This is a genomic window from Blautia sp. TF10-30 (genome assembly GCF_003481245.1).
Lineage (GTDB): Bacteria > Bacillota > Clostridia > Lachnospirales > Lachnospiraceae > Fusicatenibacter > Fusicatenibacter saccharivorans.
Window position 1 is genome coordinate 1 of the sequence record NZ_QUKM01000016.1, and the last position, 57671, is coordinate 57671.

At 45.7% G+C, this 57671-nt stretch carries 45 protein-coding genes and 1 riboswitch (1 of these 46 running past the window's edge); of the genes, 10 read left to right on the forward strand and 35 right to left on the reverse strand.

Annotated elements, in window-relative coordinates; genetic code table 11:
• Positions 1-45: 45 nt before the first annotated feature.
• The 3 genes from DXD02_RS12825 to DXD02_RS12835 all read right to left on the reverse strand — a co-directional run bounded on the left by DXD02_RS12825 (position 46) and on the right by DXD02_RS12835 (position 4815).
• Positions 46-762: a hypothetical protein gene (locus DXD02_RS12825; protein ID WP_118666939.1), complete on the reverse strand. Its 717-nt coding sequence runs from the start codon at positions 760-762 to the stop codon at positions 46-48.
• Between the two features lie 14 nt (positions 763-776).
• Positions 777-2930, reverse strand: coding sequence for a glycoside hydrolase family 3 N-terminal domain-containing protein (locus tag DXD02_RS12830; RefSeq protein WP_118666940.1), 2154 nt, complete (start codon positions 2928-2930; stop codon positions 777-779).
• 91 nt (positions 2931-3021) lie between these two features.
• On the reverse strand, positions 3022-4815 hold the full coding sequence (locus DXD02_RS12835) for a family 43 glycosylhydrolase (protein WP_118666941.1): 1794 nt from the start codon (positions 4813-4815) through the stop codon (positions 3022-3024).
• Between the two features lie 475 nt (positions 4816-5290).
• Between DXD02_RS12835 and DXD02_RS15490 the strand changes: the two genes are divergently transcribed.
• Both DXD02_RS15490 and DXD02_RS12845 read left to right on the forward strand, forming a co-directional pair.
• On the forward strand, positions 5291-5698 hold the full coding sequence (locus DXD02_RS15490) for a nucleotide exchange factor GrpE (protein ID WP_158580137.1): 408 nt from the start codon (positions 5291-5293) through the stop codon (positions 5696-5698).
• Between the two features lie 161 nt (positions 5699-5859).
• The gene (locus DXD02_RS12845) at positions 5860-7101 is read left to right on the forward strand and encodes an IS256 family transposase (RefSeq protein WP_118049781.1); all 1242 of its coding nucleotides are present in this window, start codon (positions 5860-5862) and stop codon (positions 7099-7101) included.
• Positions 7102-7567: 466 nt separating this feature from the next.
• On the opposite strand, the gene DXD02_RS12850 is transcribed toward DXD02_RS12845, so the two are convergent.
• The 6 genes from DXD02_RS12850 to DXD02_RS12880 form a co-directional block, all read right to left on the reverse strand.
• Entirely contained in the window at positions 7568-8836 is a 1269-nt protein-coding gene (locus tag DXD02_RS12850; protein ID WP_118666943.1) for an extracellular solute-binding protein, read from the reverse strand.
• 90 nt (positions 8837-8926) lie between these two features.
• Positions 8927-9283, reverse strand: a complete 357-nt coding sequence (locus tag DXD02_RS12855; protein WP_055220368.1) for a hypothetical protein — start codon at positions 9281-9283, stop codon at positions 8927-8929.
• A gap of 108 nt (positions 9284-9391) precedes the next feature.
• A complete protein-coding gene (locus tag DXD02_RS12860) occupies positions 9392-10606 on the reverse strand; it encodes a M56 family metallopeptidase (RefSeq protein WP_118666944.1) in 1215 nt (404 codons plus the stop codon).
• 29 nt (positions 10607-10635) lie between these two features.
• A complete protein-coding gene (locus DXD02_RS12865; RefSeq protein ID WP_022461242.1) occupies positions 10636-11001 on the reverse strand; it encodes a BlaI/MecI/CopY family transcriptional regulator in 366 nt (121 codons plus the stop codon).
• Positions 11002-11123: 122 nt separating this feature from the next.
• Entirely contained in the window at positions 11124-12053 is a 930-nt protein-coding gene (locus DXD02_RS12870) for a calcium/sodium antiporter (RefSeq protein WP_022461243.1), read from the reverse strand.
• A 481-nt stretch (positions 12054-12534) separates the two neighbouring features.
• Positions 12535-14373, reverse strand: coding sequence for a six-hairpin glycosidase (locus DXD02_RS12880; RefSeq protein ID WP_118666945.1), 1839 nt, complete (start codon positions 14371-14373; stop codon positions 12535-12537).
• A 357-nt stretch (positions 14374-14730) separates the two neighbouring features.
• Between DXD02_RS12880 and DXD02_RS12885 the strand changes: the two genes are divergently transcribed.
• Positions 14731-15927: a cation:proton antiporter gene (locus tag DXD02_RS12885; RefSeq protein ID WP_022461245.1), complete on the forward strand. Its 1197-nt coding sequence runs from the start codon at positions 14731-14733 to the stop codon at positions 15925-15927.
• An 86-nt stretch (positions 15928-16013) separates the two neighbouring features.
• Here DXD02_RS12885 and DXD02_RS12890 read toward each other — a convergent pair whose 3' ends face one another.
• Both DXD02_RS12890 and DXD02_RS12895 read right to left on the reverse strand, forming a co-directional pair.
• Entirely contained in the window at positions 16014-18002 is a 1989-nt protein-coding gene (locus DXD02_RS12890; protein ID WP_117762073.1) for a right-handed parallel beta-helix repeat-containing protein, read from the reverse strand.
• 125 nt (positions 18003-18127) lie between these two features.
• Positions 18128-20152, reverse strand: coding sequence for a right-handed parallel beta-helix repeat-containing protein (locus DXD02_RS12895; RefSeq protein WP_118666946.1), 2025 nt, complete (start codon positions 20150-20152; stop codon positions 18128-18130).
• Between the two features lie 245 nt (positions 20153-20397).
• Between DXD02_RS12895 and DXD02_RS12900 the strand changes: the two genes are divergently transcribed.
• Positions 20398-21270, forward strand: coding sequence for an AraC family transcriptional regulator (locus tag DXD02_RS12900; RefSeq protein ID WP_118595224.1), 873 nt, complete (start codon positions 20398-20400; stop codon positions 21268-21270).
• 1 nt (position 21271) lies between these two features.
• Here DXD02_RS12900 and DXD02_RS12905 read toward each other — a convergent pair whose 3' ends face one another.
• The 4 genes from DXD02_RS12905 to DXD02_RS12920 form a co-directional block, all read right to left on the reverse strand.
• The gene (locus DXD02_RS12905) at positions 21272-22384 is read right to left on the reverse strand and encodes a Gfo/Idh/MocA family protein (protein WP_118666947.1); all 1113 of its coding nucleotides are present in this window, start codon (positions 22382-22384) and stop codon (positions 21272-21274) included.
• 183 nt (positions 22385-22567) lie between these two features.
• Positions 22568-26833 carry an FtsX-like permease family protein gene (locus tag DXD02_RS12910; RefSeq protein WP_118666948.1) on the reverse strand — a complete coding sequence of 1422 codons (4266 nt, stop codon included), beginning with the start codon at positions 26831-26833 and terminating at the stop codon, positions 22568-22570.
• Between the two features lie 7 nt (positions 26834-26840).
• Positions 26841-27545, reverse strand: a complete 705-nt coding sequence (locus DXD02_RS12915; protein ID WP_118666949.1) for an ABC transporter ATP-binding protein — start codon at positions 27543-27545, stop codon at positions 26841-26843.
• Between the two features lie 133 nt (positions 27546-27678).
• Complete coding sequence (locus DXD02_RS12920) at positions 27679-28287, reverse strand: nucleoside recognition domain-containing protein (protein WP_055267272.1); 609 nt, start codon at positions 28285-28287, stop codon at positions 27679-27681.
• Positions 28288-28746: 459 nt separating this feature from the next.
• On the opposite strand from DXD02_RS12920, the gene DXD02_RS12925 reads away from it, so the two are divergent.
• Positions 28747-29217 carry a hypothetical protein gene (locus DXD02_RS12925; RefSeq protein WP_055267244.1) on the forward strand — a complete coding sequence of 157 codons (471 nt, stop codon included), beginning with the start codon at positions 28747-28749 and terminating at the stop codon, positions 29215-29217.
• 302 nt (positions 29218-29519) lie between these two features.
• Positions 29520-31148 (forward strand): hypothetical protein, encoded by a 1629-nt coding sequence (locus tag DXD02_RS12930; protein ID WP_147399051.1) that lies wholly within the window; start codon positions 29520-29522, stop codon positions 31146-31148.
• Between the two features lie 50 nt (positions 31149-31198).
• On the opposite strand, the gene DXD02_RS12935 is transcribed toward DXD02_RS12930, so the two are convergent.
• On the reverse strand, positions 31199-32542 hold the full coding sequence (locus DXD02_RS12935; protein WP_147399050.1) for a hypothetical protein: 1344 nt from the start codon (positions 32540-32542) through the stop codon (positions 31199-31201).
• 121 nt (positions 32543-32663) lie between these two features.
• Here DXD02_RS12935 and DXD02_RS12940 point away from each other — a divergent pair, with 121 nt between their 5' ends.
• The 4 genes from DXD02_RS12940 (at position 32664) to DXD02_RS12955 (ending at position 35948) form a co-directional block, all read left to right on the forward strand.
• Positions 32664-33266, forward strand: coding sequence for a hypothetical protein (locus DXD02_RS12940; protein WP_147399049.1), 603 nt, complete (start codon positions 32664-32666; stop codon positions 33264-33266).
• Positions 33267-33613: 347 nt separating this feature from the next.
• Entirely contained in the window at positions 33614-33808 is a 195-nt protein-coding gene (locus tag DXD02_RS12945) for a hypothetical protein (RefSeq protein WP_055220341.1), read from the forward strand.
• Positions 33809-33961: 153 nt separating this feature from the next.
• The gene (locus DXD02_RS12950) at positions 33962-34678 is read left to right on the forward strand and encodes a histidine phosphatase family protein (RefSeq protein WP_118666953.1); all 717 of its coding nucleotides are present in this window, start codon (positions 33962-33964) and stop codon (positions 34676-34678) included.
• A gap of 25 nt (positions 34679-34703) precedes the next feature.
• Positions 34704-35948 (forward strand): aminopeptidase, encoded by a 1245-nt coding sequence (locus DXD02_RS12955; RefSeq protein ID WP_055220411.1) that lies wholly within the window; start codon positions 34704-34706, stop codon positions 35946-35948.
• A gap of 114 nt (positions 35949-36062) precedes the next feature.
• Here DXD02_RS12955 and DXD02_RS12960 read toward each other — a convergent pair whose 3' ends face one another.
• The 19 genes from DXD02_RS12960 to DXD02_RS13050 form a co-directional block, all read right to left on the reverse strand.
• Entirely contained in the window at positions 36063-37430 is a 1368-nt protein-coding gene (locus DXD02_RS12960) for an MATE family efflux transporter (protein WP_055220337.1), read from the reverse strand.
• 338 nt (positions 37431-37768) lie between these two features.
• Positions 37769-39184 (reverse strand): family 43 glycosylhydrolase, encoded by a 1416-nt coding sequence (locus DXD02_RS12965; RefSeq protein ID WP_055220335.1) that lies wholly within the window; start codon positions 39182-39184, stop codon positions 37769-37771.
• Positions 39185-39219: 35 nt separating this feature from the next.
• Positions 39220-40065 (reverse strand): 16S rRNA (cytidine(1402)-2'-O)-methyltransferase, encoded by an 846-nt coding sequence (gene rsmI / locus DXD02_RS12970; RefSeq protein ID WP_055220333.1) that lies wholly within the window; start codon positions 40063-40065, stop codon positions 39220-39222.
• A gap of 120 nt (positions 40066-40185) precedes the next feature.
• Positions 40186-40869 carry a tRNA1(Val) (adenine(37)-N6)-methyltransferase gene (locus tag DXD02_RS12975; RefSeq protein WP_118666962.1) on the reverse strand — a complete coding sequence of 228 codons (684 nt, stop codon included), beginning with the start codon at positions 40867-40869 and terminating at the stop codon, positions 40186-40188.
• Between the two features lie 168 nt (positions 40870-41037).
• A complete protein-coding gene (locus DXD02_RS12980) occupies positions 41038-41940 on the reverse strand; it encodes a PSP1 domain-containing protein (RefSeq protein WP_055226011.1) in 903 nt (300 codons plus the stop codon).
• 4 nt (positions 41941-41944) lie between these two features.
• Entirely contained in the window at positions 41945-42934 is a 990-nt protein-coding gene (gene holB, locus DXD02_RS12985) for a DNA polymerase III subunit delta' (RefSeq protein ID WP_117762179.1), read from the reverse strand.
• A gap of 146 nt (positions 42935-43080) precedes the next feature.
• Entirely contained in the window at positions 43081-43677 is a 597-nt protein-coding gene (locus DXD02_RS12990) for a guanylate kinase (RefSeq protein WP_117801793.1), read from the reverse strand.
• 27 nt (positions 43678-43704) lie between these two features.
• Positions 43705-44394, reverse strand: a complete 690-nt coding sequence (locus DXD02_RS12995; protein ID WP_117801792.1) for a response regulator transcription factor — start codon at positions 44392-44394, stop codon at positions 43705-43707.
• A complete protein-coding gene (locus DXD02_RS13000) occupies positions 44391-45884 on the reverse strand; it encodes a sensor histidine kinase (protein WP_117510729.1) in 1494 nt (497 codons plus the stop codon). The genes DXD02_RS12995 and DXD02_RS13000 overlap by 4 nt, the downstream gene beginning before the upstream one ends.
• A gap of 175 nt (positions 45885-46059) precedes the next feature.
• Positions 46060-47247 (reverse strand): methionine adenosyltransferase, encoded by a 1188-nt coding sequence (gene metK, locus DXD02_RS13005; RefSeq protein ID WP_055267252.1) that lies wholly within the window; start codon positions 47245-47247, stop codon positions 46060-46062.
• Between the two features lie 126 nt (positions 47248-47373).
• Positions 47374-47486: riboswitch (SAM riboswitch) on the reverse strand.
• A 223-nt stretch (positions 47487-47709) separates the two neighbouring features.
• Entirely contained in the window at positions 47710-49338 is a 1629-nt protein-coding gene (ptsP, locus tag DXD02_RS13010; RefSeq protein WP_118666954.1) for a phosphoenolpyruvate--protein phosphotransferase, read from the reverse strand.
• Between the two features lie 23 nt (positions 49339-49361).
• The gene (locus tag DXD02_RS13015) at positions 49362-49619 is read right to left on the reverse strand and encodes an HPr family phosphocarrier protein (protein ID WP_055267256.1); all 258 of its coding nucleotides are present in this window, start codon (positions 49617-49619) and stop codon (positions 49362-49364) included.
• 4 nt (positions 49620-49623) lie between these two features.
• Positions 49624-50460 (reverse strand): PRD domain-containing protein, encoded by an 837-nt coding sequence (locus DXD02_RS13020; protein WP_022461277.1) that lies wholly within the window; start codon positions 50458-50460, stop codon positions 49624-49626.
• 27 nt (positions 50461-50487) lie between these two features.
• Positions 50488-52650 (reverse strand): PTS transporter subunit IIABC, encoded by a 2163-nt coding sequence (locus tag DXD02_RS13025; RefSeq protein WP_118666955.1) that lies wholly within the window; start codon positions 52648-52650, stop codon positions 50488-50490.
• Positions 52651-53076: 426 nt separating this feature from the next.
• Positions 53077-54366 carry a UDP-N-acetylglucosamine 1-carboxyvinyltransferase gene (locus tag DXD02_RS13030; protein WP_117510690.1) on the reverse strand — a complete coding sequence of 430 codons (1290 nt, stop codon included), beginning with the start codon at positions 54364-54366 and terminating at the stop codon, positions 53077-53079.
• 337 nt (positions 54367-54703) lie between these two features.
• Positions 54704-55207 carry a shikimate kinase gene (locus tag DXD02_RS13035; RefSeq protein WP_117801787.1) on the reverse strand — a complete coding sequence of 168 codons (504 nt, stop codon included), beginning with the start codon at positions 55205-55207 and terminating at the stop codon, positions 54704-54706.
• A gap of 52 nt (positions 55208-55259) precedes the next feature.
• Positions 55260-56279, reverse strand: coding sequence for a sugar kinase (locus DXD02_RS13040; RefSeq protein WP_117510686.1), 1020 nt, complete (start codon positions 56277-56279; stop codon positions 55260-55262).
• A gap of 142 nt (positions 56280-56421) precedes the next feature.
• Positions 56422-57309 carry a carbohydrate ABC transporter permease gene (locus DXD02_RS13045; protein ID WP_117510684.1) on the reverse strand — a complete coding sequence of 296 codons (888 nt, stop codon included), beginning with the start codon at positions 57307-57309 and terminating at the stop codon, positions 56422-56424.
• Positions 57310-57323: 14 nt separating this feature from the next.
• Positions 57324-57671, reverse strand: the end of a protein-coding gene (locus DXD02_RS13050; protein ID WP_243038266.1) for an ABC transporter permease. Its footprint extends 564 nt past the window's final position; the window shows 348 of its 912 coding nt (coding positions 565-912); the start codon falls outside the window, past its right edge; the stop codon is at positions 57324-57326.

The following is a 57671-nucleotide window of genomic DNA, read 5'->3' on the forward strand; positions in this document are numbered from 1 at the left end:
GGAACGGCAAAATTTTTTACACTTCTATTACTTCTTTATCGCACATCAGTAAATATTCATATTATCAATCACAACATGGTCACACGCCGCAGGAACTACATGCCAGGAAGGTCCGTCTACAGCCGTAAAGCCTTTTAAGAGTACATTATTACACCACTTGGTATAGATAAAGAAACGGTGTGCATTACTGTCCGGCAGATGCCAGCAGGCTCCGTTGATAATTCCGTTTCCTACAATGGAAATATTGTCACAATGGTCTGCATATACACACCCTGATACAACAGCACCTTCCTCAATATAAACCGTATCATTGGACTTTAAGGTAAGAACTCCTACATTATATACCTTGTCCTTTTCAAAGCAGATGGTGGTATCTGCCGGTTTCTCAATCCTGTGCGAGCAAAGTACAAACAATGCATCATGAAGACCACCATCTGTCTCTACAGTAAACTTTCTCGGCTCATCAAGATGGATATGGACTGTTTCTCCTTTTACAGAAGGAACTATGCCAAAGCTGGACGGACGGATTTCAAGTTTTTCATATGATGCATGGATTGAAATCTCCAGATCATACGCTTCGTTATCTACTACTACAACATAGTCAAACGAATCTGTATGGTATACCACTCGCTCTGTTCCATTGCAGGTAACACTGTATTTTGCTGATTTTTCCAATTCATCTACAGAATTTAAAATAAATCTCGGTTCCTTGACCGGGTCCGGATTAGGATAATAAATCAAATCATTTTCAAAATCCTTCATGTCTCTTTTCCCTCCTATGCTCGTATAATGTTCTCAGAAACAAGGTGGTCACTACTGTTTCCAATACTGATACGCAGTTTCATTCCGCTGCTGACGGTTTCCATGTTTTTCCCATAATATGAAAATTCTTCCTGGTCAATCAAGAAATCTACATCCTTCTTTTCCCCCGGCTCCAGGAAAACCTTTCGGAAACGGACAAGTTCTTTCTTTGGACGTACTACAGATGCATATAATGTTTCATAATAACACTGGACTACTTCTGCTCCCGCAACATTCCCTGTATTGCACACATTACAATGTATATGTACTTTTTTATCCTGTCCTGTCTGCACATCAATGTCCGAAATATCAAACTCTGTATAGGACAATCCATAGCCAAATGGATATAACGGCGTATTTGGGATATCCATATATCTGCTGGTGAAACGATTTTCTGAATTATCTTCTGTAAGTATATGTCCGGTTTTTACATCCCAGTAGCTTATGGGCACCTGTCCCACACACCATGGGATACTCACAGCTAATTTGCCGGAAGGGTTTATTCTGCCATACACAAGATCTATGATTGCTTCAGCTCCCATAGTGCCGGGTCTCCATGCCATAATGACAGCCTTGGATCTTTCTGATATCCTCCGCAGGTCCAATGGTCTTCCTGTAATTACCACAGTCACAATATTACTTGTACGTTCTGCTATTTTTTCAAATAACACCTGCTGTTCTTCCGGCAAAGTCAGGAATGCCCTGCTGGCAGCCTCTCCTGACTGGGACTCATGTTCCCCAAGTACACATACAACCGTATCTTCATGGGTTATCGTTTCCAGCCACTGCTCATCCCTTGGCTTGTCAGACACTTCCTGTTCCACCTGCCATACCTTACACTCTTCATCAGAAAGAATATTGCATCCTGTAATACATTCTGCTTCTATCTGCTTTTTTTGTAAAATATCTTCTATTGTTTCAACTGCCTCATGTTCTCCAAAAATTGACCAGCGGCTTAAGAATTCTCTTGACGCTGTATAAGGACCTGCCCAGATAACTTTCTTCTTCATGCTTAATGGCAGCAGCTTTTCATTTTTCAAAAGGACACAGCTTTCGCCAGCCAGCTGATATGCTTTTTCCCGGTTATGCAGAGTAAGTTTTCCACTCTTTCCAAGACCGGCAAACGGATTTTCAAAAAGCCCAAGCTGATTTTTCATCATCAGGACCCGGAATGCACTTTCGTCGATAAATGATTCCGGAATCTGTCCGTTCTTCACCAGTTCCTCCAGTCGGAACATATAAGCAGGACTCATCATATCTATATCCACTCCGGCTTCTATGGCCTGAATCGCCGCTTCATCCATATCGGCTGCCACACCCTGTTCTTCCAGCTGTCCGATGGAACCCCAGTCTGAGATCACTGTACCATCAAATCCTTCTTTATCCCGCAGAAGGTCTCTGAGAAGTTCCTTATTCCCACTGATCGGTTTTCGGTCTATGGCATTAAAAGCGGTCATAACCATAGCAGGTTTTGCCTTCAACGCCATGCGGAAAGGTTTTACATACTGTTCCAGAAATGTTCGCTGGGATATTTCAACATCATTATATTCCCGGCCTGCATTCACTGCTCCATAACCCGCAAAATGCTTCAGGCATGCCGCTATTCCGGCATCATCTTTCTGCTGATAGCCATCTACCATTGCTTTTCCCATGATCCCATTTACATATGGATCTTCTCCAAAGGATTCCATCATCCTTCCCCATCTGGGATCTCTTGAAACATCAATCATAGGAGAAAATGTTGCTCTGAGCCCTTCTGAAGATGCCTCCGAGGCAGCTATAGAAGCCGCCTCAGACACCAGTTCCGGATGAAATGAACACGCCTGCCCCAACGGAATCGGAAAAATCGTCCGACATCCATGGATAACATCTGCCATAAAGAGAAGCGGGATATGATGGGGATGCTGTTCCATATATCTGCTCTGGATATCATAAATTTTATCTTTACCGATCACTCCTAGCACTGAACCGGCATATTGAATGATCCATTCCGGTGGTAACTGTTCGCCAACAACACCGGTAAGCACTGCCTCTTTGTCAAAATATACACCGGTAAGCTGTACCATCTGTCCTATTTTTTCCTGCAAAGACATTTCTGAAAGCAATTGCTGCAATTTATCTATTTCCATGATTACTCCTTATGTTTGATCTGTTTATTTCTAATGTTCATTTCTCCAAAGAGCACCTGAGCTGTTTTTCTGCTTTTTCAATATAATTGTATCATACAAGCGGCCTTACGGTTCCTTCCGTAATTCCATTTTCATTAAACGCATCGACTCTCACATATACCGTTTCGCCTTCGACCAGCGCGCCAATATTCTGCTCCGGCATAAAGGTCATGCAGCTGTGATACAGCTTGTCCGGAGCAAAACCCCAGAGGACGTTGTATCCGACGGCGTCTGTCTGCGGCTCAATGGTGATGCGCATATCCATGGTTCCGGTTCGTTCTGCCTGATACTGCGGTGCGAATGGTTTTTCGCCGTTGCCGAGTCCGAAGACACGAAAGCCGGAGATGCATGGATTCTGATTGTACGGTACTTCAAAAACAGTAAGTTTCAGATAGCGGATCTGTACACCCTCTTCTTTTACAACGAAATCGTGTGGCAGATTAGTTTCTGCGTCTGATTTGTCTGCCAGGGCAAAATAGTTTGTTCCATCGGCGGATGCCTCAAGCAGCCATCTTGTTTTATGCTGACTCGGGTCGATATATCGTTCGCCCTGACGCTCGCCCGGCAGGGGTACATCGATTTTATCATCCGCAAAATTGATCTGTACGGCGCGGACATCTTTTACCTCACCAAGATCCATCGAAATCCACTCGCCCGGCTGATTTCCGGTGGCGCGCCACCAGGTCTGGATATTTTCATCTGCCGCAAACGACGGTTCTCTGCCTTCTTCAGAGGACGATGCACTCATTGCTTTCTGATAGCTTAAGAGATACCACTCCGGTTTTGCCCATGGATCTTCTTTTGCCTGCTCCACTGCCATCGGCCAGTCGCCGAACTGCTGATTGCAGAACAGGACACCATCTTCGTCAAAGCCTGCCCGCCAGATGCCAACACGACGCTCCATATCGTGGTTTTTGCTGATCTGCATTGTCGCGGTATGCCACCAGTTTCCATAGCGGTCTTCCATCGTCGAACCGTGGCCTGCACCGCGCAGGAATCCGCCCGGTTTATAGGAATATGGATTGTTCTTTGCCAGATGGAACGGGCCAAGCGGGGAATCGCTCTCGTAAACACCGTCACCGTAAACGTTGTATTCCGTTCCCGGGCCGGCATACTGGAGATAATAGATTCCATTGTGCTTTGTCATCCATGCGCCCTCGATGAACGGTCTCTGGCTGAACATGATTTTGGCAAACCCGATCTGCTCCTCCGTCAGATGATCCGCATCTTTTCCCTGTGCTTTCAGAAATTCTTTGAATTTTTCAACGGCTTCTTCTTCACTCAGCGGCATTTTGGAATGATTTTCTCCGACGCGCTCGTATCCGATTTTTTCCGGCTGACCGTAGATCAGTTCTTTTCTCTCTGCCTTTGGAATCATTGTCTCCGGGTCAAGCTCCACACCCCAGATCGGAGTCACGTTATTGCATCCCCAGTAAAAATAGAGCTTTCCGTCATCATCAAGAAACAGGTTCGGATCCCAGAAATCGAAAGTTCCCGGAATGCGCTCAAACGGACCGTTTAAGATATCTTTCGTACGGTAAAAATCGCAGATCGTGCCACGACGGGATGCGCTGAAATACACGTAATCGCCGACCACGCGCACATCCGGCGCATAGTCATACAGCGGCAGGCTCTCCGGCAGCCGGTGGCTCTCCCAGTGCACCATATCCTCCGAAACCCAGACGCTCAACGTCATGGACGCAAAAATATAATACTTTCCCTGAAATAAAATCATCGACGGATCGGCGGCCTCGCGGGAAATCTTGTCCTCACCGCTTCTCATATCCTGAATAAACTGGTAACGGTAATCCATATTTAACGGATTGCAGAAATACTGTTTTTTCATCAAAATTCCTCTTTCCGGACAGTACGTAAAAACCCCTGTTCGTACATCCTTTTTTCTTATGATAGAAAAAGTTTAGCATATCCCGCAAAGAAAGGAAATGTTCTGATTTGACTTTTTTGTTGCACTTTTTGGACTGTTTTTTTGTCTCAGGTATTGGACAAATTCCTGTGTTGGATTTATAATTCGTGTAATTTCAAATTGCAGAAAACAAGATCTGCAAGCCGAGTTTTCAGCATGGATCGAGGTTGGAATGGAATGCGGCGATTTTACCCTGATACTGCAATCAGGAGAGAAACGTGCAAAGATAGATTTGAGTCAATTCACAGAAGAAAAACCGGAACCTTTCCCGATAAACACCGTTTTCGTGCCGAAACAGCTTCTCGCAAATGTACTTCAGGCCGGAAAAGAGTTTTGCCTGGGTGCAAAAAATCTGAACCCCACAACGAAGGATTCTGCAATTGGAAAGGGAATCCAGATGATCGCCAGACAGACACAAGAAGTATTTGCAGACTGTCATGACGGAGATACAAACATCCGGGTCAGCACATGGATTGAAAAGCTGCTGGCTGTAAAAGACAATCTTGAATATGGAATTGTCAGTTCGGAACGAACGACAAATCGCTGGGCCTATCTGGATGAAAAGCTTCTTATGATGGATTTCCGTACAGCTTTGGCACAGAATTTATACCAGCTGAATGTCTTGCCGATTGAAGCAAATGGTGCAATATTTGATCCTCATATCCATGATGCAGTACACATCGAAGAGACAGACCGGGTGGAAGAAGACAGAGTTGTCGAGGAAATACAGAAAGGCTACTTCTTCGGTGAAAAACTGTATCGACCGACAAAAGTTATTGTTTCTAAAAATCCCTGTCAAAAGTAATGCTCTGAATGCACTTCAAAAGCACCGGCCAAATGGTCGGTGCTTAAATAATGGTTTCATCATCCTGTCAAAAATAATGAGAGTATGAAACTTTTTCTGTAAAATAATGTTTATAAGGTTCTTCTATGATACAATAAATATCATTAGGAGGGCCTTTTATTATGGCAAGACAAAAGAAACCTGTACATCGTGTACAAATGACAGAAGGAAAACGAAACATCATCCATCAGCTCCTGGAAGAGTACGATATCCAGTCTGCAGAAGACATTCAGGATGCGCTCAAGGATCTTTTAGGCGGCACCATTAAGGAAATGATGGAAGCTGAAATGGATGATCATCTTGGTTACGAAAAATCCGAACGCTCAGATAATGATGATTATCGCAATGGTTATAAGCGGAAACAGGTTAACAGCCGGTATGGCTCGATGGAAATCGAAGTGCCACAGGATCGCAAATCAACGTTTGAACCACAAGTTGTGAAAAAACGTCAGAAAGATATTTCCGATATTGATCAGAAGATCATTTCCATGTATGCCAAAGGAATGACTACCCGGCAGATTTCCGAAACCATCGAAGATATTTATGGCTTTGAAACTTCTGAAAGCTTTATTTCTGATGTGACTGATAAGATCCTGCCACAGATCGAAGACTGGCAGAACCGGCCACTGGACGAGGTCTATCCCATTCTCTACATTGATGCAATCCATTATTCTGTAAGGGATAATGGCGTGATCCGAAAGCTTGCTGCTTACGTGATTCTTGGAATCAACACGGAAGGAAAAAAAGAAGTTTTAACCATCAGTGTTGGCGATAACGAAAGCGCAAAATACTGGCTTTCCATTATGAATGAACTGAAAAATCGTGGTGTCAAAGATGTATTAATCATCTGTGCCGATGGTTTAACCGGAATCAAAGAAGCGATTGCAGCAGCTTTTCCAAAGACAGAATACCAGCGCTGTATTGTACACCAGGTAAGAAACACGTTGAAATATGTCCCGGATAAAGACAGAAAAGCTTTCGCTACGGATCTGAAAACCATTTATCAGGCCACAGATGAAAAGAAAGCTCTGGCAGCCTTAGAGCGTGTAACAGAAAAATGGACACCGAAATATCCGAATTCCATGAAGCGCTGGAAGGATAACTGGGACGCAATCTCGCCGATCTTTAAATTTTCAACGACGGTCAGAACGGTGATTTATACTACAAATGCTATTGAATCCTTGAATTCTACCTACCGGAAACTGAATCGCCAGAGAAGCGTATTTCCAAGCGATACAGCTCTATTAAAGGCACTGTATCTTGCCACATTTGAAGCTACGAAGAAATGGACCAGTACGATCCGCAACTGGGCACAGGTGTATGGTGAACTGAGTATTATGTACGAAGGACGCCTCCCAGAGTAACGAATAAACAGGCGAATAAGACGGGCGGAAAACCGCCTGCTCTTGACATGCCATTCAACAACTGTTATATATAAAACAAGGGTGAGAAGCCTGATTTTCAGGCTTGCCACCCTTGCATATCATAGAAGAATCTTATTTACAGACTTTTTCTCACAGTCTCAAAATAATGCTCTGCCATGTGTGTCTTGATATATACGAATCAATTTCTCAAACGCACAGATCATTAACCGATATATAAATTAAGGGTGAAGAGGAGCCTGTTTTTAAAGCTACTCATCACCCTTGACAAACCCTAAAAGAATTTAACCGAATCAACCAAGTCCTGATAAGCTGTGAAGCAGCTATTCAGTTATGAGCAAGTAACGAAGCGGATTGCGAATATCCGCTTTGGCTTTACAGACTGTTCCACAGTACTCCGGAAAATCTGTTTCTTGCAACTCTCACTCCACAGGACTGATTTTTTATGTCATTTCTGTATTTTTTCCTTCCATTTCTGTATTGTTTTTATGAAGACATGCTCTTTTTGCTTTTCATCTTCCTGCGCCTCATACTTAGATAGTAAGGAATTAAGTTCCCTGTCCCATATCGAATAAAATCGAACGGTTTTTACTTCTTCCTGTATCGTTTTGATTTGTTTTTGATCTTGTCTCGAAAGACTCCGCATTCGTTTTTCCAGTTCCTTTTTGTAAATAGAAACCCCTTGCGGAAATCTTATATTGCTTGCCTCTCTTCTATCTTCTAACTCTATTCCTTTTCCTGATAAAACTTCTTCACTGTATAGCATTTGTAAAAAGGAGACTGCTTTTAAAGGTTGCTTTGTGTTCTTATTAATTCCTGCATAAAGTGTAACATTTGCAGTGAATCCGCCTTCCTGATTCGGCATTGCAAATACCGTATGAACTGTTTTTTCACCTCCAAGTTCTTCCAAATCATTTAGACTTACTACTCCTGTATCTTTTATTTTCCAGTTTAAAGCTAATGATCTTGTTTTTAATGCTGCTGTTTCATCCAAAACTTTTTTTATTTGCTCTTCCGAATATAGAAGTGTTTTTTTCTTATAATCAACTACCTCACTAAATGTATCAAAAAATTGAACCCCACTTCTTTGCCCTACAATCTGTTGAATTGCTTTTTCTTTTTGTCTGGCTAATTCCAGCCAATTTCTTGATATTTCTGTATTTTCCGGTAAATCCTGTGTTGTAAATGCATATAGAAAATAATCGTATGTCATAGGAAGCAGTATTTGTTCCTCATTAGCCATACCTGCAGACAAAATCCTCTCTTCTAAAATATCTATATCAAAATATTTCATGTATGGTTTCAACGAAAGAAAGGTTCCCTGATACATTTCTTTTTGGGGATCCTCAAAAACAACTGCTCTTTGCTCACTCCAGGTCGGATTCGGCCCCTCTGCCAAAAATACATCCGGTCCTTCTCCCATCGTAATTTCATTCTGGATCTCCTGTACTTTTTCTTCCGAAGCCTTTTGCCCTGATGGGATTACCATTAATTCCACTCCATTATTTTTATATATTTTCTTCCAGGCTGCCACTATTTGAAGTACCGTTTTTTTATTTTCTTCATCAACACAAATTTTTAATGGCATTTCCGTTTTCTCAATTTCAATCTTGGCTTGCGTATCTGCATATACCGTTTCTGCATTTAAGCTCCCACTGACTAATGTGATGTTAATCAGAATCAAACCAAAAATTTCTTTCAACCTTTTTCCCATCATTATGCTACCCCCTATGTTTCTATATAGCACAAGGCTATTGCATGACTTCTGTTTTTTTACATATCATACAACAGCCTTGTGTTTTAACCATTAATTATCATATCCGTGACAAATTGTTCTTGTTTCTTTCACATTAGCAGTATTTCCTGCGTTACAATTTAAACATTTTGTAGTTTTTATTCCTGTTCTATACTGCTTCAAATCAGTTCCCCATGCGTGACCATGAGTACATGTAACTGTACCACTGCTTATCCAGCTTCCCCATACGGTTGACGATGTTATTCTTCCTCCACATCTCGGGCAAACTGCAGCATACGGCATAATTTCTTCATACGCAAAAGTATTCTTACTTTCGATAACATCCGCTTTTGTTACATTGGCAGAAAATGTACTGGCCAACATTAAGGTCATTAGAAAAATGGAAATTTTTTTCTTTACCGCTTTCATACTTTTCTCCTTAAAAATTTATTATACCTGTCAACGTACGTTCTACATTTGTATAACAAAAATACCATACTTCCTACTTTTTGTCAATCTTTTTCTACATTTGTCTAATTAATCATTATACCCATGGCAGACTATTTTTTCTTGCCTGATCTTTATCTCAAAAAAATTTCCACATTCATTACACCTGATTTTTTCTACTCCATATCTGGCTTTCTGTAAGTCATCTCCCCATGCATATTGATGTGTACATACTACATTTTTTTCATTTTCCCATCCATCCCAAACCACTTCTCCTTGTACCGCAGCTTTGCATTTGGGACAATTTTCTATACACGATGATGACCATATTTGCCGCGCTATTTGCATTTCCGAAAAGCTCAAGATAATTATTCCAAAAAGAAAAACAGTGATATATATTCGAAGTTTTTTTCTTGCTAAAAACACATTGTAAAATCGTTCTTTCAGTATCTTTGTTTCTGATACCATCGAAACAACTCCAGACAATTCTTTTCTCGTTTGTTTTGAAGCCACTTTCAAAATAACATTGCAATAATCTTTCCGTTGTGTCAGATTCATATATTTTGTAACAGTTGCATCACAGACACATTCCATGTCTATATTTGCCATTTTTTGCACCCATAGCATCGGGATACAAAACCAATAAACATCCCTTATAATTTGAAGAAACATTTTATACCATAAATCGTGTTTTTTCTGATGTGTCAATTCATGTAAAAAAATCAAATACCATTCTTCATAGGAGTAATTTTCCGTTTCCAGCATTCCTTGTGGAATCAATATCTTTGTATTTCGTACACCAAACAACATAGGAGAATAAAAATCTTGATTTTCACAGACCCAGATTTCTGTTTTTTTTATTTTACAAACTTCGCTTGCTTTTTTTAGAGCTTCTAATACGGAATTTTTTTGCATCTTTTTACATTCTGCAAATATTCTTTTTTTCCATATTCTATATTGTATTGCGTGAAACAAAAGACATAAAATCATCCCTGCAATCCATATATACAGCAAAAATTTTTCGCCTGACATCCACCCTCGAATTGAAACGTTTCCCATTTTCGTCATGATCGCGGTCTTTTGATTTTGTTCCCCGATATAATATGCCGGCATAGAAATCATAAAAGGATGTTGCCGAAATTTCTCTGTCACACTCCAAAACGGAAAGCACATTTTAAGTGTCAGAAGTATCCAGACTATCTTTCTCCAGTAATGACCGAGCCTTTTCCCCATTATTTTTTGTACAACATATGCCATAAATGCGACTATGCCTATTGAAAGATTCCACTTTATGATAAATGCCATCTGTAACTATATCCTCTACACCACTTTTTCTATTTTTGTCTGTCAATAAATTCCTGCAATTGCTTAACCTCTTTTGAGCTAAGTTTTTCTCCATCATACAGTGCCGATGCGAATTTTGCTAATGACCCTTGAAACATTTTATCTAACATGTTTTTTCCAACCGTGCCTATATAATTTTCTTTTTCTACTAATGGTACATAAAGATTTGATTTCCCGTTCCTCACTTTTTGAATAAATCCTTTTTTTTCCAAACGAGTAAGCAATGTTAAAATGGTACTCGGTGCAACATTTTTCTCTACATTCAATTTTTCTTCAACTTGAAATCGACTGACAGGTTCCTCATATTCCCATATAATCATCATAATTTCCTGTTCTGATTCTGGTAATTTTTTCATTTCTACTCTCCGCTTTTCTCTACTTTGATCAGATTATAGCATATGTTCCAGAAGAATGCACTTCAAAAGCACCGGCCAAATGGTCGGTGCCTAAATACTGGTTTCATCAAAAATGGTTCATCTTATACCACACATAAATATGCAAAATATCCTGCATAGCATAAAAGCATAACGACACCACACGTTTTCCGTAATTCCCTGTTCTTGTACGTCCCAATCCATAAAACCAGACCTGCCAGAATTGCGATTCCTGTGTCTACAATAAATTTAGTTTCAAATGGCACAGGACAGATCAGTGCGGCTGTTCCAATTACAAATAAAATGTTAAAAATATTGCTTCCGACAATATTTCCGATTGCAATTCCTGCATTCCCTCTTTTTGCTGCTGTCACAGATGTTACCAGCTCCGGAAGGGATGTTCCAAGAGCAACAATCGTCAGTCCGATAAAACGCTCACTCATTCCAAAGTATCGTGCAATCTCGGTTGCCCCGCTGACGGCAAAATCACTTCCTTTTACAACCAGGACGCCGCCTGCCACCATCAAAAGAAGACATTTCCAGACAGGATAATTTTTCGCTTCCTCCTCTTCCGGATTTTCCCCTTTTTTTGACATTACAAACAAATATCCAAGATATACAAGAAACAGTACCCATAAGACTATGCCCTCGGCAAACGTTACTTTTCCTCCTGTCATTCCGCATATCATTAAAACTACCGTAACAAACATCATAAACGGTATTTCATAAAACAAGGTAGACCTTTGTATTGCCACATTTGTTATTAATGCCGTAAGTCCGAGAATAATAAAAATATTCAAAATATTGCTTCCAACCACATTTCCTATCGTAATTCCTGCGTTCTGCTGCATCGCTGCGGTAATACTTACAGCAGCCTCCGGCATACTCGTTCCCATTGCAACAATGGTAAGTCCGATAATCAGCTGGGGAATTCCAAACTTTCTTGCTATGCTTGCAGACCCTTCCACAAACCAGTCTGCTCCTTTTACCAGAAAAAGGAAACCCACTATCAAAATCCCTGCCTGTAACATCATACGTATCTTCCTCTCTTTCTTTTGCATTCTTTGCAGCAGGTGTTATAGGCATAAAAAAAGAGACTCCTACTGCATCTACAGTAAAAGTCTCGCTATTTAATCACTTTCCGAGTTATTGAATATCAATAGCTGTACTGACGAAGAAGTGAACACGGTTGGCTAGCTACTCCCTTTTATTTTTTCAGTTTATCAAATTTCTTTTTTTTCGTCAACGTTTTTTATTTCTCTTTTTAACCGAATCAAGCAAGTAGCGAAGCGGATTGCGAATATCCGCTTTGACAAGAAAAAATAGAGTATGGATTGTTTCCATACCCTTTTGATTTTCACAAATCCTTTGTCTGGTTCTGGTTTTATTACATCATCATTGAGGAAAATCATATCATTATTCTTACACCATGCCGGAATCCATCTTCTGCAAATCCAAATAACCTCCAAACTGAATCACTCTGTATGATTTCAGTTTGAAGGTTCTGGTCATTCTTTATTCCAGGTTCATGCACAATCCCCAATCCTGGTCATTGGCATACGGATCGGCAAAATCGGTTTTCTTTCCGTTGACGGAATACGGATACAGGTACGCACAGGTCGCTGTTCCATCCTCAAAGAACATGGACAGCACGCCGCGCAGGGAATGCTCACCGCGAATATTATATTCTTCGTTTCCGGTCAGGCGAGCGTAGCGCTTGAAGGTTCGACCGTTTTCTGCACTCCAGTAGTGCGGGAAAGTGTCTCCGAAGACTCTGCGTTTTCCGAACCAGTAGCCGTCCCAATGACGGATTGCAATTTCATGCAGATGGTAGTCCGGCTGCTGGCCGTCGAAGAGTTCGAGGACGGCGATCTGCTGCTCGGCTCCGCGCAGGTATTTTTCTTCCCCGGTCACTTCATAAACCTGAAGAATGACTTCAGCCGCCGGCTGTACGATCGATTGCTCGTAATTTACCTCCGAAGCCGGATAAGCCGTTCCGATCTCAATCAGTTGGTCGGCATGACGTCGGAACAGATCTTTTACTGTTTTCAGATCCTCCTGTTCTCCTACTTTTTCCAGCTCTTGACAGAGCATCACAATCGGCATTTCAATCGGATAAAAACGGAATCCATCCTGTTCATAAAATTTCTCTGTGATATGAACTGCTGTCTTCAGATCTTCTTTTTCTCCCCACAGCTTCCAGCATTCAAGAAAGAATGTCACTGCCCATGGGTAGTTGTAAAGCCGAAAATAGCTGTTGTCTTTTCCTGAGCAGTTGCATACAAGTCCAGTTGATGCATTTACCAGCTCGCGAAGATAGAATGCATGGTACTCACGAAGACTCTGTTCCGCTTTTTCCCGGTCTTTTAAAAGATTCTGCTGCAGTGCCCGTGCAATCAGCACACCCATACCGGTACGCTCCCGTCCGGCATTGAAATCGTTTTCCGGCGTGCAGACGAGAATTTTTTCTTCATTATCATACGGCAGATATGCGCCCTGCAGTTCTTTGATCTTTCCATGATACTGCTGGTGATCAACAATAAACGCACACCGTTTTGCAGCCAGTGTTTCCGGCCGCTCCTGCACGAGAAGACGGCAGATGGTTTTCACCTCGTCGGCACAGATCGAAAGTACATACTCCCCTGTTTTTTCATTTTCAAACAGATATTCATAAACACCATTTTCCGTCTTTTCCAGCGATGTTCCGTTTACCGTTACATTTTCTGCCTGAAATACCGGTTCAATGGTTACCTTACTCGTCTCTCCCGGATAAATCACATACTGCTCCGCATCCACCAGAATCACCTGGGAAAATGCTCTTAATTTCTCCCGGAAATCTTCGCGTCCCTGATGCGGAAATACTTTCCACTCCAGCGTCATCGTGTCTCCCGGCGCAAATTCCTGTGCGGACGGGTGCAGCCAGAAGCAGCCTCTGTCATTGCTCTGCAGTTTCAGATCGCGCTCAATACTGTAAGCAGAAAGACTGCCTTTTGTGAGCACCATTCCCAGATGCGGAGCCGCACCACCCATGCGGAGCGCCATAATATAACTGGTATTCTCCCCACAGAAAACATGTGCATGGCATCGATAGTCACGGCAGGTCACACTGTCCGTGTAGCGGTCCTGCAACGGAAATGAAACCCCAATACTTCCGGCATTTGTAAAATACGGATGCGCACCGTTGTAAGAAACCACAATCTTGGTTGTCAGCACATCTCCGTCTTTCTCATTCTGCACCTCAGCCGAAAACTCCGGCGGGCATTTCACCTCGGCGTATGGGAAATCCTCCCGCAGCCAGTTCATCTGTTTTGGATCTTTGGAAAATACAATTTCTTTCACGTTCCCAACTCTCATTTTTTATTTCCCCTTTCGTTTTTTCTTTGATCCCGCTTTTTGAACTCCATGTAAAATTTATTTGCTGCTTTGATCATACTATATCTACATGCTCTTTTCTATATCTCTTTTTCCATTACCGTTCACTCCTCTTAATCTGACAATAACCCTCACAATCCTCTTTTCCAGTTTTGTTTTACAAAAGAACGGTTCCATACACCTGCATCATTTTTCCGTTTTACTTTATTTTTTCTTTCTTGCCGATAGTATTTTTTCTCAATTTTTGTTATACTGAAAATGTATGCGTATCAAACTCCGGCATTGCTCTTTCAAGCTGCCGACACATACATAAACTTCATAAAAGGGGGTATCTTTTTCATGGATACGTATGTCATTTTAAAAGACCTGGCAATCATTATCGTATTCGCAAAATTGTTTGGTATTCTTGCCAGAAAATGCAAGGCTCCGCAGGTTGTGGGCGAGCTGATTGCCGGTATTGTCCTTGGACCCAGTGTGCTGGGACTCGTTCAGCAATCTGACTTTCTCGCACAGATGGCGGAGATCGGTGTCATTTTGCTGATGTTCTCCGCAGGTCTTGGCACCAGCCTGAAGGATCTGCTCCGCACCGGAGTGAAATCCCTGCTGATCGCCTGTGCCGGTGTTTTTGTTCCTCTCGTTCTTGGAGCCATCTTATACATGAGCTTTTATGGCTTCTCTGCTGTCGGAACGGAAGAATTTTACCACGCTGTTTTTATCGGTGTTATTCTGACTGCAACATCGGTCAGCATCACCGTACAGGCCTTGAAAGAACTCGGCAAGCTGAAAACAGAGGTTGGAACAACCATCTTAAATGCGGCCATCATCGACGATGTCATTGGTATCATTGTGCTGACTGTTGTCATCGGTTTTAAAGATCCGACATCCAATCCGCTGAAAGTAGCAGCCTCCACCATTCTGTTTTTTGCCCTTGCGATTGTGCTCGGTTTTCTCTGCTTTAAGCTGTTCAACCGCATGAACTCCGTATTTCCGCACACCCGCCGTCTCCCGATTCTGGGTCTTGCGCTCTGCTTCGGACTGTCCTACATTTCCGAAAAATATTTCGGCATCGCCGATATTACCGGTGCATACGTTGCGGGCGTTATCCTGTGTTCCCTCGATTCTTCCGATTACATCGAAGAAAAAATGGATATCAGCTCCTATATGATTTTCGGACCGATTTTCTTTGCAAGTATCGGACTCAAAACAACGCTCAGCGGCATGAACGAGAAATTCGTACTCTTTGCCATCTGTTTCGTCATCGTCGGCCTTGCCGCAAAAATTATCGGCTGTGGCCTGATGTCAAAGGGATGCGGCTTTACCTGGGGCGACAGCCTGAAAATCGGTGTCGGTATGATGACCCGTGGTGAAGTCTGTCTGATCGTTGCGCAAAAGGGTCTGAATGCAGGCTTTTTATCCGGCGATTTCTTCAGTGCCGTGATTCTGCTGATTCTCTTCTCGAGTATTGCAACACCGATTATGCTGAAAATCTTATACGAGAAAATGCCGACGGCAAAAGATTCTGCAAAGGCATCCTGACTTTCCTTTTACCAAAACAGGGCGCTGTGCCATTTCCTGCACAGCGCCCTGTTTTTTTCATATCAACCGGTAAGTTCTGATTTTTTCTACCACAGAATCTTCTCTGCCTCAGCTCCATCCGCAAACGGTCCCGGCATTGCTGCCACGCCGCGGTGCTCGCCGAGATAGTCCTGATCGAAGATAATCGTGCTTCCGTCCGGATCTTCGAATCTCTGCTCCGGCTCGAAGGCGTATCCTAAAATATCACTGTTGATAATTCCCGTCCGGAAATCCTTCAGGAACTCATACACGTTCGTCTTGATGGAATAGTGGCCGTCTTTTTCCACAAGTTCCACCTTAACCTGGTTCTCGTTATCCATAAGATTCTCTTTTTCATTCACACACGCCTTTGCTCCGTTAAAGTAAGCGTTTCCGTTTACCCAAACCGGCAGATGGCACTTGTTGTGATACGGCTCCAGCTTGCTCATGTCGGCCGGTTTATCCAGCTCAAAGTGGCTGATCCACTCGTCATAGGTCGGATACTCGTCGAACACATGCGTTCCGACCTCCTGGTTATCCTCCATCTTGAAGCCCATGTCCTCAACCGTTTCTGTTTCCTCAACCGGGTAATTCTGGATAAAGATGTTGTTGTAGAACCGGTCATCGCCATGCAGGAATGTCATGAATCCGGCAACCTCGGTACGGTGACGGATGTGATACGGCGTGTAACGGTCTCCTGTTCCGCCGCCAACTGCAGTTAATGAGCCAAGCATCAGATTGTGTACGCAGGCAATACCATCGGTCGCCATACGAACGCTGACCGGTGAGAGCATAATATTGTTATCGATCAGGGTCGGACCATGGCCAACCTCGATGAAAATATCCTGACTCATCATTGCACCCTCTGCCTTTGGTGTTCCCTCCGGCGGGCAGTTGTCGTGCAGCAGGTTCTGGGTCAGGCGTGTTCCCTGTGCCTCCCAGTCGCACCAGATGCCCATCGTACAATGATGAATGTGATTTCTTCTCATCACAACATCGATCGCTGCATGCATCTTGATACCGGAAATCTCGGCTCCGCCAAGCTGCTGCATATTGTTGATGTTGTGAATGTGGTTGTCCTCAATGATACTGAACACACCGCCCATCCGTCCGACAATACCGGTCTGCTCACAGTGATGGATGTGGCAGCGGCGGATGATATGGCTTCCGATGTTCTCCTTCGTCCAGCCGTGATACTGGCCGCGGCACACAGCATCACGCTCCATCTGGGTCGGGCTTTTTACGTGTTTTCTGGTAAAGTAATGGTCGTTCTCCGGATCGTAATATTTTCCGAGCGAAATACCGCAGCACTTGCTGTTGCTGACCTCACAGTCCTCAATAATCCATCCCTTCGACCAGTGCGGACCGATCATACCGTCCTGATAAGCAGCCGGCGGCGCCCATGTCGTTGCTGCCTTGCTGACATCAAATCCACTGAACGTAATGTAATTTACGCCTGTTTTCGACGGCATAAAGCAGTTCCGGCGCACGTTGATTTCTACTTTTTCCTCCGTCGGGTTTTTACCCTGGAAGTTTGCGTAGATGACCGTCTGATTTTTCTCTTTGTCCTGCTCGGTATACCATTTGTAAACCGACCACTCCGGCTCCCAGGACGGCGCATAAACCTCGCCCTTGATACACTCCTCGAGCGTCTCTGCCTCGTATAACTGGCGGTCATTCAGATAAACCGCGCCGGTATGGCGTACCACCGGTGCAAAATACCAGTCACCGCCGACCATTGTCGTGTATGGGTTATAATTGCCAAACACTCCGTTGTCTACACGGCATACCCACACATTATCTTTGTAATGCTCCCAGTCATTCATCGTTTCCGCACCGGTGATCTTTGCGCCGAGCGGCTTCTCACTCTTATAGACGATTCTTGCATCCTCGGTTCCTCCGTTGACCGGATCAACATATTCATGGTAGATACCAGGTGCAACCAGAACTTCATCTCCTGCCTTTGCAATTTTTGCCGCATCGTTGATGAACTTGAACGGCATCTCTTTTGTTCCGTTTCCATTCTTCGGAGCGGAATTATTGACATAGTAAATCATTTCTCTATACTCCTTTTTGTTATAGTAAAACCCGAAAACACTGCCAAAAAGGCTGTGACGCAATCATTCACTCTCTGCGGCGCTGAATTTTTTACGCTATTTTTTTGCGGGTCTATAGAATTTCTTTATGATAATGCTTCTTCCGCAGCCTCTTTTGATGCAAACGGGCCCGGCAGCGGATGAATGCCCTGACGGTTTCCAAAGTAGTCATATCGGAACACGATCGGCGTTCCATCCGGATTCTCATATTTCTGTTCCGGCTCAAATGCCATGCCAAGCGTCTCCGTTGAGATCACTGCACAGGCATTCTGCGGCAGATAATCGTAAACATTGGTCTCCAGTTTCCATTTTCCGTTCTCTTCTTTTACACCGATGGTGATTTCATGCTCGGTATCCACTACAGCGTCCTGTTCCTGCTCCGCCGGCTTCGCCCCATTGAAGTAAACGTTGCCGCCAAGCCATACCGGCAGCTTCTCGTAATACAGATCCGGTGACTTTCCGGAACCCATTCCGCAGTAGCCCTCAAATCTTGCCACGTACTCCTCCAATGTCGGATATCCGCTGTACGGTGCGGTTCCTGCTGTCAGATTTCCGTCATCCCACTCATTATCTCCGGTCAGTTTACGGATTTCTTCCATTCCCGCACGAACCGGCTTCTGGATGAAGATATTATTGTAGAACCGGCAGTCACCGTGAAGAACTGTCATAAATCCGTTGATCTCCGTGCGATGCGGCACATGGTACGGTGTGTAGCGCGGCGACGGCAGCTTTTCGGAGCCATTGTTGACACCTCGGCCGACAGCAGTAAACGATCCCGCGATCAGGTTATGTACTACCGCAACACCCTGCGTTGCCAGCTTCATCGCGCGGTCCGAAAGCAGTACGTTATTGTCCACCAGCGTCGGTCCGTGGGAAATTTCAATAAAGATATCCTCGCCGATGCCGTCCATCCCCTCCGGATTTGCATTCTCCTCGTTCGGCAGCGTATTGTCATGAAACAGGTTCTGCGTAACACGTGTGCCCTGTGCCTGCCAGTCAAGCCAGAGGCCTCTCGTACAGTGATGGAAATGGTTTCTTCGAATGATCACATCGATTGCTGCATGCATCTTGATGCCGCCGATCTCCGCACCCGCAAGGTTCTGTTTATTATTGATATGGTGAATGTGGTTATCCTCAATGATCGAGAACACACCACCTAAGTGGCCTACAATACCCGTCTGTCCACAGTCATGGATGTTGCACCGGCGGATGATGTGGCTTCCGATGTTTTCCTTTGTCCATCCCTCCCGCTGCGCCTGGCAGATACAGTCACGCTCCGTCTGTGTGCCATCTTTGAATTTCCATTTGAGCCATTTATTGTCATTGTTCGGCTGTCTGTATTTTCCAAGTGAAATGCCCGAGCACTTCGAATCTGAAATCTCACAATCCTCGATGATCCATCCCTTTGACCAGTGCGGGCCGACCATTCCTTCCTGATATGCCGTCGGCGGAGCCCACTGGGTTGCCGCCTGTTTTACAACAAAGCCGGACAGCGTGATATAACCAATGCCCTCCTTCGATGGATAAAAGCAATTCTCGCGCACATTAATTTCCACCGTTTCCTCATTCGGGTTTTTCCCCTGGAAATTCACATAGAAAACGGTCTCATTCTTCTCTTCGTCCTGCTCCACATACCAGGTGTAAACCGTGAATGCCTGATCCCAGGATTTTTTATAGATCTCCGGCTTTTTCACCTGATCCAGACTTGTCACCTCATACATAGATTTTCCATTCAGATACACTTCTCCGGTGTGTGCCGTGTAGGATGCGATAAACCAGTCACCGCTGACCAGTGTCGTATATGGATTGTAATCCCCAAACAATCCGTTCGGAACGCGCGCTGTCCACACATCACCTTCCAAATGCTCCCAGTTATCCACAATTTCCGCACCGGTAATCACAGCTTTTCCCGGTTCCACAGAACGGTACACAATTCTTGCATCCTCACATCCCGCATTCGCCGGATCTACATATTCCCGATATACGCCAGGCGCTACAAGCACCTCGTCGCCGGGCATTGCAATTTTTGCCGCCTCGGAAATCGTCTGAAATGGATATTCCTTCTGCCCATTTCCGCTTCGCACAGCATTTCCATCTACATAAATCTGCATTTTTCGCTTACCTCTCACTTCTTCACTTTTCATAAACTTTTATTGTGAATTTTCGCCAAAATCACATCACTCTTTTTCCGATTTCTGCCGTTCTTCACAATTTTCATATCTTAACCATAATACAGATCCTCGTAAAACACTACTTATATATTGCCGATCATTGCCCAGATGTTTCGATTTTTTCTATATTTTTTCTCTCTTCTGTTGTATAATACCGTTTATCAGATACGGAGGATTCTTTTGCCATGAAAAACGATTCGACTTCTTTTTTCGAAAACAATCATTTTGCTAACAGCTATGTTTACGATATCTCTATTTCGCATGTCCCCGCCTATTTCGGTCTGCACTGGCATCACTATATCGAAATTGTGCTTGCACAGGATAACGGCATTATCTATGAAGTAAATGGAGAAACCTTTCCGCTAAAGCCCGGTGATCTTCTTTTTATCTGGCCCGGCGAGCTGCACGCTGTTTCCACAACCAACAGAGAACATCGCCTGATCATGCTTCAGCTCGATGCAGATTTTCTGGAAAAACGCGTGGATTTCCAGTCTGTTGCTTATCTTTTTTATCAGATCCGTCTTCTGAATCAGAACAACTTCCCGGAAATCGAAAAGCTTCGCGGATTTCTGACAGAGCTGCGCAGGCTCTCCCTCTCCGGTATCAGTTTTTCCGAACTGCGCGGATGCGTTCTGCTATATCAGTTTTTTATTCTGCTCGGCGAAAATCTCTCCGTGCCGACCGAAACTGCCGCACCGCAAAAAACAGGCCATTCCGCACAGGTACACCGCCAGATGGTTGCTGCATGTACCTGGATCTCAAGTCACTGCACCGAACCGGTTTCCCTGGAAGAAGCATCAAAAGTCGCCGGATTCTCCCGCTGCCATTTTTCCAAGCTGTTCCGCGCATACACCGGCCTCTCCTTCACGGATTTCGTCACCAGGGAACGGCTCCATATCGCCGAAAACCTGTTAAAAAAACCGGATCTCACGATCACCGAAGTGTCGCTCGAATCCGGTTTTAACAGTATTTCTACGTTTAACAGAGTCTTTTTGAAATCAAAAAATGTAAGCCCTACCGACTTCCGTCAGATGTACCTGCAATCCTATCAGAAATAGACTATGAATTCGGCATGGCCTCCGGTCTTTCGCAGGTGGATGGAACCTTCTCAAATGCACCCGTTTCCGCACTCTTCATAATCTGATCGATCGTATCGAGTACGTGGTATGCCATTTTGGCACTCGCACGGTTTGGTCTGCCCTCGGCAATTGCTTCTGCCATCTCAGACGGGCCAAGACCACGGCTGTTTTCGCTGTAATCAAAGCCATAATGTAAAACTTCCGGAACAGCCTGCTGTGTCCAGTCTTTTACACCCGGAATATAGACAACATTGCCGCCGAAATTGTTCGGATCAACAAGCTTTAAGATACCCTTTTTGCCGTAAATGGTGAATACCGCCTGATCATTGATGACGCTGTCACCATTGACGCAGAATGTACCGGTCACACCGTTTTTCATTTCCAGAATCGTGAAAACCTGGCTCTCGTTGCTGTAGTCAAATTCCTGGCCGTATTCCGGGCTGTCCGGGACGACATTGACGCGCTTCGGCGCAAGGTTGCGCACGGAGGAAACGACACGGTCCACCGGGCCGAAAAGGCTGACGATGGCGGTCAGATAATAAACACCGAAATCGTAGCAGATACCGCCGCCCGGCATCCGCAGAAAACGGAAGATGCTCGCCAGTAAATCAAGATCGCGGTTTGCGCATGCTTCGAAAGATGTCACCTCGCCGATCAGCCCGTCGTCGATCGCTTTTCTTGCGGTCTGCAGTGCCGATCCAAGGAAGGTGTCCGGTGCGGAACCGAGATAGAGATGTTTCTCCTCTGCCAGCTCGATCAGTTTCGCTGCCGTTTCCGGTGCGAGGGTCATTGTTTTTTCAGTGTAAACGTGTTTTCCGGCTTCCAGTGCCTGACGGATCAGCCCCTCGTGGGTCGGTGCCGGTGTCAGAATGACTACCATTTCAATCGACGGGTCTGCCAGAATTTCCTCGTAGGTACAGCCCTTGATGCCATACTGCTCTGCTTTCTTTTTCGCATGTTCAAGATGGCCTGCACAGCATGCTGCTACCTCAAGATTCTCAAAGTTATGAATCATGTTCGTCAGATAAATATCACTGATCGCTCCGCAGCCGACAACGCCGACTCTCATTTTTTTCGTTTCTGTTGTTCCCATTTGTAAAAATCCCCTTTACTCTTTGTTTTTTGATCCTGTTCTGATAAAAACCCTTATCTTTTTTATACAACGAAATGTCTGAAAAAACAAGCATTCCGGCTCATATTTCACTTTCAAAATGAAAAAACCGCCCACGGTTTCTGCAGATTCTCTGCATCACCGCGGACGGCCTTTTTCTGTTGTTTACTCCACGCTTTTCAGCGATTCAATCATATCAATTTTTCTTAACCGGTAGAACATCATAAAGTTGACGAACAGGGCAAACGCCATGGTAATCAGGGCGCTCCAGCCGTAGCTCCGCGGGAACACGTTTCGTCCGAACATCATCATATCGACCTCGACGGTCTGAATTACGCAATGATGTAAAAACGTTCCAATTCCCATGCCCGCGATAACGCCGAACAGTGTCAGCACCATGTTTTCCCGGTACACGTACGATGCCACCTCGCCGTCGAAGAAGCCGAGCACTTTCAGCGTTGCCAGCTCTCTCTGTCGTTCGGTGATGTTGATGTTGTTCAGGTTGTACAGCACCACAAACGCCAACAGGCCCGCCGATACGATCAGCACCACGATGACGATGTCGAGGGAACGAAGCATGTTGTCAATCTGATCAATCAGGTCGGATGTGAACGAGATTGCCGCTACACCGTCGTACGTCATGATTTTTTCTCCGAGTGCTGTCTCATAATTGCCCGACGTGTCCTGATATTTCATCAGAAGCTGGTTGTAGTCCGGCGCTCCGCCGAACAGCTCCTCGTAGAGATCCGGGGCCAGATACAGGTAATGGCGCACGTAGTTTTCGACGATGATCGAAATCTTTACGTCCACAATATCATCGCCTTTTTTCAGCTGAACCGTGTCGCCTGCTTTTACGCCGAGCATCGTTGCTGTCTTTTCGCTGATGGCTGCGCCGCCGTCGGTCGGGAATTCGTAAACTTCTCCGCTTTTCCGGTCTCGGAAGGCATAGAAGTCATTGAAATTCGTCAGTTCTTTCGGCACTTCAAGCACTGCATCCACGGTCTTTTTGTCGGTCTGCAGTTCGATGTTCTGGCAGTACATTTCCAGCAGCTCATCGATGCCGCTGTAGTTTTCCAGATCGGTCTGCAATGCTTCTTTTTCGGATTCATCCACATCTGAATTCAGCACAGCATTCGCCTGATAGGTGAAGAGGCTGACGAACTGGTTTTTCGCAATCGCGGTGATGGAATCCTGAAGGCCGAAACCGACGAGGATCAGACCCATGCATCCGCCGATTCCGATAACGGTCATGAAGAATCGTTTTTTATACCGCACCAGATTCCGCACGGTTGATTTCTGCGTAAAGTTCAGATGTTTCCAGAGTACGCCGATGCGTTCCAGGAAAATCCGTTTGCCGTTTTTCGGTGCTTCCGGCCGCATCAGCTCTGCCGGACCTGCGGCGAGTTCTTTGTAGCATGCCGCGATCGTCGCCACGCCGGTGCAGGCTGCACTCGCCAGAATCGCAAGGCCTCCCTGCTCCCAGTTCAGCAGGGTCATGTAATACGGAAGTCCGGTATACAGCATGCCGTAGGCATTCATAATAACCCAGGGCAGGATTTTTTCTCCAACCACCACGCCCGCGAGAGCGCCGGATACGGTGGAGAGCATCGCGTATGCGAAATATTTAAAGGCGATCACGCCGTCGGAATAGCCGAGGGCTTTTAACGTTCCGATCTGCTGACGCTGTTCCTCGATCATTCGTGTCATCGTCGTCAGGCTGACGAGAGCAGCCACGAGGAAGAAGATAACCGGGAAGAATTTTCCGATATTCGAGATACGGCCGGCATCCTGACCGAAGCTCTCAGTTGACGTTACCTTATTCCGTCCCCAGACGTACCACGTTGGTTTTTTCAGGTCTGCGAGTGTTTTCTCACCGTCCGCAATTTCCTGCTTCGCATCCGCGATTTCTGGTTCGGCGTCGGCTTTTGCTTTTTCATATTCGGCTTTGCCGTCCTCAAGTTCCTTTTCTTTATCGGCAATTTCCTGTTTCGCATCCGCAAGGGAGATTTTTCCGTCGGCGATTTCCTGTTTCGCGTCGGCAAGCTGGGTTTCTCCGTCGGCAATCGTCTGCTTGGCTTCGGCGAGCTGACTTTCTCCATCGGCGATCGTCTGCTTTGCTTCTGCTAACTGGGTTTCGCCATCGGCGATCGTCTGTTTCGCGTCGGCGAGCTGACTTTCTCCACTGGAAATTGTCTGCTTTGCAGCGGCAAGCTGGGCCTCACCCGACTGAATCGTCTGTCGGTACGATGCAATCTGCTGTTCCCCATCAGCAAGCTGGGCTCTGGCAGCCGCAAGCTGAGTTTCTCCGTCTTTTAATTTACTGCGATTCGTCTCAATCTGAGCTTCTCCGTCGGCAATCGCTGCTTTGGCGGATGCAAGCTGGGCTTCGCCATCCTCAATCTGTTTCTGATAAGCTTCTGCTTGTGCTTCTCCATCCTGAAGCTGGGCAAGAGCCTCTGTAATCTGAGCTTCGCCGCTTTCCAGTTCTTCTTTTGCAGAAGCAATCTGTGCCTCGCCTGCGGCGCATTCCTGCTCTTTTTCTGTTAATTGTGCATCTGCAGCGGCAAGCTGACTTTCTGCGTCGGTAATCTGAGCTTCTGCAGCCGCAAGCCGGGCTTCCGCATCAGCGCTTGCTGCTTCAAACGCTGCGATGTTTTGTTCCAGAAATGTTTTCTGCTCCTGCATCGTGAAAAGCTGCTGTGCTAACTCTGTCTGCTTTGCTTCCAGCGCAGTTTTCTGTTCCAACAGGGATACATATGCTTCATCTTCCTCCGTCAGTCCGTCAAGCTGAGCCTCAATCACCTCGATCTGACCAGTCACTTCTGTCTGCGCAGCCTCCACCATCGGAAGCTGACTGGAAATCTGGGCTAACTGATCCTTGGCTGTCTCATACTGACTCTTCTGTTCTTCATACGCTGCCTTCTGCGCTTCATACTGTGTGCGTCCTGCAGCGGTTTCTGCTTTCTTGTTGTCCAGTTCCTCGCGTGCAGCGGAAAGCTGCTCCTTTGCAATATTCAATTCCGTTTCTTTTTCGGAAAGCTGCTCTTTTGCAGTATTCAGCTCCGTCTGCTTCCGAGTCAGTTCGGTTTTTGCCGCCGAAAGCTGCGTCATTTTTTCCTCTAACTCTTTTTTGCCGGATGCCAGTTCTGTTTCTTTCTCTGCAAGCTGTGCTTTTCCGTCGGAAAGTTCTTTCGCTTTTGCCTCAAGTGTGGTTTTTCCACTTGCAAGTTCATCGGCTTTCTGATTCAGCTCCGCTTTTCCGCTTTCCAGCTCTGCCGCCTTTGCTTCCAGCGTCGCTTTTCCGCTCGCAAGTTCCGCCTCTTTATCTTTCAGCGTTGCCTTGCCGGATGCCAGTTCCTGCTCTTTATCGGCGATGGTTGCTTTCGCACTGAGAAGTTCCTGCTCTTTGTCTGCAATGGTCTGTTTTCCGTCAAGGAGTTCCTGTTCTTTCTCAGCAATCGTCTGCTTTCCGTCAAGAAGCTCCTGTTCTTTGTCCTTTAACGTCTGTTCGCCGTCGAGAAGTTCCTGCTCTTTGTCCGCAATCGTCACTTTCGCGTCGGCAAGCTGCTGTGCACCGTCATCCAGCTCTGTTTTTGCGTCCGCTAATTTCTGCTCTGCATCAGCGACCTGCTGTTTTGCATCATCAATCTTTTCCTGTCCTTCGGTTTTGACTGCCGTATACCGCCGGTCGCACGCCGCATCCTCGAGCGCTTCAATCTTCGTCTGTACAGCCTTCACCGTCTCATCATACGCATCGCTGTAGCTCGCCTCTTCCTGTGCGCCGTCCGCCTGGACGTAAATCTCTGTATAGAGATCCGATGTAAATGTCTCCGGAAGCAGCAGTGCAAAACTGTTGATGCTTCCGTTTCCAATCGAGCCCGTTCCCCGGTTCAGATCCATATAATAAGGGAGTGTCGCCGAACCAACAATCGTAAACGTGTCCCCGGTCAGCGAATCTGAGAGCGGATCCTCCGTTCCGGAAGTGAACGTTACCTGATCTCCGATCTCACAGCCGGAACTTTTCAGAAACTGCGTATCAACAAGAATTTCATCCTCTTTCTCCGGCATCCGTCCCTCGACCACGCGCGGCTCATTCACACCGTCCGTCAGCGCAATCAGCTTCACAACCTGCTCGCTCTCGCCGATGTCATGCAGCACTTCCACCGTTTTTCCGCCGTAGACCGCTTTCACGCCATCCGTCTTCGCGATATCCGCCAGATCATCGTCTGTCAGCCCCAGCGTTCCAAGGACTTTCAAATCCATATAATTTACTTCATCATAATACCGGTCCGCCGAAACCTTCATATCCCCTTCCGCCGACCGGATGCCCGAGAAAAACGCCGCGCCAAGAAGCACGATGAAAAAGACTGACAGAAACCGCCCCTTGTTCTTTGTGATTTCCCGGATAAAGTCTTTTCGAAATGCTCTCATCGTCCACCTACCATTCTATCTCTTCCACCGGCGTCGGGTTCTCATTTGTTTTCATGCCCGCCACTTTTCCGTTTCGGATTTTAATCACGCGGTCCGCCATCGGTGTCAGCGCCGAGTTGTGAGTGATGACAATGACCGTCATGCCCTTTTCCCGGCAGGTATCCTGCAGCAGTTTTAAGATCGCTTTTCCCGTCACGTAATCGAGCGCTCCCGTCGGTTCATCGCAGAGCAGCAGCTTCGGATTCTTTGCCAGCGCACGCGCAATCGCCACACGCTGCTGTTCTCCGCCGGAAAGCTGCGCCGGGAAGTTATTCTTTCGCTCTTCCAGCCCAACCTCCGCAAGCACCTCCGACGCATCCAGCGGATGCCGGCAGATCTGCATCGCCAGCTCCACGTTTTCAAGTGCCGTCAGATTCTGCATCAGATTATAAAACTGAAAGACAAATCCAATATCCTCCCGCCGGTACTGGATCAGTTTCTTACCGCGGTATTTGCTGATTTCCGCGCCGTCCACCAGCACCTTTCCGGAAGTCGCCGTGTCCATGCCTCCTAAGATATTCAGAACGGTCGTCTTGCCCGCACCGCTCGGACCGACAACGATCACAAACTCGCCTTTTTCCACATCAAAGCTGATTCCATCCGCGGCCTTGATGGTAACTTCACCCATTTTGTATGTCTTGGTTACATCCTGAAGACTCACATATCCTGCCATGCTCTTGTGTTCCTCCTATGTAAAATTCAATATCCCTCATTTCTTTTATTGTACCAAGCCGTTGCCGCGGCGGCTAGTCCTAAGAAGGCGAATTTACTGTTTTTTTATAAATATTCCTGGGCAGACCGCATTCTCAGCTTTTGCATTTTTCCATACATTTGCAGAATAAAACAGCCGCTACCGTGCTTGCTGCCGTCGCTGCCAGTGCCGGTCCGACAATGGCCGTTGGATGCACGCTGCCATACTGGCTGCGGTATGCAATCACGTTGACCGGTATCAGCTGCAGGGAAGAAATATTTAAAATCAGAAAGGTGCACATTTCCCGGTTTGCAGTTCCTTTCGGAACAGCGGCCGGATTTTTGTTTTTCCGCCGTTCCTCTTCCAGCTCTTCGAACTGTTCCATGGCAAGAAGGCCCGGCGGCGTTGCCGCTGCGCCAAGACCGAATACATTACAGATCATATTTGTGGCAGCCGATTGGATGGCCGGGTGATCCGATGGTACCTTTGGAAACAAAAAGCGCATGACCGGTCCCATCTTTTTTACCAGGCTGTCGATCATTCCCGCTTTCCTTGCAATCTCCATCAGCCCGCTCCAAAGGCCCGTCACACCCAGAAGAGAAATTGCCAGCACAACTGCCTCTTTTGAAGCGCGCAGCGCACCGTCTGTCACCTCCGGCAGTTTTCCGCAAAAAGCACCGTAGGCAATGCCAAGAAGAAGCATACCGCTCCAGAGTCTGTTCATGGATTCACCTGCGTTCATCCGTTATCTTTATACGATATGCTTCTTTTCTGTTTTTCATGATATTTTGTTTCAACCCACAGATAAGACGCCGTTGTCACGCCCGCCAGCTTTGTGAACAGCTTTGCCACCGCGGTATCTGTTTTCTGTCATTTCTTTCTTTTGTTCTGTCGTTCACAGCCTCCTGCGCTTCTCTCCATTCCAAAATAAGTTTTGTTTTCCCATAAAATCAATTTTCTTTTTAAAAAATCGTATCATAGGAATCATTAAAAGTTTAATTTATGTTTTCATCTGATTTTTTGTCTAATTTTTATGCCTATTTCATATAGTTTTTCAAATAATAGTATAATAAACACAAATTTTAGCCGGAATCGGATCATTCTATTACATACCAAAACAACAATCCGATGCCCAAAATACAAGAGCGCATTACTTGAAACGCTTGACTTCAGGAGGGAAAATATGAGTGCAAAATTAGTATTAACAGTAAAAGATTCCAATCGAATGGCAAAAGATCTTTCCATGAGCGTCATGGACAAAATGTTTCATCCACTCAAGTACAATAAAATGATGAATTCCAAAGCAAAAATAGGCATCTTTATTGATGACGAAAAAGAAGGAACTTTATATGAGGCATCTAAGACTCCATATGAAATCAGCTTAACTCCTGGCGTTCATCGTATTTCTATGATAGATCCGGCAAAAGACAGCAAAAAAGGGAATGTCAATCTGATGGGGTCCATCATTGGATTTTCTGCAGGCAGCGGCCTCGCAGAACAAATATCCGTCGGCGAAATAGGAAAATCCTTAGCCGGTGCCATGTTTAAAACGGGTGATGGTTACCTGGATCTGGATTTAAAAGACGGAGATATCTTAAAAGTTCAGTGTCAGGCCGGAATTGGCGGAAAAGTATCTATCAAAGTATTAAAATAAGAATTGCCAAAGCATATCATGCAAAGCAATCGGATGACAAGGGAGGCAAAAAATATTTTGCCTCCAACATCATTTTATCAGCAGACACCTGGAGGAAATAAAATATGGACTTTCCTGTTTCGATTCCATGGGAAACTCTTGATCCCGAAATATTACAAAAAGCGATAAATTCAGGTAGTAATTACAGAACCTATTGTGATGAAAAATCATGGGATATTTCTTTTGAAATAGAATTTCTGGAAAAAGAAGAAATCATCTTTCTTCTCCTGGTTGAGCACGGACGCCGCAAAGGCGGAACTTCTGTGCAAAAGACAAATGAACGAACGGAAACTTCCAAATATACAAAAGAAGAACAGGCAAAAATGGTAAATGCTTTTAATCAAAAACTTGATACTTACGAAGCGTGGAACTCTCTGTTTGTCGGACCAACGACAAGTATGTTTGGAAACCATGTGTATGAATCCTATATGGACTATATGTATTCCTGGGATCACTTGGACGACAGAATTTTTCTGTCCAATTATTATGAACGTCAATTATATTCTGTGCAATCCGATACCCATGTTACAGTAAAAAGCAATCAGGAAGGATATGATTCTATCTATGAGCTGGCGCAGGCAAAGGTAACAGACCATACCTTAGAAGGTATCTGCTGGAATTTTTTCCCGAAGCTCCTGTTTTCCAAGGGAGATCGCGCGGGTGCGCCGTACCATGATGTCTATCATCGTCTGGAAATTCTGACAGATACAGAATATCTGCTTGTTCCGGCGCTGCTTTCACTCAAAGAAAAATATGAAATTACAGCAGTCGCCGGAAATTTGGATTGCCCGCAGATGCATTCTCATACAATGACACTGAAAGCAGCAGTACAACAAGCTATTTTTAAAAATATCTTTGAAAATCTCTTTCCGGAAAATGGATTTTTGCTACAGAAAGCCCCAAAGAAAATGCTGCTTTCTGCTCAAAAACAGGCAGAGGAATTTTCTGTTGCGTCTATGAATGCCCGAAAATATCCCGAGCTCCTGATGCAGGCAGCTGCAAAAGAAAATTTTCATTGTACAGCCTTTCAGATTCTGCAATTTTCCAACAATCCATATCTGTCGGCCTTTGATAAAATAGATCTTTTCAGAAGATGCATGGCCATCAGTAATCAATCAGAAGAACCAGGAATCTGGAAAGAAACCTATCAGAATCTGCTCCGGGTAATGATCTGCAAAATAACTTTGGAGGAATCTCAGTTCAGCGATTCGGAGAGCATCAAAGAATTACAGGATTTTACAGAACACCAGCAAGAAAAGCTGGAACAGGAAATGCAGTTAAAAATCCCAAAAGAAAAAACTGCTGAAATTTTATTGATGAATGAACTGAAATGTATGCTGGCATGCATTTCCGTCGTAACAGCAGAAAAAATACAGGGACACAAATGCACCGAATTGGCCGAGAAGAGCTGGCGTCTGGCAGAAAGTATCGAATATATATGGAATGCAGAAATTCTAAATCCACAAATCAGAGAAACTGTGTCCAAAGCATTCATCCGCATTTGTATCGGATGTGGATCTATGTATCTTCAGAATGTACAGGAAGAACATATAAATCCCGAGCAGATCCAGGAAGCAGCGGAAGAAATCTCATTACTTCTGTATCATTACAGCGATCTTTTGCTTCCGGAAGAAATGCCGGTCTATCAAATCCCTATCTATCAAACGCTCCAAATTGCAAATATGAGACTGGAGCGAAAGGAAAATGCATTGTACTATGCCCAAAAAGGAGTTGTATTGTGTGATCTGTTTTCTGCTGGTCAGAATGCGCAATTAAATGGTCTCATTCAGGATTCAAAAAACATCTTTCAGCAATATATCAATCAAAATGCACCTGCTACATCCCGCCCGGCAAAAAAGAAGGGGCTTTTCTCCCGGCTCTTCCAGAGATAGCAGGAAAAAAGCTGTCCCGAAAGAATCCTTTATTTTCCTGGAAGCGCGGTTTATAAGGTGCCTCCATATTCCACAATCATGTTTCGAATAATATCCAGCGTCTCCTCCTGTGACCATGCCATGTTTCCATTCTCCAGAAACTGGCAAAATTCATATAGTTTTTGTGAGAAGCCGGATTCTTTTAAAATATAATATTGCAATCCATGACTTGTATTGTTCCAAAATGCAATTCCATTATGAACATTGGAGCTACATACAATGGAGATATGTTTCGGCAGCTGGACGAAATTTTCTTTTACACAAATGCAGGAATGAGGTGTGTGCAGCATATATTGATAATAACTTTTCAACAGCCACAGGCGCATCGCAGGATCAAGAGGCTTATAAAGCATATCCGGATAGCCTGCAATGCGTCCCTGCTCCATTAATTGTCGTAAGCCAGATATGCAGAAAATATGTACCATACTTTCCGTTTCCATGTGCCGGATCCGCTGAAAGAGAGAAGATAAGAGCTGTTCTTTTTCCACTCCATCCAGGATGATCTGCTGTTTCAGTACATTTAACGGAATCAGATGCAGAAGACATGGTGAATATTCAATATAATAGTTATGCGTTACATAGCCTTCATTCATCATAACATTGACATCTTTTACATAAGCATTTAAATCAGAGCAAAACAACATTTCCTTTGCTATTTTTCTTTCCTGAATAAAGGAATTCTTCAGTAATTGTATTTGTTGCGCATCTCTGAGAATAATTCCTTTCGCCGTATGAAAATTGATTCCAATTGCAATATGGTCTGTGATCAGCCAGTTGGGAAGTAAGCCTGCTTTTTTCGCCTCGGACTCAGCAGAAGAAACGTAATAATAAAATGGTTTGTAGTTTTCATAGTTCATTGCCGGTTTCAGACTGCATATTTTCCGAAGGTTATCCAGTGTATTTTCCGTTGTCTGATTCTGCAGCAAAGGAAAAAGATGCTCTAATCTGTGATAGGGCACTTCATGAATAATCTGGACAAGATATCGTAAATGTTCCAGTGAAATTTCCGGAGTCCATAAGCAAATCGTGGAATCGGAAGCATTTATCATTGCTTTTCGAATACACGCATAAATTGCAAAGATATTGTCCAGCGTCATATCCGTATCCGGAATTCCTGAAACACTTGGAGAAACAGAGACTTGAGGAAATTCAACCACATCCTGCTGGATAATACGGATCAGTTCTTCCATACATTGCCACTGGCTCTTTCCCATTTTTTCCTGGCGATAAAAGAACAGGAGATCTGCTCTTGTATTTCCGGTGCATTCCATCGCATCAAGAAGACGGGTCAGGCGCTCTTCTTCTTTTGGAATACGTTTTCCTTTACTCATTTTAGAAATGTAATCCAGCTGCATACCACTGGCCTCAGACAGATAATATAAAGTTTTTCCTGTATTTTTTATTTCCTTTTCAAGCCTTTGTGAAAAATCGCTCATGTAGTATCAAAGTTCCTTTCCGGACAACAGCAAATATCCGATGGCTTGGGCAGAATGCTGTTTTCCTGTCGACATTGATCTAAGTATACAGGAAAAAGCCAAAATATGCAAAATTTTTCACACAAATTCATCTGCTTTTTCTGCAAAAAAGCTTTATATCATTTATAACATTACGAAGGAGAAAACTAATATGCTTTTCATCGCTATCCTAATCTTAATCTTTTTGATGTATCGATTTTTTACCTTTCGTGCCGAAATGGTTTTTACCATGTCCTTAATTGCCCCGATCATGATCGTAATCGGCGCCTGCTATTTACCTGGAAAATATCATGAAGCCGGAATTTTTCTTCTGGTTATCGGTGTATTTATGCTGGCCGTTGTTCTGCTTATCTGCCGCCTCACTGCACGGGGTGTTGAAAAAGGACTGCGGCTGGAGTATTACAAAAACCTGATTATTTATGGCGCCCTCAAATTTTTACAGAACCTTTCTAAAGCAACGATTGTTTTTAGCTTTCTGGCCGCTTCACTAGGTGCCTTCTCTATGGACTACAAAGAAAGACTGGATACCAAAGGAAGAAAAATTTATGTAAATGATAACCTGCGTGACCCGGAAGGCAACCAGTATGAAGAAGTAGAAAAGTAAAAAAAGCAGGCACGAATCACCTTTTTCGGGAATCGTGCCTGTTTTTTTTACGTATGCATCAATTTCAAAAATTCATTCTCCGGCATTTCAACACCAAGTAGTGTCTTCATCATCTGAAGAAATACATCATCGGTTTCTTTTTGAGCGTTCAGACAGACCATGATGACCGACAGTTTATCATACTCTTTCCTCTTGCTGCATTACTTTTTGTTTCCCCTTACGCTGTTTTTACTATAGCATATTTTTCTCCTGTTTGCACCTACCTACAGGACTGCTACTAGCTACTCTCTCAAGATGCAGCGTATCAAAAAGGGAGCTTCCGCTTCACGAATTTTTATTCGTTAAAAGTGTATCATTGTGAAACGCTCGTTGCGTCCGCCAGAGGAAGCCTGTGGATCTGCCCGGAAGAAGTCTCCTGTGACTATTTTGACTGGTGCGAGGGAAAACTTTCCGCGATCAACCAGTACCATGGCGAATACATGGCGCAGTACAACTGGGCTGAGTTTACCAACGGGGAGCTGAACTGGGGGAGAGGCCGATAAGAAATTCACACAAATCTGACTATTTATGATATACTGAATGAAATGCTCTTAGTTCTGAATTCTTTTATGCTCCGGCACAGATCTTTCGGGACGAAATTTTACTTTTCTATGTCGAAATCCACCATTTTTTCGACATACGAAGAAAGGAACGTTATGAAAATTATTTTTATCCGCCACGGCGAACCAAATTATGAAATTGATTCTCTGACCGAAAAAGGCTGGCGCGAGGCCGAGCTGCTTTCGAAACGCACAGCAAAATGGAATGTCACCGATTTTTACTGTTCTCCGCTTGGCCGTGCGAAAGATACGGCTTCTTTTACGCTGAAAAATGCGGGCCGTGAAGCTGAAATTCTCCCATGGCTGCGGGAATTTGATGCACCCGTCCTGGACCCGGAGACTGGAAAACGCCGGATTCCATGGGATTTTCTGCCGGATGTGCTCGATGCAAACCGGGATCTCTATGACCAGGATCTCTGGACGAAAAATCCGATTATGCAGACCGGAAACATGGACGAGAATTACCATTTTGTGACCGACGGACTCGATGCACTGCTTGCGCGCTACGGCTATGTACGCGACGGTTACCGCTATCACGCTTCGGATGAAACAAACCGCGAAGCCGTCATCGTCTGCTTCTGCCATCTCGGCGTCACCTGTGTGGCACTGTCGCATCTGCTGAATATGACGCCGGTACAGCTCTGGCAGGGCATGTTCCTGGCACCGACTTCCGTCACAATCGTCGGAAGCGAGGAACGCAAGCCGGGCGAAGTATACTTCCGCTGCCAGACCGTCGGCGATGTCCATCATCTGCTTTCCGCGGGCGAACCGGTTTCGTACTATGGAGCCTTTAATGATCCATTTCAGTTTTAAAAATCACAAAAAGGAGTCTTTTATCATGAATGAAGCAAAATTTCAGGCAAAATTAAGAGAATATGCAAAGCTGATCGTAAAAATCGGCGCAAATGTACAGAAAGGACAGCGTGTCCGCCTCCAGGCCGGCGTCGATCAGGTTCTGCTTACCCAGATGGTGACAGAGGAGTGCTATCAGGCGGGCGCAAGCTATGTGGAAGTGATCTGGGAATGCGGTGAGATCAACAAAATGCATTATCAGTATGCCACCGCAGAAACGCTTGGCGCGGTTCCGCACTGGGAAGAAGAGCGTTTCAAACAGATGACGGTTGATCTGCCGGTTCGCATTTTCATCGACTCCTCCGATCCGGACGAGCTCGCCGGCATTCCTGCGGACCTGCTCTCCACCGTTCGTCAGATGCGTGGAAAGGTCATTAAAAAATACCGTGACCAGCTCGATGGAAAGCATCAGTGGCTGATCGTTGCCGCCGCTTCTCCAAAATGGGCAGAAAAAGTATTCCCGGGCGAGCCGGAGGATATTGCTGTTGAAAAACTGTGGGATGCTATTTTCGACTGTGTTTACTTAAAAGACGGCGAAGATGCAGAAAGGATCTGGCAGGCACACTGCGACCTCATGACCCAGAAAGCCAGCTGGCTGAATGAGCAGGCATTCCACAAGCTGCATTACACCAGCAAAAACGGTACGGATTTCACCGTTGAGCTGATTCCGGGCGCAAAATGGAGCGGCGCCGGTGATATCAACCATATGAACAACACCTTCTACGTTCCAAACATGCCGACCGAAGAAGTCTTCACCAGCCCGATGAGAGGAAAATGTGAAGGCCGTCTCGTTTCCACAAAACCTTTAAGCTGGTCGGGACAGATCATCAACAACTTTACCGTCGATTTCAAGGATGGAAAAGTCGTTGACTGCCACGCAGAGCAGGGCGAAGAGGTTTTGAAAAAAATGTTCGCCATGGACGACGGTGCTGCAATGCTCGGCGAGGTTGCACTCGTTCCGAAAGAATCTCCGATTAACCAGTCCGGGCTGATGTTCTTTAATACCCTTTTCGATGAAAACGCATGCTGCCACGTTGCCGCTGGCGCCGGTTTCCCTGAGGTGCTCGATGGATTTCTGGAGATGAGCAACGAGGAAATTCTGGAAAAAGGTGTGAATGATTCTCTGATCCACGTTGACTTTATGGTTGGATCGGATGACCTGCACATCGTAGGTATCCGCGAAGATGGAAGCGAAACCGATATTTTTGTAAATGGTACCTGGGCAGAGTAAATCTGCTTTTTTTCGCAATAGAAGCAGGGGACTTCCTTTATTTAGTCAAAAAAACAGACCCGGGGCAATCTACCGTTTTTTGTAGACTGCCCCGGGTTCTGTTTTTGAAAAAAATCAGTTTCCAGACTTCCCTTTTCTCATATAAGGATTTCGATACAGCGAAATCACAAGTTCTGCTGCCATGAAGCACCAGATGATCGGTTCGCACCAGATCACGGCACTGTAGTGGTAGCGCGGGATAAACACCATCGCAAAAATAATTTTTCCGAAAAGCTCAATAAAACTCGACAGCAGCGGAAGAATCTTTTCTCCGAGTGCCTGCAGTGCAAGGCGGCTGCAGTTGACGAGGCCGAGCGCAAAGAAGAACGGAATGGCTACACGGAGGTAGCGGGCTCCGTTTCCGAGGACAGTCGGGTCGGAAGAACCGGAGATCAGATGAACCATCGTCGGTGCAAGCGGCGTGACAAGAAGAATCAGGCATGCGGTCACGCTGAAGCAGAAAATATAAGCATAGCGAATGCCTTTCCGTACGCGCTCCCAGTTGTCCGCGCCGCGGTTCTGTGCCACATACGTGTTGACTGCCTGTGCCATCGAGGAAAGCGGCATCATCGAGAAGGAAAACAGCTTTCTCGCAGCCGTGTGTCCCGCAATTGTTTCATAGCCAAGGCTGTTGATGCCCGGCTGCAGGACAATCGAACCGACATAGATAATACTGCTCATAAATCCCATCGAAAATCCCTGTGCCAGAAGCTCCATGTACAGTCCGCGATCCGGTTCAAAATGACGTTTTTCCGGAAGCAGAATTTTTGCTTTGGTAACAATATAAATCAGGCAGAGCACGACGGAAATTCCCTGCGCAATCACGGTTGCAATTGCAGCACCGCGAACACCCATGCCGAAAGAACGGATAAACAGCAAATCCAGTACAATGTTTACCAACGATGAAATAATCAGGAAAACAAGCGGCATAAAGCTGTTTCCGATTGCTCCCAACAGACCGGAGCACAGGTTGTAGGCAAACATGACAAACAGAAAAACGGATAGAATTGAAATGTAGCTGTAGGATTCTTCGAGGATTTCTGCCGGTGTTTTCAGCAGCCGCAACAGCGGATGCATGAAAATCGTTGCAAGAACGGTGACCACCAGTGTAACGGTAATACCAATAACGATACAGGATGCAACGGATTTTTTCATCCGTTCCGTCTCCTGTCTTCCAAAGCATCGCGCCGTGACGATCGCGAGCCCGTTTCCGACGCCGAACGTAAATCCGGTCATCATTTCATAGATCGACGAGCAGGCACCCATAGCTGCAATCGACGAATCGCCGAGTGTATGGCCGACAATCAGTGTGTCCATCGTGTTGTAAATCTGCTGAAATACACGGGATGCCATGATCGGAAGTGCAAAAAGAAGCAGAGATTTCAGAATCGATCCGTGAAGCAGATCAACCCGGGAACTCCGCTGAGTTTGTGACTGTGACATAAAAAATTTCCTCCCTCAAAAAAACTTCATTACGCCCATTATAACAGACGGGAGGAGCTACCGGGCAAGGAAAATCTCCAACTCTGTAAAAAAATATAATAATACAAAACTTTTACCGCTTTTCGTCCATGATCTGTCTCTTTCCCAGAAGCAATCCGTTACAGTTCACTGATATCTAGCAAACTGTAACATTCGCAGCCCTCCTTTTGCTTCGCAAATGGAGAGCTGCTCACGCCTGAATCACTTTCTTACGCAGTGAAATAACAAGTGCTTCATTGCAAAGTGAACTGTAATCGTATTCCTGCATCTGCCTCCGTTTTTGTTATTCTTTTCCCACTTTAGCGATATGCAATACTCTGGTTCTCAAATACCACACTTCCATCTATGGCTCCCAGACAGATTCCTTCTCCCGGACTGGTATACATGCGGGTGTTCAGGGCAACTCCATCCACATATAATGTGGCAATTGTATCATCCACAATAATCTGTACATGATATTTTTTCCCCGGTGTCAGACGGATCAGACGTTCCAGACCCATATTGTTCATCTGCGGCCATGGCCAGTTCGGAGATTTTTCGAAAATCACACGATCCTTCGGGCATTCAAAGGTAAAGGAATAAAATTCATCATCTGCTTCCTGTGCTCTTACCCCGATCGAGAATCCACGCGTACCTTCTGTAAACGTAACATCTGCTTCATATCGATAACAGTCACCGGTGTGTGTCAGCACATGTTTCAGTGCTCTTCCCGATTCTTTTTCCAGTTTTACATCATCAATTTTTTTCTCATCTTTAAATGCATTCCATACGGTATCCGGGATCCGGCATCCAAGTGTGCCGTCTTTCCTCTGGTACAGCTCATGTGCAACAAACGTTCCCGCCCAGATAAAATCTTCCTTGTCCGAATCCGGCGTATAGCGAAGATTTGCGCTGTCTGTCTCATTCGCACGTGTAGGAACCCAGCCAAACAAAATTCTCTGATTATTTAACATAAAGGTTCTTCCGGCATAATAAGCTCTTCCGTCAAACGCATCGTCATCCGGTGCAATCCACGGTCCTTTGAGACTCTTTGCCATTCGATACACTTGTGTGGAAGCATGAGAATATTCTGTTGTAATCAGATACCACCAGTCACCCATCTTAAACAGATCCGGCATCTCATGCATCGTAAACAGATCCGGTGCCCAGAAGTCTCCCTGAAACTCCCAGTCCACAAGATTGTCTGATGTAAAGTAAACCGTTCTTCCTGTTGTTTTATGCTTGTCGCCTTCCAGCCGTGCACCCAGAATCAGGATATATTTTTCCGATTCATCATCCCACAGTACAAACGGATCTCTCCAGTCATCCGGATCATATCCCGGCTGCGGAGCAAATTTTACCGTATCCTGAGTTTTCGTCCAGTGTTTCAGATCCTCGCTGACCGCATGCATCAGTACCTGTGACGGTTTTCCCTGTTTGGGATAATCCCGGTTGTAGCCGGTATAAAATGCGTGATATTTTCCTTCCCGATCCTCGCAGATACTTCCGGCAAAAATAAACTGATCCTGCTCTTCATCGGTTCCTCTTGGAATTGCTGCTCCACAATCCTCATATGTCACAAAGTCCTTTGTTGTTGCCAGATCCCAGCCAAACGGCTCTCCGAAAGGACACGGCACTCTGGTATCTCTCTGATGAAACAGATAAAAGGTGTCATCCTTTCCAAATGGCATGCAATCTCCAAACCAGGTATTCGGATGCTGATAATAGATTTTCATACTTCTTCCTCTCTTTCCTGCCCGCCGGCATATCGTTATTCTTTTCCCAGTAAATACTGATAAATATCTCTCTTCGTCACGCCACGGTCTTTTGCCACGAGCTTCATCGCCTCTTTCCGCGTAATCCCCTGGTCTTCATACCGTTTCATATGTTCCTCAATCGAAATCTCCTCAAACGCAGCCTTCGCTTCGTCCTCGATTTCTTTCTGGCTTCTGCCTTCGATCACAAGAACACATTCGCCCTTCGGATCTTCCTGCTCATAGCGTGTGATGGCATCTTCCATCGTAGTCTGCCATGCCGTCTCGTGCTTTTTGGTCAGCTCACGACAAATCGTCAGTCTGCGATTTCCGAGCGTTTCCAGCAGTTCTCGCAATGTCTTCAGCAGATGATGCGGCGCCTCGTACACGATCATGGTTCGTGTCTCATTTTTCAGCCGCTCCAGCGCCAGCTTATGCTCTTTTTTATCCGGTGGAAGAAATGCTTCAAACACAAATCTTCTCGTCGAAAGTCCCGACAGCGTCAGTGCCGTCACGCACGCGCACGCGCCCGGCAGGCTTGTTACTTCAATTCCCGCCTCATACGCCATTTTTACGAGTTCCTCTCCCGGATCGGAAATTCCCGGCGTTCCTGCATCCGTAATCAACGCAATGTTCGTTCCCGCCAGCAGCTTCTGCACCAGTTCGCGTCCCTTGTCGTATTTGTTGTATTCGTGATAGCTTGTCATCGGCGTGTGAATTTCAAAGTGATTCAGCAGCTTAATGCTGTTTCTCGTATCCTCCGCCGCGATCAGATCGACTTCCTGCAGAATACGGATTGCACGGAAGGTCATGTCCTCCAGATTTCCAATCGGTGTTGCACACAAATATAATTTCCCTGCCATATTGATTCCTCTTTGCCAGATCTTTTCCGGCAATTTTCTTTCTATTTCAAAACTCCTGCAAATTCTGTCCCCAAGTGTCCTATTTAATAACGATGTATTAGAGCGTGTCTGTACGGGTTTCTACCTTCCATCACCGTACAATTCCCGGATATCCTTTGTATACACGCCCGGTGTCTCATACACAATCAGCGGCTTCTCCACGGTAATTCTCGGATTCCCGCCCTTCATCGCCTCAATCAGCACCATATTCGGCTCCTTGTCCACGAACGGATATACCAGCTGCATCCTTTTTGGTTCCAGATGATACTTTTTCAGCGTTGAAAAAATCTCTGCCAGCCGGAACGGCCGGTGTACCAGATAAAACCGTCCTTTTGTCTTTAAAACCGCCGATGCCTCTTTCGCAATATCATCAAACGAGCACAGCACCTCATGCCGTGCAATCGTCTTCGCCTCAAGCGCATTCGTCAGCCCGTGCTGCCCCGTCATGTACGGCGGATTGCACGTTACCACATCAAACACTTCTTTTCCAAGCTGCTGCGATGCCGTCTTCACATCTCCCTGGAAAATCTCAACATCATTTTCCAGATGATTGTACCGCACACTCCGCTGTGCCATCTCGGCACTGTACTCCTGAATTTCCAGCCCGGAAAAATGCTCTCCGTTTGTCTTCGCCTTCAAAAGAATCGGCACAATTCCCGATCCCGTGCAGAAATCCATCGCCCGCTCCCCGCGCTTCACCTTCGCGTAGGATGCCAGCAGCACCGCGTCAATGCCATAGCAGAAAAGGGATGGATTCTGTATCATCCAGTAACCGTTCTGCAGATCATCGAGCCGCTCACCCGGCTTCAAAAATTCTTCTTTTCTATCCAATGAAAATCCCTCCTCCTGCTGACTGCCCAGCGCCGCATCACACAAAAAGAAGCGTCAGTTTTACCCGGCGCTTACTTTTTCAAAATGCATTCCAAATCAATCTTATTCCGGCTGTTTTGCCTCTTCCGAAGAAGCCTGCTCCCCGGAGCTGTTTCTGTCTTTTTTCTTCTCTTTGCCTTTTTCCTTCTTATGCTTCGGCTTGAACTTGAGCTCTTCCACCGGGCACTCCCGCATTTCCTTCTCATCGTTCACATCCACCAGCACTTTTACGAGCTGACGAAGCACATTCACACCGGAAACCTCACCTTTCATGCCGTCCGGCAGCGTTACGATATCGCCGACACCCGGCAGCTTGCGGTTCAGGTATTCATAGGTTTCCTGCTCGTTTTTCAGGCAACACATCAGTCGTCCGCAGACACCCGAAATCTTCGTCGGGTTCAGGGACAGGTTCTGCTCTTTTGCCATCTTGATCGAAACCGGTGCAAACTCGGACAGATACGTATGGCAGCAAAGCGGTCTGCCGCAGATGCCGATTCCGCCGAGGATCTTTGTCTCATCGCGGACACCGATCTGGCGAAGCTCGATTCTCGTCTTAAAGACAGCCGCCAGATCCTTTACCAGCTCACGGAAATCAATTCTTCCGTCGGCGGTAAAGTAAAACAGCATCTTGTTATTGTCAAACGTATACTCTGCATCGATCAGCTTCATCTCCAGGTTGTGCGCCCGGATCTTCTTCTGGCAGATTTCAAACGCTTCTTTTTCTTTCTTGCGGTTGCTCTCCTCCCGCGCATCATCCTTCGGCGTTGCAATGCGGATGACTTCTTTCAACGGCTGGATCACCTTGGAATCGTCAACTTCTTTTGGCCCCAGCACAACGAAACCATACTCTACGCCGCGCGCCGTCTCAACGATAACGTGGTCGCCCACGCAGATGTCCAGCTCTCTCGGCGAGAAATAATATACTTTTCCTACGTTTCGAAAACGTACTCCTATAATTGTTATCATGCTATCAGTTTTCCTTCATTGTCAGGAACATAAGCTCCATGGTTAAATCAAAATTAACATTCGCGTTCAGGCGGGCTCTCGCCTTCTGAATCGCCTCTATAATCTTCTCCAGGCCTTCGTATGAGCTCTTATTTGCTCTCTCACGGATTCCATTCAGCTCCTGCTTGAACACAAGGGAATCGACCTCTTTTGTCGCCTTAAAGAGCAGAACATCGCGGAACCATAAAGAAAAGATATCGAAATAATCATCAATATTGTCTTTTTCGGCCGTCAGTTTTTTGATCGTCTCCACGATTTCATACAGCGGCATACTGTCGGCGTACTTTGCCATGCGGAGTGCATTTTCCAGCGTCTCCTCGTATTCCGGAGAACGGGCAATCCGCTCTGCTTTTCCGATATTTCCCTGCGCCAGGGACGCATCAACCTCTGCCTGGTAATCCGGCACATGCATTTCGTTCATCAGATAATCTTTCACAAGCTGGTCTCCCACTGGTTTTAAATTTAACTGCACGCAGCGTGACGAAATCGTCGGAAGCAGCGCATCCGGGTTGTCTGCCAGAAGCATGACAACTGCGTAGGCCGGCGGCTCCTCGATCGTCTTCAGCAGCGCGTTCTGCGCCTGAAGTGTCAGCTTCTGCGCCTCGTCGATGATATAAATCTTGTACGGACTGCTGTACGGCTTGATCATCACATCGTTAATGAGCTGCCCGCGGATTTCATCGATGCTGATGGTGTTCGGCTTTTCATGCTTCACATAAATGATATCCGGATGATTCTGGCTCTGTGCCTTTTTACAGGACGGGCATTCCATACAGGGCTCGACCCCGTGCTTCTCGCACTGAAGCGTCATCGCAAACAGTGAAGCCATCATTTTCTTTCCCGATCCACTCTCTCCGCCAAAAAGATAAGCATGAGATACTTTATTCATCGAAATGGCATTCTGTAAATGCGTTATGATTTCCTGATGTCCTACAACCTTCTGAAAACCCTGCATAAAATCACCCCCTGAAATTTTTTCACTGCTCTTAGTATATCATGATTCGCACCTTCGGTGCTTGACGCTGCTTTCGCAGCTATCATGATCGCCATTCGCCGTTCGCTGAATGTGCAAGCACATTCCTCTCACTAACGCTCATTATATCATATCTTTTTCTGTTGTTCCACAAAATTCTGAATTTCGGAAAAACAGGCTTCTGGCGTTGTATTATTCGAAAAACGGCGTACAATTCCTGCTTTTGCTATATTTTCCTCGGAAAAATCTTCGCAGTCTGCCAGGAATCTGCGGCACATTTCGGCGTATTTTGGCTCTTTCTGTCCTCTCTCGCGTTCCAGCGCACGGGACAGGCGCAGTCCATCATCCACTTCCACATACAGAGGTACCAGGGCCTGCTCCCCAAAATAGTCCTTTAATTTCACGTAGGATTCCAGCGTTCCAATCCCAAGATAATCCTGTTTTTCGAGGTCAATCTGCCCATCGTCCGCCGTAAAATAATACCACGGTCCCATCACGCTCGGATACATGCGCTCCTCGATAATCTTTCCAGCCTCCCGCAGCCTGGAAAGCCGTGCTTCATCCACAAAGAAATACTCTCTTCCGTCCTGCTCTCCGCTCCGAATCGGCCGTGTTGTGTACAGCACCAGCGGTTTCAGATCGAACGATGTCTCTTTGAGCAGATGCTCATAAATATGATCCTTCCCCGAAGCACTCTTTCCCATCAGATAGTAAATTTTTCCCATTTTCAATCTCCCCGAAACGCAAAATTTTTATGCTTTAAACCGGTATCCCACGCCCCAGATCGTCTCGATATACTGCGGCTTTGCCGTATTAAACTCAATCTTTTCACGGATCTTCTTGATATGCACCGTAACCGTCGCAATATCTCCGATCGACTCCATATCCCAGATCTCCCGGAACAGCTCCTCTTTTGTAAAGACGCGGTTCGGATTCTCCGCAAGGAAGGTCAGCAAATCGAATTCTTTTGTCGTAAACTGCTTCTCCTCGCCATTCACCCACACGCGGCGTGCCGTCTTGTCAATCTTGATGCCGCGGATCTCCACGATATCATTTTCCTTCTTGCCGCTTCCGACCAGACGTTCGTACCGTGCCAGATGTGCTTTCACGCGCGCAACCAGCTCACTTGGGGAAAACGGCTTTGTCATATAGTCATCCGCACCAAGGCCCAGTCCGCGGATTTTATCAATATCATCTTTTTTTGCAGAAACCATGATAATCGGAATATCCTTCTTTTCACGCACTTCGCGGCAGATCTCAAAGCCATCCACCTCCGGCAGCATCAGATCCAGGATCAGCAGATCAAAATCCTCCTTGATCGCCCGTACAAGACCGGTGTCTCCCTGGTTTTCAATCTCCACCTCAAAGCCCGAAAGCTCCAGATAATCTTTCTCCAGATCTGCAATGGATTCCTCATCCTCAACAATCAGTATTTTACTCATGAAACAGGTACCTCCTGATATTTTCTTAATACAAAGTACATCGTGGTGCCCACCCCTTCTTTGCTGGTGGCCCACACTTTTCCGCCGTGGTCTTCAAGAATCTTCTTCACGATGGAAAGACCAATTCCGCTGCCGCCTCTCGTGCTGTTGCGGGACGCATCGGTGCGATAAAAGCGATCGAAAATCTTCGTCAGATCCTTCGTCGCAATTCCCTTTCCGTTATCCTCAATCTCCACCTGCACAAAATCTCCGACATCGCGCAGACGGATGTTGATGACCTTATGGCTCTTGTCCATATATTTGATGGAATTGCTTACAATGTTATTGATGACACGCTTGATCTGCTCCGCATCCGCGATGACGATCGGGTCGTCCTCGAGATAATTAAAGTATGTCAGATCCACATGCTGCGCGTCAAGCTCCAGATTCAGTTCCTCCACGCAGTCATCAAAATAATCCGCAATGTGAATCTTCGAAAACGTATACGGAATGCGGTTCGTGTCAATCTTGGAATAAAACGTCAGCTCATTGATCAGACGGTCCATCTCATTCGCTTTGTTGTAAATGGTGCGGATGTAGCGGTCCATCTTCTCCGGCGTATTTGCCACACCGTCCATGATTCCCTCGACATAACCCTTGACCGCGGTAATCGGTGTTTTCAGATCATGCGAAATGTTGCTGATCAGCTCTTTATTCTCTTTGTCAAACTCGACTTTTTCCTCCGCCGTCTCTTTCAGCCGGATACGCATCTCCTCAAAGTCCTCGCAGAGGTCATTAATCTCCGCCACGCCGCACGGTTCAACAGTGAAATCCAGATTTCCGTCTTTGATATTCTGTGTCGCCTTTTTCAGCTGCTCGAGTGGTCCGATCACACCGCGGTAAATCCAGAAGCTCAGGCCCAGACTGGTGAGCACCAGAATCAGCACAATCACGATGCCTAGCTCTTTTACCATGCCTGTAATCTGCGGCGCAATCTGGTCTGTCTTGGTGACGATAAACGCACTGCATTCTTTTCCGTCCGAGTTCTCATAGTCCACCTGTTTGACCATCCACTGTTTTTCATTGCGGAAATAAACGCCGCCCTTCAAATTGGCCCCCGGGTCACCGTATTTCGGCAGCTCATTTTCCAGCTCCTCCGACGACAGCTCCTCCGAGCCATTGTAAATGATAACACCATCCTCGCGCACCGCGATAAACGACTGTTTTTTCTGCAGTCTTGCATTCAGAACAGAGAGATAATTCGTTTCTTCCAGCTTTGCCGTATCCGATTTCGCGGTATCCTCTACTTCGTCGTACTCTTCTGATGTCATCGCATTCAGCAGCAAGGTGTTGTTCGAAATCGTCCGGTATGTTGCGTTCGCAAGACCGTATTTTTCACCGATAATCTTTGCTTTATACCCTACAAAAAAGTAAAACGTCAAGGCACACATCACGATCGGAACCAGTATGATGATGAAAAAAGAAATGATTACTCTCGTCCTTAATTTCATGCTTTTCTTCTTTTTTTCCATATAAGATCCACCTGTTTTCCAACACATATTTCGTACTTTTGCGCACAAAAAATCCCCAGTACGCAGTCTAAATTTATTATAGCACAACGCCTGAGGATTTTTCATTAACTTAGATGAATCTTTCTAAACTTTCTATAAACAGAAAAACCTGAAATTAGAGGTATTTCTTCAGGTCTTCTACTTTATCCAGTTTCTCCCACGGCAGATCCAGATCGTTTCTTCCGAAGTGGCCGTAAGCGGAAGTCTGTTTGTAGATCGGGCGGCGCAGATCCAGCATTTTGATGATTCCAGCCGGACGAAGGTCGAAGTTCTCACGAACGATGTCGGTCAGTTTGTTGTCGGAGAGTTTTCCTGTGCCGTAGCTGTCGATCATGATGGAAGTCGGATGAGCGACACCGATTGCATAGGAAAGCTGGACCTCGCATTTGTCGGCAAGACCTGCTGCTACGATATTCTTTGCTACGTAACGTGCTGCATAAGCTGCAGAACGGTCTACCTTTGTACAGTCTTTTCCGGAGAAAGCTCCGCCGCCGTGACGAGCGTATCCGCCGTAGGTGTCTACGATGATCTTACGTCCGGTGAGGCCGGAATCTCCATGAGGTCCGCCGATTACAAAACGGCCGGTCGGGTTGATGAAGAACTTGGTGTGCTCATCTACCATGTCTGCCGGAATGATTTCGTCGAATACGTATTTTTTGATATCCTCATGAATCTGCTCCTGGGATACTTCCGGATCATGCTGAGTGGAAAGAACAACCGCATCAAGACGGAACGGTTTGCCGTTCTCATCGTACTCTACGGTTACCTGTGTTTTTCCGTCCGGACGCAGGTATGTTAAAGTACCGTCTTTGCGGACTTTGGTCAGCTGGCGAGCCAGTTTGTGTGCCATGTAGATCGGGTATGGCATGTACTCTTCGGTCTCGTTGGTTGCGAATCCGAACATCATTCCCTGATCTCCTGCTCCAATGGCATCGATCTCCTCATCGCTCATATTGTTCTCTTTTGCTTCGAGCGCTTTGTCTACACCCATAGCGATATCGGTGGACTGTTTGTCAATTGCAGTTACAACAGCGCAGGTATCTGCGTCAAATCCGTATTTTGCACGGTCGTAGCCGATTTCGCGAACGGTATCACGTACAACCTGCTGGAAATCAATGTGTGCGTTGGATGTAATCTCACCCATTACCATAACGTATCCTGTTGTAGTACAGGTTTCGCAAGCTACACGGCTCATCGGATCCTGCTCAAGCAGCGCATCCAGAATCGCGTCAGAAATGGCATCACAGATTTTGTCCGGATGTCCTTCGGTTACAGACTCAGAAGTAAACAGTCTTTTTTCCATTCTTTTTCTCCTTTTTTTCTTCTCTTCTCTTTTGCTTTTCGTTCGTGGGCTTTGGCTTTCCCTGAACATTTTTTCGTAAAAAAAGATCCGCAATTTTTAGCGGACCTGAATAGTAATGTTCAAATCCCCTTATTGTTCGAAAATTTCGCTCAGGCTGGCACCTTCCCGTACAGACTATTCTGTCTGGGGGTTGCCGTGGTTTCACAGATCCTATGTATCTCCACCACTCTGAATAAGAGAAAAGCAACTGAATTTTTGATTTTGTTTTTTTGCTACTCTGATACACTATCGCAAAATACGCCATTCGTCAAGAGGAAATAAACGGATTTGAGACATTTTCTTACTGTTGTCCCAAACATCCTTTCTTTTTTTCTGATTTTTCGGCTGTATCTTCTGTTATTTGTGAACAGATAAGAAAACTCTCCAAAACAGAGAGTTTTCTTATCTGCTGTATCGTTTTTTCTACTCTTCTGCTTTCATCTCGCGGACAACCTTCCGCAGCTTCAGAATCATGGACGGAGCAACAGAAAGCTCATCCACTCCCATTCGTACAAACTGCTCCGTCAATGTCAGATCTGCACCGAGCTCCCCGCAGATTCCTGCCCATTTTCCGCATTTGTGTGCATTTTCCACCACCATGCGAATCATCCGAAGAACGGCTTCATGGTGTGGATTGTAGAAATCATCCAGCTGTTCATTCTGACGATCAATCGCCAGGGTATACTGCGTCAGGTCATTCGTTCCGATGCTGAAGAAATCCACCATTTCCGCCAGACGGTCGCTGATCATCACGGCTGCCGGTGTCTCGATCATAATGCCCTGCTCCGGAATTTTATACTGCACTTCCTGTGCTTTCAGCTCTTCCTCTACCTCTGCAACAATTGCGTAGATTTTTTCTACCTCTTCTGTTGATGTGATCATCGGATACATGACAGAAAGGTTTCCGTAAACGGCTGCGCGGAACAATGCGCGAAGCTGCGCTTTAAAAATTTCCGGCTGTTTCAGACAAATCCGGATTGCACGGTACCCAAGCGCCGGATTTTCTTCTTTTCCAAGATTAAAGTATTCTACCTGCTTATCTGCCCCGATATCCAGCGTACGGATAATCACTTTTTTGCCTGCCATGGTCTGCACGGCCTGTTTATATGCCTGAAACTGTTCTTCCTCCGTTGGGAAATCATTTCTTCCAAGATAGAGGAATTCGCTTCGGAAAAGTCCAATTCCACCGGCATCATTTTCCATCACATAGCCAAGGTCACCAACACTGCCGATATTTGCATAGATGTTGATCTTACGGCCATCCGGCGTAATATTTTCTTTTCCTTTTAACTCCTCAAGAAGCTTCTGTTTTTCTGCTTCTTCCTGCATTCTTTTTTCGGTTTCCTTCCGCACATCCTCCTCCGGCTCAAAGATAACCTGACCTGAAAAACCGTCTACAACGGCCGTCATGCCTGTTTTCAGACCGTTTAAATCCATCGGGACGCCGATTAATGCCGGAATATTCATCATTCGCGCAAGAATCGCAGTATGAGAATTGGTAGATCCATGCACAGTCACAAACGCAAGTATTTTTTCTTTGTCCATCTGTACAGTTTCACTCGGACTTAAATCGTCTGCCACTATAACAGATGGTTCCATAGAACTCAGGTCGTTATCTCCCTCGCCGCTTAAATTGCGGACCAGACGTTCGGAAATATCTTTTACATCTGCGGAACGAGCTTTCATATATTCATCATCCATAGCTGCAAACATCTCTGCAAAATTATCGCCGGTTGCTGCCGCTGCATATTCTGCATTTACCAGTTCTGTCCGGATCATGTTCTCCATTGATTCCAGATAGTCCTCATCCTCCAGCATCATCTGATGGACTTCAAAGATCGCCGCACTTGCCTCTCCAACTTCCCGGACTGCCTTGTCATACAGTCTGCCAAGCTGTTTTTTCGAAACCTCCACGGCTTCTTTCACACGTTTTACTTCTGCTTCCGGATCTTCAATCCGGGCTCTTTTAACCTGGTAATCATTTTTCTTCAGAACCGCAACCGGTCCCATAACAATTCCTTTATATACGGATTTCCCCTGAAAATACTGCATTTTTTATCCTCCGAGCGTACTTTTTACAGGTTTGCTTCGAAAAACGCTTTCAGCGTCTCAATCGCTGCATCTTCGTCCTCTCCGTTTGCTGCAACGGTTACGGTATCTCCCTGCTTTACACCAAGTGACATCAGCATCATCAGCTGAGTCAGTTTTTTCGTTTTTCCATCTTTTGTGATGGTGCATTCCGATGCAAAATTTTTTGCCTCCTTTACCAGCATTCCTGCCGGTCTTGCGTGGATTCCCAGTTCATCTTTAATGGTATATTCAAATGTTTTCATGCTTTTATTCTCCTTCTTCTCTGTCCATAATCCGTTCTATGTGCATAGCGAGATATCCAATTTCGATCTCCTCCATCGGAAGTTTCAGCCTCTTTTCCATCTCCTCACAGATTCGTTTCGCCGCCTGAAAGGCTTTCGGAAACTTTACGGACATGTAGTCATTCATATTTACTTTCAGTTTTTCCCCACTGACCGCTCTTGCAACCATATAGCGGATATGGTTCATCATACGGTTATACGACAACGACATCACATCGATGGTATGCCCGGTGATATGCTCCACCAAAGAAATGCTCTCCCGGACTGCTCTTGCTACTTCCATGGCCTGTGAAACATTTTCCTCCACAATTGCCGAATGAACATGAAGTGCAAGATAGCCGATTTCATGTTCATCAATTTCGATCTGAAGCCGTTCTTTTAAAAGCTCCCTGATACAGGAAGCAACTTTATACTCTTTGTAAAACATCACACGGATATCGTCGGTGAGCGGATTGCTGATCTGCTCACCGTTCTGAATCCGCCGGACAGCAAAATCCAGATGATCTGCCATTGGAAAGACGATGGAACGGTCAATTTTTCCAAATTCCTTTTCTGCCTCGTCAAGCACGGCACTCGCCAGCTCCAGGCTGAGCGGAGAAACGCCCTGTACAATGGTTCTGGCATTTCCTCGCTCCGTCATCTCTGTCAGGGAATAAATACGGGCATCGTCTCCCGGCTGTACACGCTGTCCCGTTTTTTTCCCAAATGCAATTCCTTTCCCCATGACCAGATATTCCCGGTTATTTTCTTCTTCCACACCAATAAATGAATTGTGGTTCAGTGTTTTTGCTATCCTGTACATTCTTCTCACCCGTTTTTAAGGCACAGCTTACGCGAAAATCTCAATCGCAAATAAAGGATCTCCTGCTTTTACCGGTCCGTCTGCCAAAAGACGGATTCTCTGGTTCTCCTCCAGCTCTGTGCAAAGAACCGGTGACGTAACCGACGGCGCATGTGTTTTCAGATATTCCAGATCCAGCTTCAGCATCGGATCACCTTTTTTCACGGTCTGACCGCTTTCTACCAGTGCCTCAAATCCCTCTCCGTTCAGTTTTACTGTATCAATTCCGACATGAATCAGAAGGCTGACTCCGGAATCGGTTACAAATCCAATCGCATGTTTTGTGTCAAAAACAAACGCGACTTCTCCGTCCTCCGGAGCACGCACATAAGGATCTTCCGGTGTCACAACAGCGCCGTCTCCCATCATCTTTTCCGCAAACGCTTCATCCGGCGCAGTAGAAAGGTCGGCTGCCAATCCGCTTATCGGGCTGCAGACAGTAATCGTATCCACAACCTTCTGTTCTTTTGTTTCCTGCGCTGGCTCCGCCTCTTTTTGGGCTGGTGCATTTTCTGCTTCCGCATACGTATTCGGAGCTTTTTCCAGATAATCCTCTAAATTTGATTTTATCACAGTTACATTCGGTCCGTAAATAACCTGTACACCATTTCCTTTATGCACAACGCCAGATGCCCCTGTCGCCTTTAAAATACCATCGCTGACTCTCGCTGCATCATGAACAGTACAGCGCAGTCTTGTTGCACAGCAGTCCACATCCGAAATATTTTTCTTTCCGCCAAGACCTTTTGTGATTGCTTCACTCATGGCATCTTCCGATGCCACCCCATCGTTCTGCGCCTCTTTTCTTGCTTTTACATCTGCTTTCGTATAAAGCTTGGTTTCCACATCATCATCCTCACGACCCGGTGTCTTAAAATCAAACTTTTTAATCATGAATTTGAAGATAAAATAATACAGGAAGAAATAAAGAATGCCGACCGGAATCACCCTCATCCAGCTTGTCTTTTCATTTCCCTGCAAAATACCGAACAGGAAGAAGTCCAGAAGTCCGCCGGAAAAGGTAAGACCCACTGCGATATTCAGGATGTGTGCGATCATATAAGCTGTTCCCGCAAGAATAACCTGCACGACAAACAACGCCGGCGCAACAAACAGGAACGAGAATTCCAGCGGTTCTGTGATACCGGTTGCCATACACGCAAGTGCTGCGGAAAGAAGCAGACCGCCTGCCGCTTTTTTCTTCTCCGGTTTCGCACAATGGTACATGGCAAGTGCTGCTCCCGGAAGTCCGAAAATCATAAAAATAAATTCTCCGGAGAAATATCTCGTTGCGTCTGCACTGAAATGTGCAACATTCGCAGAATCCGCAAGCTGTGCGAAGAAAATATTCTGTCCGCCCTGCACCATCTGTCCTGCCACTTCCATGGTACCTCCGACTGCTGTCTGCCAGAAAGGCATATAGAATACGTGATGCAGACCAAATGGAATCAGTGCCCGTTTAATCAGACCGAAAATCAGCGTTCCGACATAACCGGAGCCGGTTACCAGGCCACCCAGCGCATAAATACCGTTCTGTACAACCGGCCATACAAAATACATTAAAATTCCCACAAACATATAGACGATCGTAGAAATAATTGGTACAAAACGAGTACCTCCAAAGAAAGAAAGTGCATTCGGAAGCTGGATCCGGTAAAAACGATTATGAAGTGCAGCAACTCCAAGACCGACAATAATACCGCCAAACACACCCATCTGCAGTGACTGAATACCGCAGACAGAAGTGATGGTTCCTTCCAGAACGGATTCTGCAATTTCTCCGTTTTCCAGAATCTGACCCGTAATAGTCAGCATTGCGTTAATCGCTGTATTCATAACGAAATATGCAATAACGGCTGACAGGGCAGAAACCTCTTTTTCCTTCTTTGCCATACCAATTGCAACACCTACCGCAAAAATCAGAGGCAGGTTATCAAACACCGCACTTCCTACTTTGTTCATGATCACCAACAGCGCATGAAGAATTGTGCCGTTGCCGAGCAAGCTTGTCAGACCGTACGTTTCAATCGTGGTTGCATTGGTAAATGAGCTTCCGATTCCCAGTAAAAGTCCGGCTACCGGAAGGATTGCGATCGGGAGCATAAAGCTTCTTCCCACTCGCTGCAGAACACTAAAAATTTTGTCCTTCATTTTTTTACTCCTTGTGTAGTTTATACTTTTTACAAGAAGAGTTTCTGCGGTTTTGCATCTTTTTAGCCGGTCTGTACTCTTTTTCTAAAACAGAGTACAAAAAAGAGACACTAACCCACATAAACAATTCCTGTTATGTATAGTTAATGCCTCCAAAAATCGAGTTACACACTACAACTGTAGTTGAATATAGCACAGATAAATCTCTTTTGTCAAGTCAGTTCTTATGATTTCAATATATCATAAATTTGTACCTTTTTAAATATCTTTTTTTACCAACACTGACCGCCTCAGCTTTGAAAGGTAAAAAATAATTCACAATAATAGTAGTAAAATTTAAGCCAATTTCTTCGCAATAAGGTAAAATAAAAGAACGGTACCTTTTATTGCACCGTCCTTTTTGTCAACATTTGTTTTATACTGTTTTTACGCTCTTAACCGGAATTTCTGGATGTCCTTTGCATTATTCACACGCTCAATTTCAGCGCCGAGTCCACGGAGCTTTCCGTCGAAGTCCTCGTATCCGCGCAGAATGTATACAATATCATCCACCACGGTAACACCCTCTGCTGCAAGACCTGCAATAACAAGTGCTGCTCCGGCGCGAAGATCCGGTGCGGAAACCTCTGCTCCGGTAAATTTCTCTACGCCGTCGATGATCGCCGTGTTGCCTTCTACTTTAATACAGGCGCCCATACGTGCCAGCTCATCCGCATATTTAAAACGATTTTCAAAAATACTCTCTGTTACAATACTCGTACCGTTTGCCAGTGCCAGTGTAACCGCAATCTGCGGCTGCATATCGGTCGGGTAACCCGGATACGGCTGTGTCTTTACGTGTGTTCTGCCCAGACGTTTGCTTGCGCTCACACGGATGGAATCGTCAAACTCTTCTACGTCGCAGCCAATCTCCTCGAGCTTTGCGGTTGTTGCTTCCAGATGCTTTGGAATCACGTTTTTAATCAGCACATCGCCCTTTGTAGCTGCTGCTGCAAACATATACGTACCTGCCTCGATCATATCCGGTACGACCGCATAGCTGGTTCCGTGCAGGGTATCGACACCCTTGATCCGGATCACATCGGTTCCTGCTCCTTTGATGTTTGCTCCCATGCTGTTCAGGAAGTTCGCCACATCGACAACGTGCGGCTCTTTCGCTGCATTCTCAATCGTTGTATTTCCTCTTGCCATCGAAGCTGCCATCATGATGTTGATGGTGGCTCCAACGGAAACCATATCCAGGAAAATGTGGCTTCCATGCAGATCTGCCGCACTTGCCACGATTGCGCCATGACGGATGCTTACCTCAGCACCGAGTGCGCGGAATCCCTTTAAATGCTGGTCGATCGGACGGCTTCCAATGTTACATCCGCCCGGAAGCGGAACTTCCGCTCTTTTGTATTTTCCAAGCAGCGCGCCTAAAAGATAATAAGACGCACGGATTTTTTTGATATATTCATAATCAACGCTCAGATCTCCGATGGTTGCTGCATTGATCCGCACGGTATGGCGGTCGATGCGGTCCACGGTGGCTCCGATCTCTGCGATTGCTTCCAGAAGTACATTAATATCACTGACATCCGGCAGGTTTTCGATCAGAACCGTCTCATCGGTCATCGTTGCTGCCGTAAGAATTGCAAGCGCCGCGTTTTTTGCTCCCCCAATTTCCACTTCGCCCACAAGAGGATTTCCACCTCTGATGACATACTGTTCCATATATTCACCTCAAATTTTCTTTCTCATAACTTAACGAGTGTGTTTTATCCGAAATAACGATTCAAAGTCTGTTCTGCTGTTTTTTTTACACACTCCGGACTCACTGAAACGCACTGCTCCCCGCAGTGATTTTTCAGTCTCCCCTTATCTTAACTCAAATCTAATATTTTGTAAATCAATTTTAATATATTCCGTACTATTTCCGTTTTTTTCCACCGTTTCCGGTCAGGAATATTCAGAGAAACGTTATATGTAATTTCTAACTTTCAGAACATTTTCCTTATTATTACGTAATATTATGTTTTTGAAAATTCTCCGAATATTCCACCGTTCCTTCTTACATGCCAATCTGCTCGCGAAGTGCCAGAATCGTGCCCTGGATATCCTTTCCGCTCTCATCGACCGTAATCTCGGCATACTGTTCATACAGTTTACTTCTCTCATCGTAAAGATCTTTGAGCGTCTGACCCTCTTTCAGCACAACGCCGCGTCCCTTCAGGTTTCCAAGACGCTTTGCCAGATCCTCATACGACAGCTTCAGGTAAACGATTATTCCAATTTCTTTAAAATGCTCCATCGCCTCTTTTCCGTAAATGGCACTGCCGCCCGGTGCAATGACGCTTTCATCGGCTTCCAGAGTCGCATTGACCTCATTCTCAATCGCAAGAAAGCCTTCATTTCCCTCATCTGCAATAATCTCGCGCAGAAGACGTTTCTCCCGATGCTGAATCACAAGATCCGTATCAATAAACTCATACCCCAAAGCCTTTGCAAGGATAACGCCAACGCTGCTTTTGCCGGCTCCCGGCATTCCTATTAATATAATATTCCGTTTCTTCAAGTTTTATTCCTCCTGCTGTCCTGTATGTACTCTCGGAATCTTTTTGTTTCCTCTATCTCTGCAGATTTGTTCCGCCCTGCTTCATGATCTGCTCAATCTCTTTTTCGCTGACCACGTTGGCATCGTGCTGAATCATCAGCTTTAAGACGCTTGCGGAAATCGCAAAATCGATGGTTCTCTGCGGCGCAAAATCATGCGCCATCGCGTGAATCAGTCCTGCACCAAACGCATCACCGGCTCCGACTGCCTCAAAGCTGTGTACTTTGTGAACCGGGCTCTCATAGAATTTTCCGTCTTTCAGGTAAATTCCCATCCAGTCGCCGTCCTCCACGGTGTAGAGATTGCGCAGCACGCTCGCAACTGCTTTACAGTTCGGGAACTGTTTCTGAATTTCCAGCATGCCCTCTTTGTAAGACTCGATCTGTTCAATGCCGCGCGACATATCTCCATCATACGCCGGAATGCCAAGCGATGATTCAAAGTCCTCATCATTTGCAATGCAGACATCCACGTAAGACATCAGACGGCGCATGACGCGCTGTGCGTCCTTTGCTGACCACATTTTTCCGCGGTAGTTGAGATCACATACCACCTGAATTTTTTTCTCTTTGCAGAGCATAAGAGCGCTCTCCAGCGTCTTTTCGATCTCGCAGCTGATGGCCGGCGTGATACCGGAGAAATAAAAGAGATCCACGCCCTCGAGCAGTTTTTCCCAGTCAAACTCCTCCGCTTCTGCCATCGCGATCGCGCTGTAGGCGCGGTCATAAACCACGCTCGTCGGTCGGATGTTGGTTCCCTTTTCAAAATAGTAAATACCGACGCGGCCGCCGCCCCGCAGAACACGGGTCGTATCCACACCGAACCGGCGGATTTCATTGATGGCCGCCTGTCCGACCTGGTGCTCCGGCACTTTTGTCACGTAGGAAACATCGTTCCCGAGTGTTGCCAGAGAAACTGCGACGTTCGCCTCCGCGCCGCCGTAACTGGCTTCAAAGGTATCTGCCTGCAGTATTTTCAGATGCTCCGGTGTTTTTAAACGCAGCATCAGTTCTCCGAATGTAAGTATTTTCATGATAAAATCCCCTCCAGAAACATTTTGTTTTTCACCTCAATACCTTTTTATCTTACGCTGTTTTCTCCCCGGACGCAAGAAAAAAAGCGCAAAAAAGCGGCTTCCTGTTTCGATTCAGAAGCCGCTTTTTCTGCGTTTTCTCTTATTCTTTTACTGCTCCCAGTGTAATACCGGTTACGAAGTATTTCTGCAGGAACGGATATACAATCAGCATAGGAACAAGGGCGATAAATACCTTTGCTGCCTCCAGTGATTTGTTGGAGTTCTGTGCTAACTGCTGATACTGCTCTGCAGTCAGGGTTACGCCTACCGGGATCTGAACGGAGATCTGACGGATGTAGGTCTGTAACGGATAGTTCGTCTCTTTGTTCATTAATACCAGGCCCTGGAAATACTCGTTCCAGTAACCAACGGATGTAAACAGGACGATGGTTGCGATAACCGGTTTGGAACACGGAACTACAATCTGCCACAGGATACGCCACGGGCCGGCGCCGTCTACACGGGCTGCCTCCTCGAGGTCTCCCGGGATGCCGCGGAAGAAATTCATCATCAGGAGTACGTTGAATACCGGAACAGAACCAGCCAGAACCAGTGCTGCCATCGTATCGATCATACCATAATTTTTAACGGTGATGAACCACGGAATGGTACCACCATTGAACAACATACAGAATACCAGGATCCACATCAGGACGTTTCTCGGTTTGTACTCTGTTTTGCTCTTTGCCAGCGGATAGGACATCATAATCAGGACAACCATGGTCCATATGGTTCCAATCACAACTCGCTTGATGGAAATCCAGAAGGAATTCCAGAATGCGGAATCACCCATAATCAGGCTGTAGGATTTTACGTTTGATCCGATCGGGTAAATCGTTACAAGACCACCCTCAGCAGCTGCTTTTGAAGAAATAGATACGCAGAACGTATACCATAACGGATAAAAACAGCTGAATGCCAGGAGAATCAGGATGATAGCATTTATGACTTTAAACGCTTTGCTGCCAAAACTCTTGCTTTCTATCATAATTTCTGCCCTCCTTAGAAAATCTTGTAATCAGCAAACTTGTAAGCACAAACATAAGAAGTAACAACCAGCACGAAGCTGACAACAGATTTAAAGAGACCTGCTGCAGTAGCCAGCGAGAACTGCATGTTTGTAATACCAATACGGTATACGTATGTATCGATGATATCACCAGTTTCAATAACCAGCTGGTTGTACATGTTGAATACCTGGTCGAAACCTGCATTCAGAACGTTGCCCATTGCCAGTGTGGTCAGAAGAACGATGGTTGGAACCAGTCCCGGGATGGTGATGTGCCATACACGTTTCCAGCGGCTTGCGCCGTCGATTGCGGCTGCCTCGTAAAGGCTCGGGCTGATGCC

Excerpts from the sequence above, each read along its gene's own strand:
- DXD02_RS12825 (WP_118666939.1), bottom strand. The coding sequence starts at position 762 with ATGAAGGATTTTGAAAATGATTTGATTTATTATCCTAATCCGGACCCG.
- DXD02_RS12830 (WP_118666940.1), bottom strand. The coding sequence starts at position 2,930 with ATGGAAATAGATAAATTGCAGCAATTGCTTTCAGAAATGTCTTTGCAG.
- DXD02_RS12835 (WP_118666941.1), bottom strand. The coding sequence starts at position 4,815 with ATGAAAAAACAGTATTTCTGCAATCCGTTAAATATGGATTACCGTTAC.
- DXD02_RS15490 (WP_158580137.1), top strand. The coding sequence starts at position 5,291 with ATGATCGCCAGACAGACACAAGAAGTATTTGCAGACTGTCATGACGGA.
- DXD02_RS12845 (WP_118049781.1), top strand. The coding sequence starts at position 5,860 with ATGGCAAGACAAAAGAAACCTGTACATCGTGTACAAATGACAGAAGGA.
- DXD02_RS12850 (WP_118666943.1), bottom strand. The coding sequence starts at position 8,836 with ATGATGGGAAAAAGGTTGAAAGAAATTTTTGGTTTGATTCTGATTAAC.
- DXD02_RS12855 (WP_055220368.1), bottom strand. The coding sequence starts at position 9,283 with ATGAAAGCGGTAAAGAAAAAAATTTCCATTTTTCTAATGACCTTAATG.
- DXD02_RS12860 (WP_118666944.1), bottom strand. The coding sequence starts at position 10,606 with ATGGCATTTATCATAAAGTGGAATCTTTCAATAGGCATAGTCGCATTT.
- DXD02_RS12865 (WP_022461242.1), bottom strand. The coding sequence starts at position 11,001 with ATGAAAAAATTACCAGAATCAGAACAGGAAATTATGATGATTATATGG.
- DXD02_RS12870 (WP_022461243.1), bottom strand. The coding sequence starts at position 12,053 with ATGATGTTACAGGCAGGGATTTTGATAGTGGGTTTCCTTTTTCTGGTA.
- DXD02_RS12880 (WP_118666945.1), bottom strand. The coding sequence starts at position 14,373 with ATGAGAGTTGGGAACGTGAAAGAAATTGTATTTTCCAAAGATCCAAAA.
- DXD02_RS12885 (WP_022461245.1), top strand. The coding sequence starts at position 14,731 with ATGGATACGTATGTCATTTTAAAAGACCTGGCAATCATTATCGTATTC.
- DXD02_RS12890 (WP_117762073.1), bottom strand. The coding sequence starts at position 18,002 with ATGATTTACTATGTCAATAATTCCGCTCCGAAGAATGGAAACGGAACA.
- DXD02_RS12895 (WP_118666946.1), bottom strand. The coding sequence starts at position 20,152 with ATGCAGATTTATGTAGATGGAAATGCTGTGCGAAGCGGAAATGGGCAG.
- DXD02_RS12900 (WP_118595224.1), top strand. The coding sequence starts at position 20,398 with ATGAAAAACGATTCGACTTCTTTTTTCGAAAACAATCATTTTGCTAAC.
- DXD02_RS12905 (WP_118666947.1), bottom strand. The coding sequence starts at position 22,384 with ATGGGAACAACAGAAACGAAAAAAATGAGAGTCGGCGTTGTCGGCTGC.
- DXD02_RS12910 (WP_118666948.1), bottom strand. The coding sequence starts at position 26,833 with ATGAGAGCATTTCGAAAAGACTTTATCCGGGAAATCACAAAGAACAAG.
- DXD02_RS12915 (WP_118666949.1), bottom strand. The coding sequence starts at position 27,545 with ATGGCAGGATATGTGAGTCTTCAGGATGTAACCAAGACATACAAAATG.
- DXD02_RS12920 (WP_055267272.1), bottom strand. The coding sequence starts at position 28,287 with ATGAACAGACTCTGGAGCGGTATGCTTCTTCTTGGCATTGCCTACGGT.
- DXD02_RS12925 (WP_055267244.1), top strand. The coding sequence starts at position 28,747 with ATGAGTGCAAAATTAGTATTAACAGTAAAAGATTCCAATCGAATGGCA.
- DXD02_RS12935 (WP_147399050.1), bottom strand. The coding sequence starts at position 32,542 with ATGCAGCTGGATTACATTTCTAAAATGAGTAAAGGAAAACGTATTCCA.
- DXD02_RS12940 (WP_147399049.1), top strand. The coding sequence starts at position 32,664 with ATGGCTTGGGCAGAATGCTGTTTTCCTGTCGACATTGATCTAAGTATA.
- DXD02_RS12950 (WP_118666953.1), top strand. The coding sequence starts at position 33,962 with ATGAAAATTATTTTTATCCGCCACGGCGAACCAAATTATGAAATTGAT.
- DXD02_RS12955 (WP_055220411.1), top strand. The coding sequence starts at position 34,704 with ATGAATGAAGCAAAATTTCAGGCAAAATTAAGAGAATATGCAAAGCTG.
- DXD02_RS12960 (WP_055220337.1), bottom strand. The coding sequence starts at position 37,430 with ATGTCACAGTCACAAACTCAGCGGAGTTCCCGGGTTGATCTGCTTCAC.
- DXD02_RS12965 (WP_055220335.1), bottom strand. The coding sequence starts at position 39,184 with ATGAAAATCTATTATCAGCATCCGAATACCTGGTTTGGAGATTGCATG.
- rsmI (WP_055220333.1), bottom strand. The coding sequence starts at position 40,065 with ATGGCAGGGAAATTATATTTGTGTGCAACACCGATTGGAAATCTGGAG.
- DXD02_RS12975 (WP_118666962.1), bottom strand. The coding sequence starts at position 40,869 with ATGATACAGAATCCATCCCTTTTCTGCTATGGCATTGACGCGGTGCTG.
- DXD02_RS12980 (WP_055226011.1), bottom strand. The coding sequence starts at position 41,940 with ATGATAACAATTATAGGAGTACGTTTTCGAAACGTAGGAAAAGTATAT.
- holB (WP_117762179.1), bottom strand. The coding sequence starts at position 42,934 with ATGCAGGGTTTTCAGAAGGTTGTAGGACATCAGGAAATCATAACGCAT.
- DXD02_RS12990 (WP_117801793.1), bottom strand. The coding sequence starts at position 43,677 with ATGGGAAAAATTTACTATCTGATGGGAAAGAGTGCTTCGGGGAAGGAT.
- DXD02_RS12995 (WP_117801792.1), bottom strand. The coding sequence starts at position 44,394 with ATGAGTAAAATACTGATTGTTGAGGATGAGGAATCCATTGCAGATCTG.
- DXD02_RS13000 (WP_117510729.1), bottom strand. The coding sequence starts at position 45,884 with ATGAAATTAAGGACGAGAGTAATCATTTCTTTTTTCATCATCATACTG.
- metK (WP_055267252.1), bottom strand. The coding sequence starts at position 47,247 with ATGGAAAAAAGACTGTTTACTTCTGAGTCTGTAACCGAAGGACATCCG.
- ptsP (WP_118666954.1), bottom strand. The coding sequence starts at position 49,338 with ATGCAGTATTTTCAGGGGAAATCCGTATATAAAGGAATTGTTATGGGA.
- DXD02_RS13015 (WP_055267256.1), bottom strand. The coding sequence starts at position 49,619 with ATGAAAACATTTGAATATACCATTAAAGATGAACTGGGAATCCACGCA.
- DXD02_RS13020 (WP_022461277.1), bottom strand. The coding sequence starts at position 50,460 with ATGTACAGGATAGCAAAAACACTGAACCACAATTCATTTATTGGTGTG.
- DXD02_RS13025 (WP_118666955.1), bottom strand. The coding sequence starts at position 52,650 with ATGAAGGACAAAATTTTTAGTGTTCTGCAGCGAGTGGGAAGAAGCTTT.
- DXD02_RS13030 (WP_117510690.1), bottom strand. The coding sequence starts at position 54,366 with ATGGAACAGTATGTCATCAGAGGTGGAAATCCTCTTGTGGGCGAAGTG.
- DXD02_RS13040 (WP_117510686.1), bottom strand. The coding sequence starts at position 56,279 with ATGAAAATACTTACATTCGGAGAACTGATGCTGCGTTTAAAAACACCG.
- DXD02_RS13045 (WP_117510684.1), bottom strand. The coding sequence starts at position 57,309 with ATGATAGAAAGCAAGAGTTTTGGCAGCAAAGCGTTTAAAGTCATAAAT.